Annotated in this window: 44 protein-coding genes, 1 tRNA gene and 3 pseudogenes; 22 read left to right on the forward strand and 26 right to left on the reverse strand. The window is 69.3% G+C overall.

Translation table 11 applies throughout. The features are described 5' to 3' along the window. Nucleotides 1-377 precede the first annotated feature (377 nt). From paaA to NS220_RS05580, 8 genes are all read left to right on the forward strand, one after another. A complete protein-coding gene (paaA, locus tag NS220_RS05545) occupies nt 378-1,352 on the forward strand; it encodes a 1,2-phenylacetyl-CoA epoxidase subunit PaaA (RefSeq protein ID WP_440589457.1) in 975 nt (324 codons plus the stop codon). Further along, nucleotides 1,352-1,657 (forward strand): 1,2-phenylacetyl-CoA epoxidase subunit PaaB, encoded by a 306-nt coding sequence (paaB, locus tag NS220_RS05550; RefSeq protein ID WP_055838158.1) that lies wholly within the window; start codon nt 1,352-1,354, stop codon nt 1,655-1,657. The genes paaA and paaB overlap by 1 nt, the downstream gene beginning before the upstream one ends. Before the next feature lie 62 nt (nt 1,658-1,719). Further along, a complete protein-coding gene (gene paaC / locus NS220_RS05555) occupies nt 1,720-2,586 on the forward strand; it encodes a 1,2-phenylacetyl-CoA epoxidase subunit PaaC (protein WP_058623130.1) in 867 nt (288 codons plus the stop codon). Beyond that, nucleotides 2,580-3,059, forward strand: coding sequence for a 1,2-phenylacetyl-CoA epoxidase subunit PaaD (paaD, locus tag NS220_RS05560; protein ID WP_058623095.1), 480 nt, complete (start codon nt 2,580-2,582; stop codon nt 3,057-3,059). The genes paaC and paaD overlap by 7 nt, the downstream gene beginning before the upstream one ends. After that, the gene (paaE, locus tag NS220_RS05565; protein WP_242864540.1) at nt 3,059-4,255 is read left to right on the forward strand and encodes a 1,2-phenylacetyl-CoA epoxidase subunit PaaE; all 1,197 of its coding nucleotides are present in this window, start codon (nt 3,059-3,061) and stop codon (nt 4,253-4,255) included. Before paaD ends, paaE begins: the two co-directional genes overlap by 1 nt. Nucleotides 4,256-4,264: 9 nt before the next feature. Further along, on the forward strand, nt 4,265-5,035 hold the full coding sequence (locus tag NS220_RS05570) for an enoyl-CoA hydratase/isomerase family protein (protein WP_058623096.1): 771 nt from the start codon (nt 4,265-4,267) through the stop codon (nt 5,033-5,035). A 31-nt stretch (nt 5,036-5,066) separates the two neighbouring features. After that, nucleotides 5,067-5,801 carry a hypothetical protein gene (locus NS220_RS05575; protein WP_058623097.1) on the forward strand — a complete coding sequence of 245 codons (735 nt, stop codon included), beginning with the start codon at nt 5,067-5,069 and terminating at the stop codon, nt 5,799-5,801. Nucleotides 5,802-5,938: 137 nt separating this feature from the next. Next, entirely contained in the window at nt 5,939-6,670 is a 732-nt protein-coding gene (locus NS220_RS05580; protein WP_058623098.1) for a hypothetical protein, read from the forward strand. 58 nt (nt 6,671-6,728) lie between these two features. Here the strand turns inward: NS220_RS05580 and NS220_RS05585 are convergent, their stop codons facing one another. Together NS220_RS05585 and NS220_RS05590 are read right to left on the reverse strand one after the other, a co-directional pair. Further along, nucleotides 6,729-7,013, reverse strand: a complete 285-nt coding sequence (locus NS220_RS05585; protein ID WP_058623099.1) for a Fe-S cluster assembly protein HesB — start codon at nt 7,011-7,013, stop codon at nt 6,729-6,731. 125 nt (nt 7,014-7,138) lie between these two features. Next, complete coding sequence (locus NS220_RS05590) at nt 7,139-7,990, reverse strand: helix-turn-helix transcriptional regulator (RefSeq protein WP_058623100.1); 852 nt, start codon at nt 7,988-7,990, stop codon at nt 7,139-7,141. Between the two features lie 144 nt (nt 7,991-8,134). Between NS220_RS05590 and NS220_RS05595 the strand changes: the two genes are divergently transcribed. Continuing rightward, entirely contained in the window at nt 8,135-8,488 is a 354-nt protein-coding gene (locus NS220_RS05595) for a DUF485 domain-containing protein (RefSeq protein ID WP_058623101.1), read from the forward strand. Beyond that, nucleotides 8,485-10,101, forward strand: coding sequence for a solute symporter family protein (locus NS220_RS05600; RefSeq protein ID WP_058623102.1), 1,617 nt, complete (start codon nt 8,485-8,487; stop codon nt 10,099-10,101). The genes NS220_RS05595 and NS220_RS05600 overlap by 4 nt, the downstream gene beginning before the upstream one ends. A gap of 174 nt (nt 10,102-10,275) precedes the next feature. On the opposite strand, the gene NS220_RS05605 is transcribed toward NS220_RS05600, so the two are convergent. Beyond that, nucleotides 10,276-10,809, reverse strand: coding sequence for a methylated-DNA--[protein]-cysteine S-methyltransferase (locus NS220_RS05605; RefSeq protein ID WP_058623103.1), 534 nt, complete (start codon nt 10,807-10,809; stop codon nt 10,276-10,278). A 200-nt stretch (nt 10,810-11,009) separates the two neighbouring features. On the opposite strand from NS220_RS05605, the gene NS220_RS05610 reads away from it, so the two are divergent. Continuing rightward, nucleotides 11,010-14,717: an ATP-binding protein gene (locus NS220_RS05610; protein ID WP_058623104.1), complete on the forward strand. Its 3,708-nt coding sequence runs from the start codon at nt 11,010-11,012 to the stop codon at nt 14,715-14,717. Between the two features lie 275 nt (nt 14,718-14,992). Here the strand turns inward: NS220_RS05610 and mscL are convergent, their stop codons facing one another. Genes mscL through NS220_RS05630 form a run of 3 tightly spaced genes read right to left on the reverse strand, consistent with a single transcriptional unit; the run spans nt 14,993 to nt 16,333 of the window. Continuing rightward, on the reverse strand, nt 14,993-15,412 hold the full coding sequence (gene mscL / locus NS220_RS05620) for a large conductance mechanosensitive channel protein MscL (RefSeq protein ID WP_058623106.1): 420 nt from the start codon (nt 15,410-15,412) through the stop codon (nt 14,993-14,995). A gap of 30 nt (nt 15,413-15,442) precedes the next feature. Further along, nucleotides 15,443-15,721: an FmdB family zinc ribbon protein gene (locus tag NS220_RS05625; RefSeq protein ID WP_058623107.1), complete on the reverse strand. Its 279-nt coding sequence runs from the start codon at nt 15,719-15,721 to the stop codon at nt 15,443-15,445. A gap of 15 nt (nt 15,722-15,736) precedes the next feature. After that, the gene (locus NS220_RS05630; RefSeq protein WP_058623108.1) at nt 15,737-16,333 is read right to left on the reverse strand and encodes a 5-formyltetrahydrofolate cyclo-ligase; all 597 of its coding nucleotides are present in this window, start codon (nt 16,331-16,333) and stop codon (nt 15,737-15,739) included. A gap of 62 nt (nt 16,334-16,395) precedes the next feature. On the opposite strand from NS220_RS05630, the gene galU reads away from it, so the two are divergent. The 5 genes from galU (at nt 16,396) to NS220_RS05655 (ending at nt 20,135) form a co-directional block, all read left to right on the forward strand. Next, on the forward strand, nt 16,396-17,286 hold the full coding sequence (galU, locus tag NS220_RS05635) for a UTP--glucose-1-phosphate uridylyltransferase GalU (RefSeq protein WP_058623132.1): 891 nt from the start codon (nt 16,396-16,398) through the stop codon (nt 17,284-17,286). 23 nt (nt 17,287-17,309) lie between these two features. Then, a complete protein-coding gene (locus tag NS220_RS05640) occupies nt 17,310-17,933 on the forward strand; it encodes a GNAT family N-acetyltransferase (protein WP_058623109.1) in 624 nt (207 codons plus the stop codon). A 66-nt stretch (nt 17,934-17,999) separates the two neighbouring features. Then, on the forward strand, nt 18,000-19,049 hold the full coding sequence (locus NS220_RS05645; RefSeq protein WP_058623110.1) for a hypothetical protein: 1,050 nt from the start codon (nt 18,000-18,002) through the stop codon (nt 19,047-19,049). 91 nt (nt 19,050-19,140) lie between these two features. Continuing rightward, nucleotides 19,141-19,216 (forward strand) — tRNA-Ala (locus NS220_RS05650). Nucleotides 19,217-19,853: 637 nt separating this feature from the next. Continuing rightward, entirely contained in the window at nt 19,854-20,135 is a 282-nt protein-coding gene (locus tag NS220_RS05655) for a hypothetical protein (RefSeq protein WP_153004166.1), read from the forward strand. A 244-nt stretch (nt 20,136-20,379) separates the two neighbouring features. On the opposite strand, the pseudogene NS220_RS19165 reads toward NS220_RS05655, so the two are convergent. From NS220_RS19165 to NS220_RS05685, 8 genes and pseudogenes are all read right to left on the reverse strand, one after another. Beyond that, nucleotides 20,380-20,637 (reverse strand): annotated as a pseudogene (locus NS220_RS19165) (IS256 family transposase); the annotation flags it as partial. A 64-nt stretch (nt 20,638-20,701) separates the two neighbouring features. Further along, a pseudogene (locus tag NS220_RS05660) lies at nt 20,702-20,992 on the reverse strand (integrase core domain-containing protein); the annotation flags it as partial. A 7-nt stretch (nt 20,993-20,999) separates the two neighbouring features. Then, the gene (locus NS220_RS05665) at nt 21,000-22,397 is read right to left on the reverse strand and encodes an IS30 family transposase (RefSeq protein ID WP_058623112.1); all 1,398 of its coding nucleotides are present in this window, start codon (nt 22,395-22,397) and stop codon (nt 21,000-21,002) included. A gap of 49 nt (nt 22,398-22,446) precedes the next feature. Continuing rightward, nucleotides 22,447-22,653: pseudogene (locus tag NS220_RS19170) on the reverse strand (transposase); the annotation flags it as partial. Nucleotides 22,654-22,672: 19 nt separating this feature from the next. Continuing rightward, nucleotides 22,673-24,028 carry a HAMP domain-containing sensor histidine kinase gene (locus tag NS220_RS05670; RefSeq protein WP_058623113.1) on the reverse strand — a complete coding sequence of 452 codons (1,356 nt, stop codon included), beginning with the start codon at nt 24,026-24,028 and terminating at the stop codon, nt 22,673-22,675. After that, complete coding sequence (locus tag NS220_RS05675) at nt 24,025-24,702, reverse strand: response regulator transcription factor (RefSeq protein ID WP_058623114.1); 678 nt, start codon at nt 24,700-24,702, stop codon at nt 24,025-24,027. Before NS220_RS05675 ends, NS220_RS05670 begins: the two co-directional genes overlap by 4 nt. Nucleotides 24,703-24,752: 50 nt before the next feature. Next, the gene (locus NS220_RS05680) at nt 24,753-25,469 is read right to left on the reverse strand and encodes a hypothetical protein (protein WP_058623115.1); all 717 of its coding nucleotides are present in this window, start codon (nt 25,467-25,469) and stop codon (nt 24,753-24,755) included. A gap of 80 nt (nt 25,470-25,549) precedes the next feature. Beyond that, nucleotides 25,550-25,987 (reverse strand): VOC family protein, encoded by a 438-nt coding sequence (locus NS220_RS05685; protein ID WP_058623116.1) that lies wholly within the window; start codon nt 25,985-25,987, stop codon nt 25,550-25,552. A 109-nt stretch (nt 25,988-26,096) separates the two neighbouring features. Between NS220_RS05685 and NS220_RS05690 the strand changes: the two genes are divergently transcribed. Then, nucleotides 26,097-26,852 (forward strand): alpha/beta fold hydrolase, encoded by a 756-nt coding sequence (locus NS220_RS05690; protein ID WP_058623117.1) that lies wholly within the window; start codon nt 26,097-26,099, stop codon nt 26,850-26,852. A 113-nt stretch (nt 26,853-26,965) separates the two neighbouring features. Next, a complete protein-coding gene (locus NS220_RS19645; RefSeq protein WP_153004167.1) occupies nt 26,966-27,397 on the forward strand; it encodes a hypothetical protein in 432 nt (143 codons plus the stop codon). A 721-nt stretch (nt 27,398-28,118) separates the two neighbouring features. Here NS220_RS19645 and NS220_RS05700 read toward each other — a convergent pair. The 10 genes from NS220_RS05700 to NS220_RS05740 form a co-directional block, all read right to left on the reverse strand. Then, nucleotides 28,119-29,705 (reverse strand): hypothetical protein, encoded by a 1,587-nt coding sequence (locus NS220_RS05700; protein ID WP_058623119.1) that lies wholly within the window; start codon nt 29,703-29,705, stop codon nt 28,119-28,121. Next, nucleotides 29,687-30,430, reverse strand: coding sequence for an ABC transporter ATP-binding protein (locus tag NS220_RS05705; protein ID WP_058623134.1), 744 nt, complete (start codon nt 30,428-30,430; stop codon nt 29,687-29,689). Before NS220_RS05705 ends, NS220_RS05700 begins: the two co-directional genes overlap by 19 nt. Nucleotides 30,431-30,594: 164 nt before the next feature. After that, complete coding sequence (locus NS220_RS05710) at nt 30,595-32,160, reverse strand: hypothetical protein (protein ID WP_153004168.1); 1,566 nt, start codon at nt 32,158-32,160, stop codon at nt 30,595-30,597. Between the two features lie 107 nt (nt 32,161-32,267). Next, nucleotides 32,268-33,560 (reverse strand): ABC transporter permease, encoded by a 1,293-nt coding sequence (locus NS220_RS05715; protein ID WP_058623121.1) that lies wholly within the window; start codon nt 33,558-33,560, stop codon nt 32,268-32,270. After that, nucleotides 33,560-34,477 (reverse strand): ABC transporter ATP-binding protein, encoded by a 918-nt coding sequence (locus NS220_RS05720; RefSeq protein ID WP_081322999.1) that lies wholly within the window; start codon nt 34,475-34,477, stop codon nt 33,560-33,562. The genes NS220_RS05715 and NS220_RS05720 overlap by 1 nt, the downstream gene beginning before the upstream one ends. Continuing rightward, nucleotides 34,474-35,523 (reverse strand): efflux RND transporter periplasmic adaptor subunit, encoded by a 1,050-nt coding sequence (locus NS220_RS05725; RefSeq protein ID WP_058623122.1) that lies wholly within the window; start codon nt 35,521-35,523, stop codon nt 34,474-34,476. The genes NS220_RS05720 and NS220_RS05725 overlap by 4 nt, the downstream gene beginning before the upstream one ends. Nucleotides 35,524-35,615: 92 nt before the next feature. Then, nucleotides 35,616-35,987 (reverse strand): hypothetical protein, encoded by a 372-nt coding sequence (locus NS220_RS05730; RefSeq protein WP_058623123.1) that lies wholly within the window; start codon nt 35,985-35,987, stop codon nt 35,616-35,618. A 181-nt stretch (nt 35,988-36,168) separates the two neighbouring features. Beyond that, a complete protein-coding gene (locus tag NS220_RS05735; protein ID WP_153004169.1) occupies nt 36,169-36,384 on the reverse strand; it encodes a hypothetical protein in 216 nt (71 codons plus the stop codon). Between the two features lie 19 nt (nt 36,385-36,403). Next, complete coding sequence (locus tag NS220_RS19650; protein ID WP_153004170.1) at nt 36,404-36,586, reverse strand: hypothetical protein; 183 nt, start codon at nt 36,584-36,586, stop codon at nt 36,404-36,406. A gap of 285 nt (nt 36,587-36,871) precedes the next feature. Then, nucleotides 36,872-38,359, reverse strand: a complete 1,488-nt coding sequence (locus NS220_RS05740; protein WP_058623125.1) for an amino acid permease — start codon at nt 38,357-38,359, stop codon at nt 36,872-36,874. 159 nt (nt 38,360-38,518) lie between these two features. Between NS220_RS05740 and NS220_RS05745 the strand changes: the two genes are divergently transcribed. The 3 genes from NS220_RS05745 to NS220_RS05755 all read left to right on the forward strand — a co-directional run bounded on the left by NS220_RS05745 (nt 38,519) and on the right by NS220_RS05755 (nt 40,049). Continuing rightward, complete coding sequence (locus tag NS220_RS05745; RefSeq protein WP_058623135.1) at nt 38,519-38,866, forward strand: histone-like nucleoid-structuring protein Lsr2; 348 nt, start codon at nt 38,519-38,521, stop codon at nt 38,864-38,866. Beyond that, nucleotides 38,779-39,636, forward strand: a complete 858-nt coding sequence (gene budA / locus NS220_RS05750) for an acetolactate decarboxylase (RefSeq protein WP_242864541.1) — start codon at nt 38,779-38,781, stop codon at nt 39,634-39,636. Before NS220_RS05745 ends, budA begins: the two co-directional genes overlap by 88 nt. Before the next feature lie 77 nt (nt 39,637-39,713). Continuing rightward, nucleotides 39,714-40,049: a histone-like nucleoid-structuring protein Lsr2 gene (locus NS220_RS05755; RefSeq protein WP_058623127.1), complete on the forward strand. Its 336-nt coding sequence runs from the start codon at nt 39,714-39,716 to the stop codon at nt 40,047-40,049. 51 nt (nt 40,050-40,100) lie between these two features. On the opposite strand, the gene NS220_RS05760 is transcribed toward NS220_RS05755, so the two are convergent. Next, on the reverse strand, nt 40,101-41,174 hold the full coding sequence (locus NS220_RS05760) for a Glu/Leu/Phe/Val dehydrogenase family protein (RefSeq protein WP_058623128.1): 1,074 nt from the start codon (nt 41,172-41,174) through the stop codon (nt 40,101-40,103). Nucleotides 41,175-41,414: 240 nt separating this feature from the next. Here NS220_RS05760 and NS220_RS05765 point away from each other — a divergent pair, with 240 nt between their 5' ends. Continuing rightward, nucleotides 41,415-41,891 carry a YbaK/EbsC family protein gene (locus NS220_RS05765; protein ID WP_058623129.1) on the forward strand — a complete coding sequence of 159 codons (477 nt, stop codon included), beginning with the start codon at nt 41,415-41,417 and terminating at the stop codon, nt 41,889-41,891. Between the two features lie 33 nt (nt 41,892-41,924). On the opposite strand, the gene NS220_RS05770 is transcribed toward NS220_RS05765, so the two are convergent. Continuing rightward, nucleotides 41,925-43,731 (reverse strand): glycogen debranching N-terminal domain-containing protein (locus NS220_RS05770; RefSeq protein ID WP_058623136.1); only part of this gene is annotated, 1,807 nt, incomplete at its 5' end.

Below are 43,731 nucleotides of genomic sequence, written 5' to 3' on the forward strand. Positions count from 1 at the left end.
CGTTCGCCGAGGCCGTACCCGTTCCGCGTGAATCGGGTGCGGTCTCGGCGAACGGGTGCGTCCTCGCCGGCGAGCAAGGGCGGGGTCGACGCGCGCCTGGACCGGCCCGGCCGCGCCGTGCCTGGCCCACGGGGTCAGGCGTCCGCGCCCGCCCGCGCCGCTCTCCGAGGCCGCACTCGTTCGCCGAGGCCGTACCCGTTCCGCGTGAACCGGATGCGGTCTCGGCGAACGCATGCGTCCTCGCCGGCGAGCGAGGGCGGCGTCGACGTCGAAGGTCGCGGTGTCACGCGCTCGCGGGCAGGGGGTCACGCCCGTTGCGGTCCCCACCGCCCTCCGGTACAGTTTTACTGAACGATCGGTCTGTAAAGGAGTCGACGATGACGATGACCGCCCCCACCACGGATGCCCCGAGCGACGGAGAGGCGATGTTCGACGCCCTCATCGAGGCCGACGGTCGTATCGAACCCCGGGACTGGATGCCGGAGGGCTACCGCCGCACCCTGATCCGGCAGATCTCCCAGCACGCGCACTCCGAGATCATCGGCATGCAGCCCGAGGGGGCGTGGATCACCCGCGCGCCCAGCCTCAAGCGCAAGTCGATCCTGCTGGCGAAGGTGCAGGACGAAGCCGGCCACGGCCTGTACCTCTACTCCGCCGCGCAGACCCTCGGGATCACGCGCGACGAGATGACCCAGCAGCTGGTCGACGGCAAGGCCCGCTACTCCTCGATCTTCAACTACCCCACCCCGACGTGGGCCGACATGGGCGCCATCGGGTGGCTCGTCGACGGCGCCGCCATCTGCAACCAGGTGCCGCTGTGCCGCGCGTCGTACGGACCCTACGGTCGGGCGATGGTGCGCATCTGCAAGGAGGAGTCGTTCCACCAGCGCCAGGGCTTCGAGATCCTCCTCACCCTCATGCAGGGCACCGAGGAGCAGCGCGAGATGGCTCAGGATGCCGTGAACCGCTGGTACTGGCCGAGCCTGATGATGTTCGGGCCCCCGGATGACGACTCGCCCAACTCGGCGCAGTCGATGGCGTGGAACATCAAGCGCTTCAGCAACGACGAACTGCGTCAGCGATTCGTCTCGATGCTCGTGCCGCAGGCGGCCGTGCTGGGAGTGACCCTGCCCGACCCCGAGCTGCGCTACGACGACGAGACCGGCGAGTACGTCATGGGCGAGATCGACTGGACGGAGTTCCACGAGGTGCTCGCGGGCCGCGGACCGCTCAACACGATGCGCCGTCAGCACCGCCGCGACGCGCACGAAGAGGGAGCCTGGGTGCGCGAAGCCGCCGCGGCCTACGCCGCGAAGAAGAGCGCCGCCCGCACCGAGACGGCGGCCGCCTGATGGCCACGCCCGGAGGCAGCCCCGCCGAGACCTGGCCCCTGTGGGAGGTCTTCGTCCGCGCGAACCGCGGTCTCAGCCACGTGCACGTCGGTTCGCTGCACGCGCCCGACGCCGAACTCGCCGTCCGCAACGCCCGCGACCTCTACACCCGTCGCGGTGAGGGCGTGTCGGTCTGGGTCGTTCCCTCGGATGCCGTGACGACGAGCGATCCGGGAGCGAAGGGCGCCTTCTTCGAGTCGCCCGCGGGCAAGAACTACCGGCACGCGGTGTACTACACCGCCTCCGAGGGGGTGCCGCACCTGTGAGCATCTCGACCGATCACGGGGACCGGTCCCTTCGACAGGCTCAGGGACCTGGCTCGGCGTCGGTGGCTGAGCCTGTCGAAGCCGCAGACCCGCACGGCGCCGATCCGCACGGCGCCGACCCGCACGGGGACGTCTTCCTCGACACCCGCGAGCTCGCCGCCGAGCTCGCCGGGGGAGAGGACCGCGCCACCGACCCCGACGTCGCCGCCTACGCGCTGCGCCTCGGCGACGACGCGCTGATCCTCGCGCAGAATCTCTGCGGGTGGATCGCGCGCGCCCCCGAGATCGAGGAGGACGTCGCGCTCGGAAACATCGCCCTCGACCTGCTCGGCCACGCCCGCTCGCTCCTGCGGTACGCCGGGAGCTACGACGGCCGCAGTGAAGACGACCTGGCGTACTGGCGCGATGAGCCGGCGTTCCGCAGCGCCTGGCTCTTCGAATTGCCGAACGGCGACTTCGCCCACACGATCGCGCGCCAGCTCCTGGCATCCACGTATCTTCTCGAGCTGTACCGCGACCTCACGGCATCCCCCGATCCGGTGCTCGCCGCCGTCGCCGCGAAGGCCGAGAAAGAGGTCGACTACCACCGCGACCACGCCGTGCAGTGGACGCTCCGCCTCGCCGGCGGCACCGAGGAATCGCGGCGCCGCCTCCTCGTCGGTCTCGACGACACGTGGCCGTACCTCGACGAGGTGTTCCGCGACGAGCCTGTGCACGACCGACTCGACGGGATCGTCGTCCGACCGTCGACCCTGCGTTCGCGGGTCGACGACGTGCTGACCGCGGTTCTCTCCGAAGAGGACGTCCCCGTGCCGGCGGTCCCCGCCTCGTCTGCGGGCGGACGCCGTGGCATCCATCACCCGTCGTTCGGACCCCTGATCGCCGAGATGCAGGTGCTGGCCCGCCGGCATCCGGGGGCGACATGGTGAGCGTCGAGCACGCCCGCGAGGTGGCGGCGGCCGTCGTCGACCCGGAGGTGCCGGTGCTCACGATCGACGACCTCGGTGTGCTCCGCGACGTGCGCGTCGACGGCGACACGGTGACCGTCACCATCACCCCGACGTACTCGGGCTGCCCCGCCGTGGAGGCGATCCGCGACGACATCGTGCTCGCCCTCACCGCGGCGGGCTTCGAGCACGCGGTCGTGCGGACCACCCTCACCCCCGCCTGGACCACCGACTGGATGAGCGACGAAGGTCGCCGCAAGCTCACCGAGTACGGCATCGCCCCGCCCACCGGGCGGGCTCCCGCCGGTCCCATCCGGCTCACGCTCAGCGTCGTGTGCCCGCGCTGCGGGTCGCTCGACACCAGCGAGCTCTCGCGCTTCGGCTCCACCTCGTGCAAATCGCTGTGGGAGTGCCGCGCGTGCCTCGAGCCCTTCGACCACTTCAAGGCCCTCTGATGACGATGACGGATGCCACGCCCGCGGGCCCCTCGGTTTCGAGAGACCTCGCGCGACCCACCGGTCCCTCACCGGCGGACGCCTCGCTCCCCGGATCCGCCGTGACACGCGCCCGTGCCCGGTTCCACACCCTGCGCGTCGCCGACGTGCGCCCCCTCACCCCGACCGCGATCGAGGTGACCTTCGCCGTCCCGGACGACCTCGCCGACGCCTTCGACTACGCGCCCGGTCAGTACGTCGCCCTGCGGGCCACGGTCGACGGCGAAGAACTCCGCCGCTCGTACTCGCTGTGCCGCCCGCCCGCCCGAGGCGCGATCAGCGTCGGGATCAAGCGCGACCCCGACGGACGCTTCTCGTCGTGGGCGCACGAGGGCCTGCGCCCCGGTGACGAGATCGACGTGATGAGCCCCCAGGGCACGTTCGTCTCGAGAGCGTCGACGGCCTCCGGGCACGTGGTCGCGATCGCCGCGGGCTCCGGCATCACCCCGATCATGGCGCTCGCCGCGGGCGTCCTCGAGCGCTCCGCCGACAGCCGCATGACGATCGTGTACGCCAACCGCTCCTCCACCGATGTCATGTTCGTCGACGAACTCGCCGACCTCAAAGACCGCTTCCCCGCGCGCCTGACACTGCACCACGTGCTCTCTCGCGAGCAGCGGGCCGCCCCGGTGTTCTCCGGGCGCCTCGACGAGGAGCGATTGCGCCTGATCCTCTCGCGGCTGATCGATCCCGCATCCGTGGACGAGTGGTTCCTCTGCGGACCGTTCGCCCTCGTCGAGGTGTGCCGCGAGGCGCTGGGCGCGGCGGGGGTCCCGCGAGAGCGCGTGCGCTTCGAGCTGTTCACCGCGGGCGACGGCGACGCCCCGGCCCAGACCGGGGGAGCGCGCCCCGTCCGGGTACGCGCCGACGAACCCGTCCGCTCGATCGACTTCACCCTCGACGGACAGTCGGCGCACGTCGACAGCCCGGTCGCCGCGAACGAGACGATCCTGGCCGCCGCGCTGCGCGTCCGACCGGATGTTCCGTTCGCGTGCGCCGGGGGAGTCTGCGGCACCTGTCGGGCCCGCGTGATCGAGGGGTCCGTTTCGATGACCGAGAACTACGCCCTGGAACCCGACGAGATCGAGCGCGGGTACGTGCTCACGTGCCAATCGCACCCGAGCACCGACGCCGTGCGCGTCGACTACGACGGATAGGAGGATGCCGTGATCGACTACTCCGTCACCGACGACCTCGCGACCATCACTCTGAACGCCCCCGCGCGACGCAACGCGCTCGATCTCGACGCGCTGGGTGCGCTCGCCGAGGCGTACGACCACGCTGAGGCCGACGGTGCCCGCGCCGTCCTGCTCCGCGGCGAGGGACCGTCGTTCTGCGCGGGCCGAGACATCTCCGGCGTCGACCCGGCGACCGACGACGTCGCGGGTTACCTTGACGCCACCCTCGCTCCCCTGCTCCGACGCATGGCATCGTTCCCCGCTCCGACGTTCGCCGCCGCTCACGGTGCGTGCCTCGGCGTGGGGCTCGGTCTGCTGATCGCCACCGACGTCGTGTTCGTGGCCGACGACGCCCGGATCGGCTCGCCCTTCGCCGCGCTCGGCGCGACCCTCGACTCCGGCGGCCATGCCCTCTTCGTCGAGCGTCTCGGCACCCACGCCACCCTCGACCTCATCTACACGGGACGGATGCTGACGGGCGAGGAGGCCGTGCGCGCCGGGCTCTTCTCGCGGGTGGTCCCGGCATCCGAGGTCCAGGATGCCACCGAGCTCGCCGCCCGCCGCGCGGCGGCCGGGCCCACCGAGGCGTTCCGCGCGAGCAAGCGGATCGTCACGGCGATCCGCGACGAGCGCCTCGGGCTCTGGGAGGCGATGGCCCTCGAGAACCGTGCGCAGGCCGCTCTCGCCCGCACGGACGACTATTGCGAAGGGTTCGCGGCATTCCAGGCGAAGCGCCCCCCGAGTTTTGTGGGTCGCTGACGCGTGCGGCCGGTGCTGATTGAATCGGCTCATGTCGATCGAGGAAGAAGACGAACTCGCTGAGCTGCGTCGCCGGGCGTACTCGCCTTCTGCCGATATCGCCTCGGACCCCGATGCCCTTCGCCGCCTGATGGAGCTCGAGGCCCGCGCGAACAAGACCGCGCAGACGACCGAGCGGGCCCTGGCCGTGCCCGAGGAACCCGACGCACCCGTCGAGGATGACATTCCGGATACCGCCCCCGGGCGGCCGCGGTTCACCCTCCCGCGCCCGCGTCGGTCGACGGTGATCCTGCTCACGGCGGCGGCCCTCGTCGCGGCGACCCTCGCGACGGTGCTCGTGGTCGTGCAGCGCGTGCAGACGGATCCCCTGCAGGTCGGGGCGACGCAGATCGCGCGGCTGTCGCCGGATCCGACCTTCGAGGTCCCCCGCCCCTTGACCGTGGGCATCACCGGCCGGGTCACGGCGTTCGAGGAGTTCGAGGGATTCCGCGTCTTCTCCCAGCCGTCCTACAACGACGTCGAGGGAGCAGCGCGCTGCATCACCGTGTGGCAGCCGGCGCTGCTCGACTCCTCGAGCGGCGGCGGGTTCTCGTACGACGGCGAGTTCTTGGTGAGCGCGTGCGGAGCCGGCTCCTTCCCCGCCAACTCGACCATGCTGCTGCGCGAAGAGACCCCGGAGCTAGAGCAGACGGACCTGCCGGCCGGGACCGCCCTGCAGTTCGTCTATGACCCGGCGAACGAGGAGATCGTGGTGTTCCGCGGCTGACCCGTGAAACGACGATGCCCTCCTTTGCCCGGACGGACCAGGATCGCGAAGGGTTCGCCGCCTTCCCGACGAAGCGCGCGCCGGTGTTCGCGGGGCGGTGACGTGCGGGAGGCCCCTCCTGTTGATTGAATCGGCTCATGTCGATCGATGAAGATGACGAACTCGCTGAGCTGCGTCGCCGGGCGTACTCGCCTTCTGCCGACATCTCGGATGATCCGGATGCCCTTCGCCGCCTCGTAGAGCTGGAGTCCCGAGCGGGCGCGAACGACGAGGACATCGGTACCCCAGCCGACGAGACCACGCAGCCAGTGGTGCCGACGGACGCCGCGATCCCGGCTGCCGCCTCCGACGTCTCCCGCCGCGCCCGACCGCGTCTCGTTCGATCGCGGGTCCTCGTGATCTCCGCCGGCCTTCTCATCGCCGCGACCTGGGTCATGAGCCTCCTGCTCGTGCAGAACGCGCAGACCGACCCGCTGCGCGCGGGGGTCGAGGAGGTCACTCGTCTCACCGCCGATCCCGGCTTCACGCCCCCGGCCGCGCTGTATCGCGGCGTGACGGGAAAGGTGACCGGGTACGACGCGTTCGAGGGATTCCGCGCGATCACCTACCCCTCGTTCCGTGAAGGCGATCAGGCACCGCGCTGCATGACGATCTGGCAGCCCGATCTGCTCGAAGATGAGGACTCCGGCCTCTCCTACGGAGGGGAATCCCTTATCCCGTCCTGCGGAGCCGGAGCTTTTCCGGCCAGCTACACGATCCTGCTCACGGACGGGTCGGCCGAGCGCGCTCTGACCGACCTGCCGCCCGACACCGCGTTGCAGTTCGTCTACGACGAGGCGCGCGACGAGATCGTGGTGTTCCGCGGCTGACGCGCGAAACGACGATGCCCCGGCACGTGGCCGGGGCATCGTCGAAACAGCGCGATCGTCAGGCCGCGGTCGTGACCGCGAACTGAACGGAACCCTGCGGGTCGATCTGCGCGTCGAGGACGCGGTCATCCAGAACGGCAGCGGCGTCGGTATCGAGGAAGACCCGTGCGCCCGCGTGCTCGACGACGGCGTCCTGCGGCTGCGGGCCGTCGACGACCGACAGCGAGAACTGGGACTCGGGTGAGCCCGCGCCCTCGATGCGCACCCCGCCCTGGGCGGCGTCAGGGTACTGCGCGGTGATGGTCTTGACGGCGGTCGTGGCCTCTTCGGTGAGCGTCAGCATTCGTGGCTCTCCTTCTTTGTCGACGACAGGAGCCAGCCACGATGCCGAGAATGGGCGCGGCTCTCAAGCTCTGGCATCCATTTCCAGGGGATTCCCACCGAGCGCACAAAGGGCGCGCACGAGGGTCAGGGGAGCAGGCCCGCCCGTCGCGCGCGCGCGACCGCGGCGTGCCGCGTCGAGGCGTCGAGCTTGGCCATCGCCGAGGCGAGATACGACTTGACGGTGGTCTCTCGAAGCTGGAGGGATGCCGCGATCTCGCCGTTCGTCGACCCCACGGCCGCGCAGGCCAGGACGTCGATCTCGCGGCGCGAGAGATGGATGTCAGCGTCCTCGCCGGAGCGGGGAGCATCCCCGGTGAGCGCGGCCAATCGCGACTCGAGTGCCTCGAGACGCCGTCGCACGTCGTCGTCGCCGACGGTCGCGGCGATGCTGCGCAACTGCGCGTAGCTCTCGCGGATCTCCTCGCGCACGCCGACGCTCAGTGCGTTGTCGCTCGACGGCATCGTCGAGAGGCGGCGATCGACCTCTTCTCGGACGCGGAGCTCGGTGCCGAGCTCTCCGGCGACGTCGAACGCCGGTCGTGCTTCGAGGTCGCCCACCGGCGCCTGTGCCCACGATCCGCAGTACAGCACGCCGCGCGCGTGTCCGCGCACGAGGACCGGGACGGCGAACAGGGTGGCGATTCCCTCGCCGAGGATGGCGCGGTCGTAGTCGTGCGTGATGGATCGGGCGGTGCGGTAGTCGAGCGTCATCCGAGGCCGCCGCTCGACGAGAGCGCGGCCGCCGAGTCCGCGTTCGGCGCGGACGACGAGTCCCTCGATGCTGCGGGTGCGTGCTCCGACGATGGTCGTGACGTGAACGGACCCGTTGTGTTCCAGGCCGCCGAACGCGAGCGGGAAGTGGGTGCGGCGCGCGAGTTCGGCGACGGCGTGGGACACGAGTGTCGCGTCGTCGCGAAGAACGGTCGCTGCTCCCAAGAGAACTACCTACTTCCGGGGGTGACGGCTGCGTCGCCGCCTTTCGTAGCGTCGACCCTACCACCGGGAGCGCTTCCACCATCCCGGGTCATCATCCCCCCATCGGTGCGATGTTGCACCGGTCCCATGAGGCAAGGAGGCCACATGACGGACAGAAGGATCGACCCCGCCCCCCGGGGCGGCGTCGACTACATCGCGGTTGAGGAGTCCGCACCGTTCCGCGATCTGAAGAAGCGTCAACGCAGCTTCATCTTCCCGCTCGCGGTCGCGTTCCTCGTCTGGTACTTCGTCTACGTGCTGCTGTCGTCGTTCGCTCCGGAGTTCATGGCCCAGCCGGTGTTCGGCGCGGTGACGGTCGGACTCCTGTTCGGCCTCGGACAGTTCGTCACGACCTTCGCGATCACGATGGGCTACGTCGCGTACGCGAACCGTCGGCTCGATCCCCTCGCGGAACAGCTGCGGGACGAGCTCGAGCGCACGGAGCGGGGTGCCCCGTGAACGAGGTCTTCGGCACTGTCCACGCCGCCGTCCAGACGGTCGAGAACAACCCGGTCCTGAACATCTCGATCTTCGGTGCCTTCGTCGCCGTGACGTTGTTCATCGTCATCCGGGCCAGCCGCAACAGCAAGACCGCGGCCGATTACTACGCCGCGGGACGCTCGTTCACGGGCCCGCAGAACGGTTTCGCCATCGCGGGCGACTATCTCTCGGCGGCCTCCTTCCTGGGGATCGTCGGCGCGATCGCGATCAACGGGTACGACGGGTTCCTCTACTCCATCGGCTTCCTCGTCGCCTGGCTGGTGGCGCTGCTGCTGGTGGCGGAACTCATGCGCAACACGGGCAAGTTCACGATGGCGGATGTGCTCTCGTTCCGTCTGCGGGAACGCCCCGTCCGCATGGCCGCGGCGATCACGACCCTCGCGGTGTGCTTCTTCTACCTCCTCGCCCAGATGGCGGGAGCGGGGGGACTCGTCTCGCTGCTGCTGGGGATCACCGAGCGGCTGGGACAGTCGATCGTCGTCGCGGTGGTGGGCCTCCTCATGATCGTCTACGTCCTCATCGGCGGAATGAAGGGCACCACCTGGGTGCAGATCGTCAAGGCGTTCTTGCTGATCGGCGGCGCCGTCGTCATGACCATCTGGGTGCTCGCGATCAACGGGTTCAACCTGAACACCCTTCTCGAAGCGGCCGTCGCCGCGTCTCCGAAGGGGGAGGCGGTGCTCGCCCCGGGTCTTCAGTACGGCAAGAACCCGTGGGACTTCATCTCCCTGGCGCTCGCGCTGGTGCTGGGCACGGCGGGCCTGCCCCACGTGCTCATGCGCTTCTACACGGTGCCCACGGCCAAAGAGGCCCGGCGTTCGGTGGTCTGGGCCATCTGGCTGATCGGGCTGTTCTACATCCTCACCCTCGTGCTCGGATACGGCGCGGGTGCCCTCGTCGGACCGGATGCCATCCTCGCGGCACCGGGAGGCGTCAACGCGGCGGCCCCTCTGCTGGCCCTCGCTCTCGGCGGGCCGATCCTGCTCGGGTTCATCTCGGCGGTGGCGTTCGCGACCATCCTCGCGGTGGTCGCGGGTCTCACCATCACCGCGGCCGCGTCCTTCGCGCACGACATCTACGCGAGCGTGGTGAAGAAGGGCAACGTCCCGCCGGACGGGGAGGTCAAGGTCGCTCGACGCACCGTCATCGTGATCGGCGTGCTCGCGATCATCGGCGGCATCGGGGTCCAGGGGCAGAACGTGGCGTTCCTGGTCGCGCTGGCCTTCGCCGTCGCGGCCTCGGCGAACCTCCCGACCATCCTGTACTCGCTCTTCTGGCGTCGGTTCACGACCCGCGGCGCGGTATGGAGCATGTACGGAGGGCTCGGCTCGGCCCTGGTGCTGATCTTCCTCTCGCCGGTCTTCTGGGGCACGCCTACCAGCGTGTTCGTCGACACCGGGGTGGCGATCTGGCCGCTGAACAACCCGGGCATCGTGTCGATCCCGCTGGGGTTCCTGCTCGGCTGGCTCGGCTCGGTCACCTCGCGCCGTGCCGAGGATGCCGGAAAGGCGGCGGAGATGGACGTGCGCTCGCTCACCGGCTTCGGTGCCGAGAAGGCGTCCCAGCACTGAGAAACACGTTCGGAGCGGGAGCGCCCGGTCTCGTCGGCGACAGCCGCGGGGCCGGGCGCTCCCCGTTCTCCGGGCGACCGTTCGCGCCATTCGTGCGCGCCTGGTTCGCCGCGCCGGCCCATCTCGCCGCCCTCGGGCCGCCGTGCCGGCCCATCTCGCCGCCCGCGGGGGATCTCACCCCGCTCCGCGGAGTCCTTCGCGCAGCATCACGTCGTTCTCCAGCGACAGCAGATACTCCTTGACCTCGGGGTGGCCGCCGTATTCACCGATCGAGCCGTCGGCGCGGACGACGCGGTGCACGGGCACCACGAGGGAGAACGGGCTCTTCGCGCACGCCGTGCCCACCGCGCGCGCCGCTCCGGGAGCACCCGCGAGGACCGCCACCTCGCCGTACGAGGCCACCTCCCCGTAGGGGACGTCGATGGTCGCCTGCAGCGCCGTCCGGGTGAAGCCCTGCACGAGTCGCCAGTCCAGCGCCACGTCGAAGTGCCGCCGCTCGCCGTCGAAGTACTCGTCGAGCTGTGTCCGCAGGTCGACGGCCCCTTCGGGATCGGGCTCGGGCAGGACGCCCAGACGTTGCGCGATGTCGGCCCGCGCGAGGTCGATGCCGTCATGGGCGACGTCGAGCCGCACGAGCGCATCGTTGACGAACGTGAGGAGGATCGGACCGACCGGACTGTCGTGCTCCGTGCTGGTGACTGTGTTCATGCGCTCATCCTCGTGATCGGCGGGATCGCCCGTCGTGCTTCGATCCGCGACGGGGGACGACCTCGCGATTCGGCATCCCGGGGAGGAACAGCCGATCCGACGGCGTGTCGCCCGATTCCCACAAAACCCGCCCCGGCTACGCGCGAACCACAGATGCCCGGCTTAGTCTGGCAGGTGTGTGGCGAGCTGAGGATGACACCGTGAGCGGTGGCGACGGAGACGGGTCCTCGTCGACCGTCGATCCGGCCGAGCTGCGACTGTCGGAGCCCGGCATCGTGGTCCGCCACGTCGCCGACCCCGAACGCGATCGCATCCGCACCGAGGCGGCTGCCCTCGGCGGGCGATCCACCCTCCTGCGATTCGACGACGCGCTCGACGCCGGCATCGACATCACCAAGGCGCATCCCGGTTCCCTGCCGCAGTTCATCACCGGTCGGGCCACGCTCCTGTCGAACCTCTTCCGCGACGAGGTGGCCCTGCGCACCGCCCGACTCGCCGCCGAACGCATCACCGCGAAGAACGTCGAACTCCGCACCGCGCGCGGCCTCGAGCCCGTCCACCTCGCCGTGGGTCTCGCCGCGTGGAAGATCGGGGGAGTGGAGTGGTCGTCGCCCGTCCTCCTCCGGCCCCTCGCGATCCGCCGCCACAACGGCGACTTCGAGCTGAAGCTGCACGGCGCCTTCGTGATGAACCCCGAACTGGCCCGCGCGTTCCGCAGCCATCTCGGCATCCACATCGACAGTGCCGCCTTGGCGGGCCTCGCGTACGACCAGGGCGTGTTCAAGCCGCAGCCGGTCATCGACCACATCCGCCGCCTGACCACGCACGTGCCCACTTTCGTGGTGCACCCGCGCCTGGTGATCTCGTCGTTCGCCGACGTGGGCTCCGGCATGGCGCGCGACACCCAGCACCTCGACGACACGCTTCTGAACGCCCTCGCCGGGCACCCGGACGACCGCGCCCGCATCACCGTGCGGCGCGAGGACCCCGTCATCGTCAGCCCCGACGAGCGCTCGCCGGCGTCCGACACCCTCCTCCTCGACGCCGACGCCGAGCAGGAGCGCGTCCTCGCCCGGATCGTCGCCGGACACTCGCTCGCCGTCCACACGCTTCCCGGCACCGGCGGGACGCAGACCGTGATCAACGCGGTCGGCCAGCTCGTCCACGACGGCAAGCGTGTCCTGGTGGTCAGCGCCCGTCGCTCGACTCTCGACGGCATCCGTCATCGCCTCGCCGGTGTCGGCCTCACCGGACTCGCGGTCTCCCCGAACCACGTGCGCCGCGACCTCATTCGGGCCATCGGCCGCAACGAGAAGGCCGAACAGCCCAAGGTCGCCGAGATCGACGACGCGCTGCTGCGTCTGCGCACGGTGCTGCGCGACTACCGCTCGGCGGTCACCGAGCCGCATCTGGCGCTGGGCGTCTCGGCCCTCGACGTCCTCCGCGCGCTCACGGCGCTGGCATCCACCTCTCCGCCGCCCTCGACCGCGGCGCGATTCGACCTCGCCACGATGGAGCGGCTCGCCGGTCGACGCGATGCCGCCGCGCGGGCGCTGGCGATGGCCGCGCGCCTCGGCGAGTTCCGCTTCGGTCCCGACGACTCGCCGTGGTACGGCGTGAGCTTCACCCGCACCGAAGACGCGCGCGCCGCACACGACCTCGCCGGGAAGCTCCACACGCACGACGTTCCGCGTCTGCTCGAGCGCGGGTACGAGCTCATCGCGCAGACCCGCATGCGTCCGTTCCAGACGGTGTCCGAGCTCGGTGCGTACCTCAAACTGCTGCAGGGGATCCGCGAGTCGCTCGACCGCTTCAGCCCCAGCGTGTTCGAGCGTCCGCTCGGCGAGCTCATCGACGCCCACTCGCCGCGCCGCGACGCGTCGCCGATGAGCGGACCCAACCGCCGTCGTCTCAAGCGCCTGTCCAAGGAGTACGTCCGCCCCGGCGTGCACGTCACGGACATGTACGAGGCGCTGGTGCGGATCCAGCAGCAGCGCACGGAGTGGCAGCGTGTGGTCGACGCCGGAGTGACGCCGGAGGTCCCCCTGGGCCTCGCCGACGTGCACGTCGGCTGGCAGCGCGTCGACGCCCTGCTCGGCGAGCTCGACCAGATCCTGGGCCGTCAGGGCTCGGAGCGTCTCGCGACGCTGCCCGTGCACGAGCTCGTGCGCACCCTCGCGGGTCTCGCCGCCGAATCGACCTTCTTCGACAACCTCGTCGAGCGCGCGCAGCTGCGCTCCGAGCTCGCCCGTCTGGGACTGGAGCCGCTGCTCGTCGAGCTGTCCGTGCGCCACGTCCCCGAGGAACGGGTGGGCAACGAGCTCGAGTTCGCGTGGTGGCAGTCAGCGCTGGAGCACCTGCTCCGCACCGACCGCGCCCTCCTCGGAGCGAACACGGCCGTCGTCGACCGCCTCGAGCGCGACTTCCGCCTCGTCGACGAAGCGCACGCCGCGGCCGCGGGTCCGCTGCTCGCCGCGGAACTGGCGAAGCAGTGGCGCATCGGGATCGTCGATCACCCCGACGAGGCCGCCGCGCTCAAGCGCTCGCTGAAGGACGGCCTCCACACCGCCACTGAGATCTCGGATGCCGCGCCCACCCTCCTGCGCACGCTCGCGCCCGTGTGGCTCGCCTCGCCCTACGAGGTCCCGGACGTGCCGACGGATCTCGCCTTCGACGTGGTCATCATCGCGGACGCCGCCGCCCTCTGCCTGGCCGAGGCCGCCCCGGCGCTCCGCCGGGCCCGTCAGGTCGTGCTCTTCGGTGACCCGGTGGTGCAGAAGCCGACCCCGTTCCGCGTCAGCGCGTCGATCGCCCCCGTTCCCGACGAGGCCGACGACGTGCCCTTCGACGAGGTCTCGGTCTTCGAGCGCATCGCCGAGCTGCTGCCCGTCGAGACGCTGACCCGCAGCTACCGCGCCGGGGGCGAAGACCTCGCCCAGCTCGTCAACGACGCGTTCTACGGCGGCGAGATCGTCTCCCTCCCGTGGGCCGGCTCGTACCTGGGCCGCGGCAGCCTGAGCGTCGACTACGTCGAGAACGGCGTGGGCGCGCCCCACCCCGTCAGCGGCGCCGTGGAGAGCCCGGATGCCGAGGTCGCCCGCGTCGTCAGCATCGTTGTCGAGCACGCGGTCAACCGCGCCTCCGAGTCGCTCATGGTCGTCACCGCGAGCCGCACCCACGCCGAGCGCGTGCGCGCGTCCGTCGAGGCGGCGCTCGCGGGGCGTTCCGACGTCGCGGCTTTCGTGTCTCGGGATGCCGCCGAGCCCTTCGCCGTGCTGACCCTCGAGGAGTCGGTGGCCGAGAGTCGCGACCGCGTGGTGTTCTCACTCGGCTTCGGCCTCACGCGCCACGGCCGCGTCCTCAGCGACTTCGGCGACCTCTCGACCCCCGACGGGGAGCGTCTGCTCACGGTCGGCATGACCCGGGCCCGACGCTCGATGGTGATCGTGTCGTCGATCCGGCCTTCCGCTTTCGACGATGGCCGCCTCGAGCACGGTGCCGCAACTCTCATGGGCATCCTCGGCTCGGTCGCCTCGCGCGGCCGCGAGAGCACCCTCGAAGACCTCGCCGATCCGCTCACACGGGCCCTGGCGCGCGAGCTGCGCGCCCTCGGCGTCGAGGTCGACCTCGACTACCGCGGCCTCCTCCCGCTCGTCGCGCGACACGGCGGCAAGGCCGTCGTCGCGGAGAGCGACCCCGAGACGATCGGCGAGTCGCTGCGCGAGACGCTGCGGCTGCGCCCGCAGATCCTGCGCCGCCTCGGCTGGCACTACGTGCGCGTGCACGCGTTCGACCTCTACAGCGACCCCGCGGGAGTGGCATCCCGGATCGCGGAACTGCTCGGCGTCGCGCCCGACGACCCCGCCGAATCGGGCACGACCACCGAGCCCCTCGATCTGCCCGGCTGATCCGTGGGCACGGCGGCGGAACCGGAATCCGAGCGCGACCCCGGCGGTGCCGCACGGCAGGCCATCGTGCGTGTCAGCGGCGCGCGCCGTGCGCGCCTGCTCCCGGCACCGGGCACGACGGCGGAGCCGGCACCCGCGGACGACCCCCATCGGGGCGCGGGCCCGGGGCCGGTGGCATCCGGTCCCAACGACGACCGTATGCTGCGCGACGTCCCCCCGCACTATTGAGAAACGGGCCCGCGCTGACGTCAGCGCGGGCCCGTTTCGGTGAGGGGTCAGGCTTTGTTCTGACGCTCCAGAAGGTCGCGGATCTGTACGAGGAGCTCCTGCTCGGTGGGGAGCTTCGGCTCGTCGGATGCCGCCTCGGTGACGCCGGCGCGCGCGGCGGCGATCGCCTTCCAGCGGTTCATCGGGTACACGAAGACGAGATAGACCACGATCGCCACGGCGAAGAAGCTGATGATCGCCGTCAGCAGGCCGCCGAGGGGGAAGGTCACCTGCTGGCCGTAGATCCCGGTGATCGTCGGTCCCAAGTCACCGTTCTCGTTGGGCTTGTAGAAGATCTCGACCAGCGGGTTGATGATCGCGCTCACGATCGCATTGACCACCGCCGTGAAGGCGGCGCCGATGACGACGGCGACCGCGAGATCGATGACGTTGCCGCGGAGGATGAACTCTTTGAATCCCTTGATCACTGTGGTCTCCCGGGGGTGTGGTGCGAGGTGTCAGGACGACGACGAGGACGCCGTCGAGGTCGATGATGACGAGGTCGACGAGGATCCGCCACCGCTTGCGCTCGTCGACGTGGGGGAGGATCCGCTCGAGGAACCGCGCGAATCGGTGCGGTAGAAACCGGACCCGTTGAAGGTCACACCGATCGAGCCGTACTGCTTGCGGAGGTCTCCGCCGCACTCCGGGCATTCGGTGAGGGCCGCGTCCGAGAAGGACTGCACGGCGTCGAAACGGTGTCCGCACTGCTTGCAGGCATACGAGTAGGTGGGCATGGTGCTTCTTTCGGGTCAGGCGGGGGAGTCGTTGATGAGCACCGTGCGCGTGGGGGTCACGACGCCCGAGACGGGCTGGTCGTGCACGTCGCGCGGGACGTCGTCGATGAACTCGGAGTCGAAGATGACGGCATAGACGGGAGGGCATTTCTCCATCGAGCCGAGGGTCTTGTCGAAGTACCCGCGGCCCCAGCCGAGGCGCATGCCGTGCCGGTCGACGGCCGCGGCCGGGATCACCAGCAGGTCGACGTCGTTCACCGCGATCGGTCCGAGCACGTCGCCCACGGGCTCGGGGATGCCGAACATCCCCTCGGCGATGTCGGCGTCGGGCGTGGCCACCGCCCAGTCGAGGAGCCCGTCCTCGCGCGTGATCGGCAGCAGGACCCGGATGCCACGGGCCACCGCGTCGGCGACGAAGGCGTGCGTGCCGGGTTCGGTGGTCGTGGAGAGGAAGCACGAGATACTGCGGGCGCCGAGGCGCTCGACCAGCGCGTCGAGCTGATCTTTGATGCCGCCCTCCGCGATTTCCCGCGCGTGCGCGGAGATGATCTGTCGGCGTTCGCGAAGATCGGCGCGGAGTGCGCGCTTGGCCTGCTCGATGCTGTCGGGCATGGAGTAAGTGTAAGTGCGCGTCCCGGCGCGACGCCGTCACAGGACACCAGTAGGGTATGCCCATGCCTCATAAGCCCTTCAAGGCCGTTATCCCGGCCGCAGGACTCGGTACGCGCTTCCTCCCGGCCACCAAGGCCATGCCGAAGGAGATGTTGCCGGTCGTTGACAAGCCGGCCATCCAGTACGTCGTCGAGGAGGCCACCGGTGCCGGTATCGACGATGTGCTGATCATCATCGGCCGTAACAAGAACAACATCGCCAACCACTTCGACTCGATGCCCGAGCTCGAGGCGAAGCTCCGCGAGAAGGGCGACAGCGACAAGCTCGCCAAGGTCGAGCACTCGTCCGACCTCGCCGACGTGCACATGGTTCGTCAGGGTGAGCCGAAGGGGCTCGGCCACGCCGTGCTCCGCGCGCGCAGCCACGTGGGAGACCACCCCTTCGCCGTCCTCCTCGGCGACGACCTCATCGACGAGCGCGACCCGCTGCTCACGAAGATGATGGAGGAGTACGACAAGCGCAACGCCACGGTCATCGCGCTCATGGAGGTCGACCCCGAGCACATCCACCTCTACGGTGTCGCCGCTGTCGAGCCCACCGAGGAAGACGGTGTGGTCAAGGTCACGCAGCTCGTCGAGAAGCCGAAGGCCGAGGACGCGCCCTCCAACCTGGCCATCATCGGCCGGTACGTGCTCGGACCCGATGTCTTCGGCATCCTGGAGCACACCGAACCCGGCAAGGGCGGCGAGATCCAGCTGACCGACGCTCTCGAGGAGCTCGCCAACGGCGGCGGTGACGGGGGAGGCGTCTACGGCGTGATCTTCCGCGGACGCCGTTACGACACCGGCGACCGCGTCGACTACATCAAGGCGATCGTCCAGCTCGCCGCCGACCGTGACGACCTGGGCCCGGCGCTTCGCCCGTGGTTCAAGGAGTTCGCGGCGGGTCTCTGATTCCCCCGATACGGCAGGATGCCATGGATCTCTCCGTCCCTCGACGGCACGGCGAGGTGTCGATCCGCCTCATCCGCAACCGCGACGCGCGCGTCCTTCAGCAGCAGCTGATCGACAACCGCTCGTGGTTGCGGCCGTGGGAGGCCACGAGCCCCGACGGCCCGGTCTCGTTCGACATGCGTCTCGGCATCCGGCGCCTTCTTCAGCAGTATCGCGACGGCCTCGGCGTCCCCTTCGTGATGGAGTGGGACGACGAGGTCGCCGGTCAGCTGAACGTGTGGGGCGTCTCCCGCGGTTCGCTCTCCTCAGCGACGATCGGTTACTGGGTCGCCGAGGAGTACGCGGGGCGCAACATCACGACGATCAGCGTCGCGATGGCGACCGACGTCTGCTTCACCAGCCTCAACCTGCACCGCGTCGAGATATGCATCCGTCCCGAGAATCACGCGAGTCTCCGGGTCGTCGAGAAGCTCGGGTTCCGGTACGAGGGGCTTCGTCGCCGGTACATCCACATCGACGGCGACTGGCGCGATCACTACGCGTTCGCGCTGGTGCGCGAAGAGGTCCCGCACGGCGTGCTCGACCGCTACGAACGGGGCCAAGTGCCGCCGGACGCCGCGCGCATTCCTTCCTCCGACCAGCTCTGAGGATTCACCGCGCCGACACGCGCGGGGATGCCGAGCTGTGACCGTCCCGTGACCTACCGTGTTCACATGGGTGGACAGGTTCTCGGTGGCGGGGTGATCGTCTTCGTCGCGGTCGCGCTGTGGCTCGTCTATCTTCTGCCGTCGTGGCAGAGCCGGCACCGCTTCACCTCCGCCGAACGCAACGCCGTCCGCCTCAACCAGGCGCTGCGCGTGCTGGCGGAGACCGCCGAGACGCCGCGCGAAGTGCGCCTCGAGCTGACCGCCCGTACCGCGCACCAGCAGCAGAAGCTCGCGCGTCAGGTGCAGGCGCACAAGGCCGAGATCGAACTCGCCGAGGCGAAGGCCCGGCTCGAGGTCGCCCGGCTGGAGAACGCCCGTGACCGCGATCTCGTGAAAGAGCAGCGCGCCGCCGCCCTCGAACTGGCGCGGGCGGAACGCGCCGCGGCGATACACGTCGCGCGTGCCGAGCGTGCCGCCGCCCTGGAGAAGTCCCGCGCCGAACGGGCCGTCGCCGTCGAGCGGGCGCGCCTCGAGCGGGCCTCCGCCGTGGCGCAGCCCGAAGCGCGTCGGGCCCGTGCTCGCCGGCGCTTCCGCCTCGCGACGTCCGTCTTCGCGCTCGCGGGCCTGATCTCCGCTATCGCGGGCACTGTCATGGTCGCGACCGGCACCGGGCCGGTGCTGCTCATCGCGGGACTGACGGGGGTCGCGGCATCCCTTCTTCTTCTGCGTCGCCTCGCCCAGGTCGCCTCGCGGTCGGCCGTGCGCCCCGCGATCGTCGCCGAGCCCCGTGTCGAGCCGGTGGTGCAGGACTTCGCCCCCGCGGCTCCGGCCCCGCGTCAGACGTGGACCCCGCGCGAGCTCCCGCGTCCGCTCGTCGCCTCCGCAGGTTCCCGTGCCGCCGCGGTGGTGGACGAGCAGCTCGCTCGCGAGGCCCTGCGTGCCGCCGCGCGCGAGGAGGCGGCACGTCAGATCGCCGCGGCGCAGGCTCCGACGCCGATCGAGACGGCGCGTCCGGCGGCCGCTCCCTCGCCGTACGCCGCGATGGGGTACGTCGACGACAGCGAGATCGAGGACCACGTCCGCCGGCTTCTCGAGCGACGCGCTTCGGGGCAGTGAGGGGCCGCATGCCGTCGGCGGCATGACGCGCCCGGGCTCCCGGCCGAGGCGGGTGCGAGGCGCGTGGCGTGATAGTGTTGTGGAGTTGTCCGGGCCTGTGGCGCAGTTGGTAGCGCGCCTCGTTCGCATCGAGGAGGTCAGGGGTTCGAATCCCCTCAGGTCCACCAAATCGTTCTCTTTAGAACAAATGACTTTGTAAGAACCATTCGTATACGGCGTCTCTCCATCAGGAGAGGCGCCGTCGCTCGTTTCGGTCACGGTGATGATGCTGGGGGTTATCGGCCAAAAAGTGTGTATGGGTCGGGCGTGTCAGCTCCGTCCTGCCCATCCGGTTCTGAGCCAGAGGCCTTCGGTGGCGTCGAGGGCGGTGTCCAGTGACATCTTCGTCCCCTGGTCGGAGACCAAAGCTTCGTGGGGGACGTCCTCGAACGGCTCCGCACGAGCAAGTCAGCGCCCCCAGCACTTCGATGGCGAGTTGTGGTCTGTGGACTTCTCGCGACCTGGCGCGCTCTCCGGTGGATTTTCGGTATGTGCTGGGGCCTGTCTCAACGTTTCGCTCGACCATGATTTGCACGGTCGCATTTCTTTGGGCGGAGGGATAGAAGCTGGTGTATCCATCACGGCCGGGGGCTCCAGCCCAAGCGAGAGCGGTTTCTTCGCCGGCGGTAGCTGCACGATTGCTGGGGGTGGGATCGGCGCTTACGGAGAGGCTGGAATCCAGCAGAATGGACCGCTCGGGTACTATGGCGGTGGTGTATCATTCGGCGCGAAGGCGGGCTGTAGCGCCCAGGCAGGATGGGGCTGGTGATCCGATTGATTGAAGTCGCCATTCAGAGGCAACCAGCCCCCGCCTTGCCGAACCTGATAGTTGGCATTCTCGTCGTCGTCGTAGGAATCCTGATTGTCAAGCGTCGCGAGAAAATATACGGAGGCACGGTCGGATTCGAAAAAAGGGTCTTCGGCAAAGGGCTCGGCGATCTACTGGAGCGCCTGCAGAGTCCATTTTGGGTTGGAGCGGTAGGAGTCGTCGGCGTGCTCATGGGCCTCGTGATGATTGGCTATGCCGTGTGGCGTTTCTTCACGTAGATGTTGCGCCGCTCAACAGCGATCCGGGAGCGGTTACAAACGCTCCGGTGTCGTGAGCTGAGATCCGCTGTCGGATTCCGATCGGACGGTTGGTCCCGCGCGCGTCCAGTTGTTCACTGGGTACAGCGGATGCTGCAGTTCAGTCCTGGCACCCGCTCCACAACTTCGTTGCCGGTGTGCGGTCTTGAAGAGAACCATCCGAGAGCCTGTCAAGTTGTGTGTGTAAGCGGGTGGTGTCTTGGGGTTAGAGGTAGCGCTCGATGCGCTCGGGGTAGACGAGTGAGAGCTGCTCGAGCGCCTTCATCCAGTTCGTGACGACTTGCCCTTCGACCAGGCGGCCCTCGGCTTTCCGCTTGGACCCGCGGGACAGGCCGCGTTCAGAGGCGCGATCGCGGGCTCGCTTGTCCTCGATGTTGCAGATCGCGAGCCAGAGCAGCTTGATCGCGGTTTGGTCGTTGGGGAAGTGGCCCCGGTTCTTGATGATCTTGCGGAGCTGGAAGTTGGGCGTGAGGAACGAATCGGTGACAGTTTGACCTGCCCCACGGATTTGGTGTCAGTCGGGGTCGCTAACTCGCGGCGGGGATGTCGTTGATTTCGAGTGTCTCGTATTTGATCGGGGTGCGGTAGCCGAGGGCGGAGTGTCGGCGCTGACGGTTGTGGAAGGTCTCGATGTACTCGAGGATCGCGTTCGCGAGCTCGACTCTCGTTTTCCACTTCTTCCGGTTCAGCAGTTCGATCTGCATCGATGACCAGAAGCTCTCCATCATCGCGTTGTCCAGCCCATCGCGGACGGATCCGAACGAGGGCAGGAGCCCTGCGGAGCGAATCTTCTCCCCGAACAGCCACGAGGTGAATTGACCGAATTCAACCGGTCGTTGCAACACCGGCTTGTTGGAGCAACAGTAGCTGCTCGTTGAATGTCACTGCTGGGGTTCTCCAGCCGAGCGTCTTGCGGGGTCGGGTGTTGAGCGCGTGGGCGACGGCTTCGATGTCTTCGGCGGACCACCGCGAGAGGTCGGTGCCCTTGGGGAAGTACTGACGCAGTAGCCCGTTCGTGTTCTCGTTCGTGCCGCGCTGCCAAGGTGACTGCGGGTCGGCGAAGAACACCGGGATGCCCGTCTCGATCGTGAACTTGGCGTGCGCGGACATCTCCTTGCCGCGGTCCCAGGTCAGTGATTTGGTCAGCTGTGTGGGAAGCGTCGACATGGTGTTCGCGAGGGCGTTCTTCATCGTGATCGCGCCGTAGCCAGCCAGCGCGGGTCCGTTCTTCGGAGTCTCCTTGTGCCGGTATCCGTCTTCTCGTGGAAGGTGAACGAGCATGGTGAACCGGGTGCTGCGTTCGACGACGGTGCCGACCGCGGAGCGTTCCAGCCCGATCAGTAGGTCACCTTCCCCGTGTCCGGGAACGGCACGGTCTTCGACTTCTGCGGGTCTTTCGCTGATCAGGGTCTCGGGTGTGACGTGTGCCCATGCCTTGCGTCGCGAACGCTCTCTGGGTGCCCGCAAAGCTCTGCCGGTTCGCAGGCACCACACCAATTCACGCTTCAACGCGCCGCGGCCTTCGATGTAGAGCGACTGGTAGATCGCCTCGTGGCTGATGCGCATGGGCTCATCCTCCGGGAAGTCGATGCGGATCCGGTTCGCGATCTGCTCCGGACTCCACGCCCACGACCACGGCCGGTCCTTCCGGTGCGGCTTGTTCCGACCCGTGAACTTCGGTGCATGAGGGCCCGCGACGACGACACCGTCGGGCATCACGATCCGCCCGCAGAGACGCTCCTCGACATAGGCCCGCAGCTTCGGATTCGCGACGAGCTTCGCGGTCTTCGGCCGCTTCGCCGCAATACCTGACTTCCACTGCGCGACCGATGCTCGATAGTCGAGCTTGCTCCCGCGTGTCGCGGCGTTGCGACGCAGCTCGCGAGAGATCGTCCCCGGATCGCGCCCGATACGTCGTGCGATCTCTCGAACACCGCAGTCCTGCGCTTTGAGGATCGCGATCTCCTCCCGCTCATCGAACGACAGATACCTGCCAGAGGGCGGTTTGCTCAGATCGAACGGCGGCATGCCGCCAGCGTTGTGGAACCAGCGGCCGCCGACCGGCTGCGACACCCCGACCCGAGCCGCCGCTTCTTCCGGCAACACCCCCTTCGCGATCTCACCCCAGAACCGATGCTGGACCTCCCGGGGTATCGGCGGTGTTCCCGGCGATCGTAGCTTCGGTCGAACCGCCCGATCCGATGCCTGCTGCCGACGAACCATCCCGCACCTCCATCAATGTGAGGTGTTGCGACGACCCGTTGAATCCGCCTTGCGTTCCGTGGTCCGCGTGAACGATCCCACCCGGTCCAGGGCGACGGTTCCGGATGGCCATGTCGAGAGCGTTGATGACGAGCGTGGTGTCCTGCTTGGAGTCGATCGTCCAGCCGATAATGCGGCGACTGTAGGCGTCCAGGACTGCGGCGCAGTAGACCCAGCCTTCGCGCGTGCGGTGCTGCGTGATGTCCGTCACCCAGACCCCACCTGCTCCTGACGGCCTACGAGGGATCCGTCCCGATCTCGATCCGGAACACCGTCCCGCCCTCCGCTCCGGGGCGCGCCGAGATCCGGCCACCGAGACGGTCGGTGAGCCGCGCCGCGATCGAGAGACCGAGGCCGGAGCCCACGCGTCGCACGTCGAGGTACCGTTCGCGCAGGAAGCCGCGTTCGAACGCGCGGGCGGCGTCGTCGGGCGTCAGCCCCGGGCCGGTGTCGGCCACCTCGAACACCGCCGTTCCCTCGGTGCCGTGATCGGCGCGCAGGACGATGCGCGTTCCAGATGGGCTCACCCGCAGTGCGTTCTCGATCAGCCCGTCGAGCACCTGGCGCAGGCGCTGCGGATCGGTGGTCACAAGGACCCCGGATGCCGCGGCCCCGTCCTGCCTCACCTCCACGCCCGCGGATTGAGCCGCACCCTGCCAGGCCGCCACCGTCTGCGAGAGCAGGGGAGCGATCGGGATCGATGACAGACGGATCGGGAAGTCGTCGGCTTCGAGACGGGCCAGGGTCAGAAGATCGTCGGTGAAGGTCGCGAGCCGGGTGGCCTCGGCATCCAGAGTCTCTCCGACCTCACGCACTCCCTCGGGCGGGATGAGACCGTCGCGCAGTGCCGACGAATAGCCGCGGATCGCCGTGAGCGGGGTGCGCAGCTCGTGCGAGACGGACAGGAGGAACTCGCGCTGGCGGGCCTCTGAGTGCGCAAGAGCGGCACCGATGGATCGCAATGCCGCCTCGACGTCGCTGACCTCATCGATCCGGCTGTCGTCGAGCTCGACCGTGCGGTCCCCGCCGGCGATGCGTCGTGCGGCGCGCGCCAGCCCGGCCAGCGGACGCGACAGCCACCGGCTCAAGAGAACAGCCGCCGCGACGGCGGCGAGGAACCCCATCGCCAACGCGAGGGCGATGCGTCCCAGCACATCGGCGCCGAGCGCTTTGACTCGACTCAGGTCCTGCGCGGCGGCGACACCGCCGCCGCCTGGGAGCGGGCGCGCTTCGACCGCGAAGGAGGCGTGATCGCGACGGACGGTGATGGATGCCTCCGTCCCCGCGGCGACCTGCTGGGCGACGCGCCCGTTCACGATGTCGGCGGCCGGTCCGCGCACCGAACCGTCGGTACCGACGACGGCGATCAGGGCGTCGGGATCGCTCAACAGCGACGCGCTCGCGATCGCGGCGTCTCGCCCCTCGGGCGTCGCGGCGACGAGACGGTCGACCTGCGTGACGAGAGCCGATCGTGCGGAGGCCTCGTCGACGGTATTCAGCAGGGGGAAAGCAGCGAGGGCGGTCACGATGACGGCGACCGCCGCGACGATGACGGTCGCGCCCGTGACGATCCGCCGGAGCGAGCCCCTCACGCGTCGAGGGCGTATCCGACGCCGCGGACGGTACGAATGCGATCCGGGGCGCCCATCTTGGCGCGCACCTGAGCGATGTGGGTGTCGACGGTCCGGGTTCCCGAGTAGTCGGCGACGCCCCAGACCTCCGCCAGCAGCTGCGTTCGCGTGAACACCTGGCCCGGGCTCCTCATGAGCTGAGCGAGCAGGTCGAACTCGGTCGTCGTGAGGTCGACGGGGCGCCCGTCGACGTGGACCGTCCGGCGGGTGGCATCCAGTTCCCATGATCCGCGGCGCAGCACCGTGCTCGCCTCCCGGACGCGCGAGCGGCGGACGAGGGCCGAGACGCGGGTGGCGAGCTCCCGAGGGGACGACGGCTTCGTGAGATAGTCGTCGCCGCCGAGCTCCAGACCGAGCACGCGGTCGACCTCGGCGTCGCGCGCCGTCGAGAACAGCACGGGCGTCCAGTCGTTCTCCGCCCGGAGTCGGCGGACGAGTTCGATTCCGTCGAGCCCGGGGAGGCCGATGTCCACGACAGCGGCAGCCGGGCGCAGACGACGGATGTCCGCCAGACCGCTGAGGCCGTCCCGGGAGAGGTGAACGCCGAAGCCCGCCTCCACGAGGTAGAGGCGGGCCACATCGGCGATCGCGTGCTCGTCTTCGACGACCACGATCAGGCCGCGCTCAGCTGTCATGGGCACACCGTAAGCAGCGCTCGCAGGAGCGGGCTGGGAACGACCGGGGCTTACCGGAGGCCGGTGCGCACCGTCTTCGCATCCTGGTTCGCCTGGTGAATCGCGGTGTCGACCGCCTTCACCTGGTCGCGGACGTGGGCGAGGGTCTGCTCGTCGGCCGCGACGGTCGCGGGGGAGAGCGAGAGCGCGGTCGTCGCCAGACCGTTCGCGTCGGACTGCACGGTCGAGATCTGCGTGCCCAGATCGTTCAGCGCGTCGGTCAGGGCCGTCGTGCTCTTGTCGGAGTGCTTCGCGAGCGCGCTCTCGAGCTTCGTCTGCTCCGCCTGGAGGCGCGGAAGGACCGTCGTCGTCACGGCGTCGGCCCGCGCGGCCCACCGCACCTCGGGCAGAGCCACCTCGCGGACGCGGTACGACGACGCGGCGGTGCGCACGTCGTCGCGGACCTGCTTCACCGTGGCGGCTGCCGAGATGTCGGACTGCAGGGTGTGGATGCCGGCGAGGTCGTCGTTCAGGATGGCCAGGGCCTTGGTGCGGTCGTCATCGCTGAGGTGCGTGTCGGCGGTGATGCGGGTGATCTCCGCGGTCAGGGCATCGGCCTGGCGACCGGCCGCGGCCGTCGCGCGGGCCTGGACATCGCTCAGGCTCGCCGGCGCGTGAGGCGAAGTCGACGGGGACGGCGTCTCGGCCGAGGCCGCCATCGGGGCGGCGAGGGCCGCTCCTGCGGCGATGGCGACGGCGAGCGGGGTGAGGATTCGCGTGGTTCTCATGCGGATACTCTCGGCCGCGCGTGTGGTCGAGCTGTCAGGGCCGTGTCCGGGTTGTGTCAGGGCCGAAGACCCCGTCGGCCTCAGGCCGGTTCGTTGCCCTCGGCCCACCCGCCCGGAGCCGCGATGTTGAACATCCACGCCACGCCCCACGGGTCGACGATCTCGCCGTAGAGGTCGCCCCACACCTGCTTCTCGAGGGGCTGGGTGACCTGGGCACCGCGCTCGACGAAACGGTCGTAGAACCCGCGCACGCGGTCGGTCTCGTCGCTCATGAAGGCCGCGTGCACGCGGCTCTTGCCCCAGCCCTCGGCGGGCTCCTCGAAGCCGTCGGCGCCCATCACGGTGAAGCCGTCGGCGCGCAGCTCGGAGTGCATCACGCCGTCGGCGGGAGCGTCCGGGATGCCGAAGTCGGCGAAGGTGTTGATCGACAGCTCGCCGCCGAACACCGACTGGTAGAAGGTCATCGCCTCACGGGCGGCACCGGCGAACGAGACGTACACGACGAGGGAGGTCGACATCGAGGCATCCTTCTGATCGGGGATTCGCCCTCACCCTAGACCGGGCGTGCTCGGTGCGGGAAGACCCGGATATGCTCGGGCGAAACCCGCTCGCCCCCAGGGAGAAATCATGATCCTCGCCCACGACGTGTCGGGCTCCGGCCCGCTCCTGGTCCTCCTCCACGGCATCACCGAGGACCGCCGCAGTTGGGATCCGGTCGACTTCACCGGCGGCTTCACCGTGGTGCGGGTCGACCTGCGCGGGCACGGGGCGTCGACGGCCGAGGAACCGTACGACATCCCGACGCTCGCGGCCGACGTCCACGAGACGCTCGCGCAGCTCGCCGAGAACGACGTGATCCCCGCGGAGCCGCCCGTGGTCGTCGGCCACTCGATGGGCGGCATCGTCGCGACCGCCTATGGCGCGCTCTTCCCCGCGCGCGCGATCGTCAACGTGGATCAGCCCCTCCAGCTCGCGAGCATGCAGGGGCAGGTGAAGCAGGCGGAGGGGATGCTGCGCGGTGCGGACTTCCCCCTGTTCATCGAGGGGATGTTCGCGCAGATGGCGGGCGGCCTGGATGCCGAGGAGATGGCGCGGGTGGACGGCATCCGGTCTCCGAAGCGCGACGTCGTCCTCGGGATGTGGCGGCCGCTCCTCGAGGACTCACCCGAAGAGCTGGCGGCGCTCGTGAGCGGTCTGACGAGGATCCCGGAAGACGTCCCATACCTCGTGATCACCGGTCTCGACGCCGGACCCGAGTACGCCGCCTGGCTGCAGCACGAGATTCCGCAGACCGTGCACGAGATCTGGCAGCCACCGACCCACTACCCGCACCTCGTGGACCCCGCGCGCTTCGTCGAGCGCATCGAAGCGTTCGTCCGCTGAAGACCGCGTCCGGCGCGCGGAGGATCCGGCGCGCGGGATGACAATCGACACGGGAAGGTCTCCATGGACTTCGCCGCGACGCTCGAGAAAGCTTTCGCCCTCGTCGACGAGGGGTGATCCAGCGCGCGCTCGACATCGACGCGGCCTCCCAGGATTCGCCCTCCGCGGGCGTACGCCGGGTGGCGGCGGAGGCGGCCCTCGCCGCCCAGATGATCCGGCGGTGGCTCGGACAGGACGTCGACTCGATCGCCTCCGCCCTGGACGCCCTCGCCCTCCGACTCGGCGGCGAGAACGACCCGAGGTCGTCCGCGATCCGCATCGAGGCGATGGTCACGTCATCGCGTCTGCGGATCGAGAACGGCCTCGACCTCACCGGCGTGGTCGACATGCTGCGAATCGCCGTCGCGGAGTCGCGCCGGACTCCGGAGGCGGAGGGGCGGGGACTCGACGCGTCGCTCCTCCAGGCGGATGCGGCGATCGCCGAGGGAGAGAGCCCCCATGAGGCCCTCGCCGACGCACGGCGGCTCCTCGCCGAAGACCCGTAGACGCATACCGTGGCTCGGGCCGCGCGGGCGGGCCGGCACCTTCGTCTCCTCCTCGACCGCCTCGACGAAGAAACGCGCGATCTGGCGGCGACGGAGGAGTGGCCGCGGCTCCTCGAGCGGTACGCGGGCGGGATGGATGCCGAGATCCGGGCCGCCGTCCTCGCCGAACTGTTGCGCTACGTCGGCTCCGCGCCAGAGATCACGGCATCCGGACTCGCCCTGCTGCGCCAGGCGGACCTGATCTTCCGCGGGGACGATGTCCCCGCATCCGCTCTCGCCCGTCACGCGACCATCATCCGCGCCGGCGCGGAGACGCGCGCCGAGCGGGTCCGTGCTCGCGCGCACCTGCGCCTCGGCGTCGCCCTCGGCAGGCTCGGCGATCCGCGCGGCGCGATTCGGGCGTATGAGGCGCTCGACGCGCTCGCCGCCGGTTCGTCGGACGGCGACATCGCGACCGCCCGTCAGCAAGCGGTCTACAACCGGGCGGTGACGATCGACGACCTCGGTGACGGACGTGCGGCGCTCGCCGCCTACGAGCACGCGGTCGCGGTCCACGGACAGTCGCTGGCGTCGGCGGGCGGACGGCTGAGGTGCGCCAAGGCCCTGCGCGATCAGGCGCTGATCTTCGGGGGACTCGGCCGGGTCGCGGAGGCGGCCGGTGCCCATCGCCGTGTCCTCGACCTGGCCGCGGGCTCGACCGACCCGCGGCATCCGCCCCCCCCTACGCCCCCTGGAACGACCGCAGCTGCGCGAGCAGGCCCGGCGCGTTCGCGTCGAAGCGCTTGCCGCCCAGCACCACGCCGACGGCGAGCACCACGAGTCCGAGGACGGGACCGACCACGAACGCGATCCACCCCGCCACGCTCGATCCGGTGAACGTCGCGATCGCGGCCGGGATCACGGTCGGCAGACCGAGGACCGCGACCAGGGCCCAGCACAGGAAGAACGTCAGGAACATCGAGAACGACGACCCGGGTACGCGCTTGAAGGGCGAGTCGCCCGGTGAGGGCGTGGGGACGACGAGGAACGCCGAGCTCACGGCGCTTATGCCGAAGCCGATGAGCGTCAGCCCGAGGGACGCGCCGAGGACCGGAGCGAGCAGATCCCACCGGCCGGCGATCGCGATCGTCACGATGTCGACGACGACGATGAGGGGAATCACGACGGTGGCGACGCCCAGCGTGCGGCCCAGCCGGTCCGCGCGCCCGCGGATACCGGTCTGCATGACGGTGGCGAAAGCGGTGCCGTCGTACGAGATGTCCGAGTAGGGCAGCACTCCGGCGAAGAAGCCGACCAGCAGACCGGACAGGGCGAAGAAGGGGGTGTTGACGTCCCACTGCGAGTAGATCAACACGATGATCGGGGCGAAGGGGATGAGCAGCAGCTGCCGCAGGTACCTCATGTCGCGGGTCCACGAGGTGAGCGAACGCGCCCAGGTCGCCCCGACCGGACTCGACGGCATCACGCCGAACCACCCGAGCGACCCCGTCTTGCGCCGGGCGGTCGACCGGGCGGGAGGGGCGATGACCGATGCCGAGAGGTTGCGGAACCACAGCATCCACAGCACGGCGAGGGTCGCGAGGGCGATGACGAACTTGAGGATCGCGGTGAGCCACGAACCGGTCGCGAGGTCACCGGGCACGGCCCAGGCGGCACCGACCGGGGTCCACGAGACGGCGCTCACGAGGGCTTGCAGTTGCAGGCCCTGCTCGGTGGCCGACTGCACAGCGTTCAGGATGCCGATGAGGATCGGGCTGGCGAAGATCACCAGCGCGAACGCGAGAAGTCCGATCAGCTCCTTCGTGCGGCGGCCGCCGCCGATCCCGGATGCCAGGGCGGCGACCGTGCGCGAGGCGACCACGCAGATGAGCACCCCGATCGGGATGCACACGATCGCGGCGATCGCCGCCACCGGCTCGTGCGCCCAGACGAGGAAGGTGAGCAGGCTCGCCACCACCGTTGCGATGCCGCCGACACCGGTCAGTCCACCCGCGGTGATGGCGATCATCATCTGCGTGGTGCTCATCGGGAACGGGGCGAGCTTGGCGGGGTCGAGGGTCGTGTCGACACCGGTCGCGAAGATCGGGCCGAGCACCCAGCCGAGGATGAGCACGGCGCCGGCCGCGGTGACCGCCGCGCGGGCGACATCGAAGTCGAGGGTGCCGACGAAGAACAGACCGACCCCCGCGAACAGCAGCATCCAGAGCGCTCCGAGCACGCCGAAGATGAACCCGACGAGCTGCATCGGGCTGCGCGCGAGCGTGTTGCCGAGGACGCGGAAACGGATCTTCAGGACTGTCGCAACCACTGCGGCCCCTCCGCGTGGTGGCGTCCGCCGACGAGCTCGACGAAGCGATCCTGCAGCGTCTTGCCGGCGCGCACCTCATCGACGGTTCCGGATGCCAGCAGTCGGCCCTGCGCGATGACGGCGACGTGGTCGCACATGCGCTGCACGAGGTCCATCGAGTGGCTCGAGACGATGACCGTGCCCCCGGAGGCGGTGTAGCCGCGGAGGATGTCCTCGATGTTGGCCGCGGATACGGGGTCCACCGACTCGAAGGGCTCGTCGAGCACAAGCAGGCGCGGCGCATGGACGAGGGCGCACGCGAGCGCGACCTTCTTCGTCATACCGGCGGAGTAGTCGACGACAGGGGTCCCCGCGGCCTCGGTGAGGTCCATGATGCGCAGGAGATCCGCTGTGCGGGTGGCGACCTCGTCGCGCGTGAGGCCGAACATCATGCCGGTGTACGTCACGAGCTGTTCCCCCGTGAGGCGGTCGAACAAGCGGACGCCGTCCGCGAGGTTGCCGATGAGCTTCTTCGCCTCGACGGGCTGCGCCCAGACGTCGACGCCGTGGATGCGCACCGTGCCGGCGTCGGGCCGAAGAAGCCCGGTGGCCATCGAGAGAGTGGTGGTCTTACCGGCGCCGTTGGGGCCGACCAGGCCGTAGAACGATCCGGCGGGGACACGCAGGTCGAGTCCGGCGACGGCGGTCTTCTCGCCGAATCGCTTCACCAGACCCGTGATGTCCATCGCGGGGAGCGAGTCGGTCGGCGTCGGGGGAGCGACCCCGTCGGGCAGGGCGGAGGGCGGCGGCACGGCGCTCGAGGAGTCGGTCACGCTCCGAACCTATCTGTCGGTCTGTCTCGGTTCCAGCGTGGGCTCCCCGCCTTCGCCGAGAACCGACTCGAACGGTGCTACGAATCATCAGCATCTACGGTGCGATGGGCGTGTTCCCCGGAAGAACGGCGTCGGCGATACTCGAGGTGGGGTTCGCTGTTGCTGATCGGCAGAGCGGACACCGCAGCCCGCCATCGAGCCAGTTCGTCGTCGCGCGTGACATCGCGTGCAAGCGCGGAGAGCTCGATGAGCTCGGCGCTGAGAATCAGGACGATGAGTTTCACGAGAACTGGATAGAAATTGATCTCCAATGATTCGAGGTGGGCCATCGTGCGCGTGTTGTCGCCGGCGGCCCATGCGGCCATGATGGCCACGGCGGCGAGCGGATGTGCGGCAGCGCCGTCGGCTCCAGGAGCAACGGCCTCGGGTGCCGCGCGGCGCAGCGCCTCGTAGAGGTGCACCTCGGGCGCACCGTCCATTTCCTTGAGGACGAATGCCGACAAGGTCAGGACGGCATAGAACTGAAGTGGATCGTCCTCGATGTGATCGATCATTTTTCCTCGCGGCATTGCCAAGATGTTGAGAACCGACTCCATGCGGACACGATCGGGTTCGAGCGTCAAGACCAGCTCATCGTCATGCAGTCTGAGATCTTCCTCAACGCCAAGTTCTCCCTCGAGGATCCGCGCGACTTCGACGAGCTCTTCCCATCGTGGGAGGCGGGGCGACGCAGATTTGCGACGTCGAGTCACTTCATCGGCAAAGCGGAGCGCTGATTCTGCGTCTGAGTAATGGGCTACGTCGAGCTGGAACCATCCGGTGTTGCCTCGGGCGGGCAGCAGGCGTGCGGCGGCAGCGAAGGCGTCGTCGTCAGTGACAAGAACCGGCAGTGACGCTGTGCTCTCGTCATGGGCTGCTTCGGCACGGAGCCGGGAGAGGGCGGAGAGGAATCCCACGTCCCACGCGCCGGACCTCGCCGACCTCGCGAGCTCGCGATTCCGAAGCTTGAGAACCCGGTTTCCGACGACATTGGCCACGGTGGGGCTGCCCCATTCCGCGAAACTGAGCATCGTGCACGCCAGCGGAACGAAATCCATCAAGGCGATCACTTGGTCGAGTACTTCTTGAAGGCGGACGCTCGAATCGGCATCCGGTCGGCGCGCTTTCGATAGGTGCCACGAGAGGATCGCGATGTAGTTGGGCAGCACGACACTGCCGTAGTGCTCTCGTGCTTCGTCCACCGCTTCGCTCAAGGTGGGGAAGTCCGCAGACCGTATCTTCTCGAGGACGGGGGTGCCGTCGAAAGGATCGATCTCGGTTGAGTGTTTCGCCAACTCGAAGAGGACACTCGCACACGTCACCCTCTTGAGCAGGTTGTACGGGGAAGGCGCGAACCCGTCGAAGTTCGCCCCTTCGACCGCTCCGAGATACACGTTGACGTCCACGTGGGTCCGGCCGGCGATCCACGTCCACAGTGCGCGGACGCGTCGGTGTTGCACTTTGGCCTCGTCATATCCCTTGCGTGCGATGGAGTCCGCCAGTCCGACCACGTTGGTGTCGAGGACGAGTTCGACGTTGTCCAAAGGCACCGCTCCGTCGAAGGCTTGGCCGACAATATGGAAGTACTCTCGCGGAGATGTCATGAGAAGATTTTCGGCGCTGTCGAAGGCTGTGCGAACAGAACTCAGAGAATCGGGAGCGGTAACAGAAGCACTTGACCGAGGAAGCACTTCACGTAGTTGCCCGGCACTCAGTAGCGGATGGCATCGATGACCTTCACGCGCACCGCGACGAGCGCGGGCAGCAGACCGGCCAGAGCCCCCACGGCCGTGGCCGCGATGAGACCGATGATCGCGGCATCCACCGGGAACGGGGGAAAGTCGCTCACCATGCCCTGTCCCACGAGATCGCGCATCGCGGGCGACTGCACGATGAGGATCGCCGCCACCACCCCCAGGGCGCCCGCCACCACCGTGGCGACCACGCTCTCCATCATCACCGCGAAGAACACGCGGCCGGCGGTCGCGCCGAAGCTGCGACGGATGCCGATCTCCCGTACCCGCTGCTTGACCGTGACGAGCGCGATGTTGACCAGCCCCAGCGCGCCGAGCAACAGAACCAGGACCGCGATGCCGATCACGACGAGCTTCGTCACGAGGAACGGGTCATCGCCGTACTGTGCCCAGTCCTGGCGGGAGACGTTGACCTCGGTACCGTCGCCCAGGGCGCTCCGCAGGTCGCGCGTGATGGCGGCCGTGAGCGCATCCGCCAGCTCGGGTGGCACCCACATCTCGTACTGACTCTGCGGTGCCCCGCCGCCGCCGTAGGGGTCGGCGGCCGCGGCAGCGGATCCGCGCTCGCCGGCGGTGGCCTTCTGCATCGCCTCCGCGTGCCGCGCGAGCATGATCATCGTCGGCTCGGTCTCCCAGGTGCTCGCGGGAGTCACCCCTACGATCACCGCGAGCGTGCCTCCGGCGGGGATCCCGGATGCCGCGCCGGGAACGCCGTCGCCGCCCAGGGCCACCACGGGGTGGCTCTCGAGCGGCGGTCGTCCCATGCGGTCCCAGAACACCTCGTTCACGATGAGACGGGGCGCGAGCTGCTGCTCATCGGTGGGGGAGAACCAGGAGCCTTCCACGAGCCGCACACGGTGCATCTCGCCGAACGGCTGGTCGACGGCCTGCGTGCCGACCTGCACCGAGCCGGTGGCGAAGGGCACGAGTTGGACCGTGGTCTGCACGCGCGAGGCGTAGGAGATGTCGTACCGCTCGAGTGTCTTGCTCCACGCGGCATCCATGTCGGCCGGGTCGATCGTGCCGTTTAATTTGAATGCCGAGACGTACAGGGTGGCGGGGCGGCCGCCCTGCCGCTCGCTGAGCTCCTGATTGGCCTGCTGCACGATCGCGCCGAGAGCGACCACCGTCGTGAGCGAGCACACCGCGACCGCGACGCCGATGAGCGACAGCAGTACCCGTGTCCGGTGCACGCGCACCTCTTGCCAGGCTTCGAGCAGAGCGCCGACGAACCCGGTGAACCCGCGCATCAGGCGTCCGTCCCTTCTGTCCGGCGAGTTTCGGTCTCGGTCTCGGGTGTGGCCTCCGTCTCGGCCTCGGCCGAGGCCGCCGTCTCCGACGGGGCCTCCGGTTCGCCGGCCTCGGTCTCGACGCGGAACAGCTCGATCACCTCACGCTCGCCGTCCTCGGACGCAGCGACGGGGCTCGACTCGACCGGCGCCATCTCGCGCATCTCGCGACGCGTGAGCGGCTCGAACGCGGGGTCGTCGACGGGGGTCAGGATGCCGCGATCCAGGCGGAAGTGCCGCCGCGCGCGCCGCGCGATCATCGGGTCGTGCGTGATGACGACCTGAGCCGCTCCGGTGCGTTCGGCGACCTCGTCGATGAGCTCCATGACGCTCTGCCCGGTGTCGAGGTCGAGAGCGCCCGTGGGCTCGTCGGCGAGGATGAGACGCGGCCCGCGCACGAGCGAGCGGGCGATGGCGACCCGCTGCTGCTCTCCGCCGGACAGGCGGTCGGGCATGCTGTTCATCCGGTGCCCCAGCCCGACGAGCTCGAGCATCTCGGCCGCGATCTTCTTGCGGCGCCAGAACGTGCGTCCCGACGAGTAGAGCAGTGGCATCGTGACGTTCTCGAGGGCGGTGCGGCCCGCGAGAAGGTTGAACTGCTGGAACACGAATCCGATGGACGCGCCGCGCAGGCGGTCGCGCCGCGCGCCCGAGTAGCTCTTGACCGGGCGGTCGTCGAAGCTGATGACGCCGCTGGTCGGCAGGTCCAGCAGTCCCAGGAGGTTCAGCAGCGTCGACTTGCCCGAGCCCGAACGTCCGACGATCGAGACGTGGTCGCCCGGCTCGACGGTGAGGTTCACTCCGGACAGGATCGTCAGCGCTGGTTGATCCGCAGGGATGACCGTCCGGGTGACGTCTTCGAGGTGAAGAAGGCTCACGACGCCGGTACCGGCTCGCAGAACATCGTGCCGTCGGGGTAGGTGGTGCAGTTGTCGCCCGCACCCGACCCCGCCATCGCACCCGGAGCGAACTCGAGCACCTCGTCGCCCTCGTTCAGCCCCTGCGTGATCTCGACCTGGGTTCCGTCGGTGAGCCCGAGGGCGACGGGGCGCTCCTCTGTCGCACCGTCGGGCGTCGACACCCAGACCGTGCCGCTCTGGGCGGCCCCGCGCACCGCGGTCGTCGGGACGACGAGCACGTTCTCGGCCTTGCCGCCCGCGATCGTCAACTCGGCGGCGAGTCCGGCGAAGACCGTGACGTCGCCGGGGACCGCGCACGTGACGGTCGTGCCGGAGCCGCCGGAGGACGAACCGCTGCCGCCCGCCGCGCCCGACGACTCGCCGTCGCCGTTGCTCCCCGCCAGCGGGGTGACCAGGCGCAGATTCGTGCACGTGAAGGGGGCGGGACCGCCGGTGATGGCGACGGATGCCTCGTTCGGGCGGTTGAGTAGTCGGTACTGCTGCGCGGCCTCGAGCGTCCCGGTCACCGAGAAGCTCGGGGGAGCGACGTTCCCTGCGGCCATGCCGACCGTGACCTCCTGACCCTCGAGCACATCCAGCGCGCTGAGCGTTCCGCCCGCGGGCGCGGTGACGTCCTCGTAGCGGAAGATCGCCGGCTTGGGCTTGCCCTCGGCATCCACGCTGTCGGCGGGGTCGCGCTCGATCGGGACCTTGACGTTGAAGATCACGTCGCCCTGGTTCACACCGCTGCCCTGGGTGATGAAGATCTTGTTCACCACGCCGCCGGCCGTCGACTTCACCGGGACAGCCGGGTCGGACGACACGGTCGCGGTGACCACCACGTCGTTGGTGATGGTGCCCCGCGCGGCCGCCACGCGCGGCTCGACGATGGCCCCGGTGGGCTCAGCCGGAGACGCGTCGACCTCCCGATCAGGGAAGAAGGCCAGCTTGATCAGAGCGGCCGCGACGAGCGCGACCAGGAGCAGACGCAGAATCGGGAAAACCCAGGTGCGTGCGATCCCCATGAAACCCCCCGGAGTGGTGATCGTCGTTGACAGACGATTCCCACACTAGGGGGAGAGACATATCGCGCACGTATCGCGCTCGGGCGGGGAGCCTAGAACTCGCCGCCGGGGTAGACGCCATCGGGGAGGGTGAAGCAGGGCGACGCGGACGAGATCGAGATCGTGTCGTCCGCTTTGTAACGGGCGATGATGTAGTTCTCGCGGTCGTCGGTCTGCGCCACCAACTGGACCTCGTAGTCGCCGTCGATGTCTTGCCGGGTGCGGATGTCGAATCGGTCGCCGGCGAAGCCCGCCTCGATCGCGCGCACGACGTCTTCGGCGTTCACTCCCGGCACGAGGGTCACCATCGTGCCGCCGAGCCACGAGTGGCCACCGTCGATGCACGAGAACAGCGTGCCTTTCTCGTGCTGGTCCACCGCGGCCACCTCGTCGGCGGGAATCCGCGAGACGATGTCTCGCTCCATCGCTTGCGTCGAGGACTTCGCTTGCTCCAGGTCAAGGCCGAGGGGGAACTGGTCTGCGTCACGGGTGTCTCCTCTTGTTTGCTCGGTCCGCTCGGTGCGCAGCCCGCGAGTCCGACGATCGCGACGACCGTCACGGCCAGCCAGGGGGGCTCGTCGCGCCTTCATTCCGCGATCACCTTCTTCAGGTCCTGCAGTAGAGGTCGGGCTCCTTCTCGTTGTTCTGCTCCCCGGGGAACTTCCCGTCCTTGTAGACGAAAGCGACCGTTCCCGGCCGGTTGTTCGTCAGATACGTGGCGATCTGCTGCACTCCACCCGTGTAGAACGAGTTCATCCCCGTGAACGTCCCCGGGACGTAGGTGATCGCCCGTGTCGTAGCGGGGCCCGGCGTTCCGATCATCTCCACGATGCGCGAGTCGTCACGGTCGTACAGGTACAGCTGGCAGAACGCTCGCCCACTGCCGCACGAAGGCATCGGTGCTCGCGGCGGGGCTCTGTGCGAGCACGGCCCACGCGGCGGCGACCTGGTCGGGACTCAGCGTTCCGCTCAGCAGAAGGTCTTGCGTCGACTGCGGGAAAGCCGCGGACGTCGAGAGAGCCACATCGAGGTCGCTCAGCGTGCCGGAGCCGGCGCGCTCGAACGCGTCCGCGATGCCCCCGATCCAGGCCGAGTCGGTCGCGTTCTCCTCGAGGAGCCGAGCGCTCCCGTGCGCGAGCCGCGTCTCGTTCCTCCCACGCGGCGGGCCGAAAGCCCCGATCGAGGGGTTGCTCTTCGGCGTGCGTCCCTGCCATGGCGTGCGTCCCCTCGAGGCTCGGCGGCGCGCAGACGCACGGATGCCGGGACCCCGACGGAAGGTGCCCGCCGGGGTCCCGGCATCCGGGGTCTGTCAGTTCTTCGGGGGCGCGACGATGCGCGGCGTGACGTCGAGCATTCCCACGCGCGCGTGCCGGCGCGAGTACGCGAAGTAGATCACGAAGCCGAGAGCGAGCCAGATGAGGAAGCGCAGCCAGGTCTCGACCGAGAGGTTGAGCATCAGGTAGGTGCAGATCACCGCCGAGAGGATCGGAAGAACGGGGTTGAGGGGCACGCGGAAGCCGCGCTTGAGGTCCGGGCGCTTGCGGCGGAGGACGACGACGCCGACCGACACGAGGACGAACGCCGACAGCGTGCCGATGTTCACCATCTCTTCGAGGATGCCCACCGGGGTGAGGCCGGCCACGATCGCGACGATCACCGTGACGATGATCGAGATGACCCACGGGGTGCGGAAGCGGGGGTGCACCTTCGCCAGGGCGCCGGGGAGGAGACGGTCGCGCGACATGGCGAAGATGATGCGCGTGGCGCCGATGAGGAGCGTCAGCACCACGGTCGTGAGACCGGCGACGGCTCCCGCGGCGATGACGGTCGCCATCCACGTCTGCCCGTGGAACGCGAAGGCCTCGGCCAGCGCCGCCTTGGGGTTGAGCTGGTCGTAGGGCACCATGCCCGTCACCACGATCGCGACCGCGCAGTACAGGATCGTGCAGATCACGAGCGACGCGATGATGCCGATCGGCAGGTCGCGCTGCGGCTTCCTCGTCTCTTCTGCGGTGGTGGCGACGACGTCGAAGCCGATGTAGGCGAAGAAGACGAGGGCCGCACCCGCGAGGATTCCGCCGACGCCGAAGGTCGCCGGCTCGAGGCCCGAGAGGAACTGCAGGAGCGGCTGCGTCAGGCCCGACGTCGACTCGGTGGGGACGGACGGCGGGACGAACGGGCTGTAGTTGGCGGGCGCGATGAACATGATGCCCGCGATGATCACGAAGAGGACGATGAACAGCTTCACGGCGACGAGCACGAGGTTCACGCGCAGCGATTCCTTGATGCCGACCGTCATGAGCCCGCCGAGGACGAGCACGAGCAGGATCGCCGGGATGTCGACGACGCCTCCCGAACTGATCGCCTCCGGCAGGACGACGCCGAGCTGCTGCAGGAACGCAGACAGGTACGCGCTCCATCCCTGTGCCACGACGCTCGCGCCCAGGAACATCTCGAGAATGAGATCCCAGCCGATGATCCAGGCGAACAGCTCTCCCAGCGACGCGTACGAGAACGTGTACGCCGACCCCGAGACCGGCACCGTCGATGCGAACTCGGCGTAACACATCGCGGCCAGGCCGCAGGCGATCGCGGCGACGATGAAGCTGATCACGACGGCGGGACCGGCCACGTCATGGGCGGCGCGACCGGTGAGGGTGAAGATGCCGGCACCGATCACGACGCCGACGCCGAAGACGGTGAGGTCGAGGGCACTGAGCGACTTCTTGAGTCGGAACTCCGGCTCGTCGGTATCGGCGATGGACTGCTCCACCGACTTCGTGCGGAAAAGGCTCACGCGTAACTCCTCTCGAGGCGCCCTCCGACCGAACGCCACCGGGGGAGGATAGCGCTTCTCGATGCCCGTGCCTATCGCCCCCGGAACGTGGACCCGAGGGTGTATCACCTTCCCGAAAGTCGATGTGAATTACGTAAAAGGTGTAATGTTTTGCACATCATGGCAATCAAGCACATCACCCACCTTGTTGACGATCTCGACGGTTCCGTTCTCGAAGAGGGCGAAGGAAAGCAGATCACCTTCTCCGTTGAAGGCCGTGCCTATGAGATCGATTTGTCCAACCGCAATGCCGATAAGTTCTACGACGCGGTGGCGCCCTTCGTCGACGCCGCCCGATCGGTCTCTCGCACCGCGACGAACGCGCGGCGCCCGCGCGCCGCGCGACGGGACAATGACGTCGACCTCGGCGCGGTACGCGAGTGGGCACGCGCGAATGGTCACACCGTGAGCGATCGCGGCCGTGTCCCCGCGACGGTACTCGAGGCGTATTCGGCCGCTCAGTCCTGACCGTGTCGGGGGACGCCCGCCCTGCGGCCGTCGTCCATCCCGGTGTCGTGACGCAATTCGCCGTTCTCGACGCGCTTCTGGGTGGGCAGTATTCGAGTTGTATCACCGTGCGCGATGCACGCGCGCTCGGCGATACCGGAATCGGGTGCTGTGAGCGTTTCGGCGGGGAAGTCGTCATTCTCGACGGCGAGTTCTTCGCCTGCACCGCGGACGAATCCCCGCGGCTGATGACCGACGACGAGATGCTGCCCTTCGTCGACATGTGCTCTTTCGGCGAGGCGGCGTCGCTCACGGTCCGCGATCTCGATGGACCGGCTCTGGCCGAGCAGATCGACGGTCTTCTCGCGAGTCGGAACCTGTTCCACGCGATCCGTGTGGACGGCGTGATGGCGCGGGTGCGCACGCGCGTCACGAGGCGCGAGGAGCCCCCGTTCCGCCCGCTCGCCGAGGTCACCGCCGAACAGATCGAAACGGTCACCCGCGATGTACGCGGAGCGGTCGTGGGCTTTTGGATGCCGCGTCTCTACCAGGGCGTGACGGTCGCCGGACTGCATCTGCATTTCCTTCGCGACGACCGGACCTTCGGGGGACATGTCCTGGAGATCTCGGTACGGGAGGCGGTTCTGCGCGTGTCGGCATATGCACGATTCGAACTGCGGGTGCCGACGGATGTCGAATTCCTCTCGCAGGAACTCACGCATGATGAAGACCGTCGAATCGCAGCTATCGAGGGTGGAGCGGCCGCTTCGTCGGGCGGTGGGAAGCGATGACCCCGAGGGGTTAGTCCGAGGGTGAATTTCCATTCTTTGGCGTCTTTGCCGAACATCACCGACCATAAGATCGCGCCATGGCCAAGAAACACATCACGCAGTTGATCGATGATCTCGATGGTTCCGTCCTCGAAAGCGGGACGACGATCAATTTCTCCCTCGAGGGTCGCGCCTACGAGATCGATCTCTCCGAGAACAATGCGAAGAAGCTCCGCGAGGCATTCGAACCGTTCACGGTAGCCGCGCGCTCGATCGGCTCGTCCGCTCCGTCCGTTCGTCGTTCTCCGCGGCGCGCGGCTTCCACCCGCGACCTTGTCGACGTGCGGGCCTGGGCGGAGAAGAACGGCCACTCCATCAATGCGCGCGGCCGGATCTCCTCCGCCGTTCTCTCGGCATACGACGCCGCGCACTGACCGAAAAGAATCCGGATGCCGCGAGTTCGCGGCATCCGGATTCTTTTCGTCTCAGACCAGGGCTCCCGAGGCGGCCCCTTCTCGCAAGCGCTCCGCGGCCACGCTTTCGGCGGCGGCGAGCGGAGTCACACCGCGGGTTTCGGCCTCGTCGAAGATGCGGCGGAGGGTGTCACCGATGCCGGCCACCCGCCCCATGATCTCGTCGCGCGTCCCGCGCTGCTTGGCTTCGAGGTCGAGGTAGATCACGCCGCCGGCGTTCACGACGAAGTCGGGGGCGTAGAGGATTCCGCGCTGGGCCAGGCGATCCGCGCCGGAGCGATCGGCGAGCGGGTTGTTCGCGGGCCCGCAGACCGCGCCGACGTCGAGGGCGTCGATGACCTCGTCGGTCAGCACCCCGCCGATGCCCGCGGGGACGAAGACGTCCGCGGCGACCAGGTGCGCTTCGTGCGGCTCGACCCACGCGGCCCCGAGCTCGGCCGCCAGGGCGCGCTTGGCGGGGTTCACGTCGGTGACGGTCAGCACCGCGCCTTCGGCGGCGAGGCGCGCGGCGAGGCGTCCGCCCACCTGGCCGAGACCCGCGATGGTGATGCGTCGCTGTGCGACCTCACGCACACCCGCGCTGCGTTCCAGGGTGGCGAGGAGCGAGGAGTAGACGCCGAGGCTCGTCGGACCGGCGGGTTCGCCGGAGCCGCCGCCCGCTTCCGGCAGGCCGACGACGTGAGCGGTGCGCTCGCTCACCGTGAGCATGTCCTCGGTCGTCGAGCCGACGTCTTCCGCGGTGCGGTACAGGCCGCCGAGGCTTTCGACCGCGTCACCCAGATCGAGGAACGCGGCGCGACGGCGGTCGGCGTCGAGCAGGGTCCCGGGCGGCAGGGCGATCACGGACTTGCCGCCTCCGGCGTCGAGACCGGCGGACGCGTTCTTCAGCGTCATGGCGGCCGAGAGGCGGAGGGCGTCGCCGAGCGCGTCGCTCCAGGTGGGGTAGGTCCACAGGCGGGCGCCGCCGAGGGCGGAGCCGAGCACCGACGAGTGCAGGGCGACGGCGATGAAGAGGCCGCTGCGGCTCCCCGTCACCACCTCCACGCGTTCGTGGGTGAAATCGGGCAGGGGAAGGGCGTGGGTCATCGCGATCCTTGTCGTCGGCCGCCTTGTGGGCGGCGCTTTCCGGAGGCCGCGGCTTTGCGGCATCCATCGTCCATTCTGACGTGCCCCCGCCGTGCGCGCGAGAGCCGCGCCCGCGTCGGCGTGACGTCGCGCGGAGTCGACGCGCGACGCGCCGTTGCGGAGACTGCGCGGTGGGCGTGTCGAGACGCACTTCGCCGGACGTACTGCGGGACGCGGCCGGCACGGCTCTAGGCTGTCGGCATGAACGACGCCCTCCCCGCCCGCAGTCGTCTCGTCGCCGCCTCGCTCGAGGCCGCCGGCATCGCGGGACGGATCATCGTCCTTCCCGATGCCGCATCGACGGCCGCCCTGGCCGCCGCCGCGCTCGACATCGAGGTCGGGGCGATCGCGAACAGCCTCGTGTTCTGGAGCGACGACCAGCCGCTCCTGGTGATGACCAGTGGAGCGCACCGCGTGGACACCCGGGGCCTGGCCGAGCGCCTGGGGCGCGGGACGATCCGGCGCGCGACGCCCGAGCAGGTGCTCGCCGCGACCGGGCAGCCGATCGGCGGTGTCGCGCCGACCGGGCACCCCGCCCCGCTCACGACGATCGTCGACGAGGCGCTGGCGGCCTTCCCCGAGATCTGGGCGGCCGGCGGCACGCCCCACACGGTGTTCCCGCTGACGTTCGACGAGCTCGTGCGGCTGACGGGTGGGGCGGTCGCGCGCGTCGACTGACGTGGGGGCGGGGTGCCGGTCCGCGGGACAGCCTCACGCCCCGGGCGCGAGCACGCTCAGGCACACCACCGCGGCGGCCGCCGACCAGGCCTGCGGACGACAGGCCGCGGGGTACGGCGTCGGCACGGAGGAGTGGCTCCGGGGATCGCCCGCGTGCAGCTCGGGCACGCGGTAGGCGAATCCCTCCGCGGCGTCGAGCAGGCCCTCCACCACCGCGCGCGCCTCGTCGAGGAGTCCCGCGCGGAGCATCCCGTGCGCGGCGATCGCGGTGTCGTGCACCCACACGCTGCCCCCGTGGTACGAGAGCGGCCAGTAGCCCGCGGCATCCGTCGACATCGTCCGGATGCCGTACCCGCTCGACATGCTCTCGCCGAGGAGGAGGCGCGCGACGTGGTCCTCCTCTTCCGCGGAGAGCAGTCCGGTGCCGATCAGGTGGCCGATGTTGCTCGTGAGGGTGTCGACGGGCCGCTTGGTGCGATCGAGGGCCACGGCGGGGTAGCGGCCCTCGGGGGTGTCGACCCAATAGGTCTCGGCGAACCGCGCCTTCAGCTTCGCGGCCCAGGATCGCCAGAACACCGCGTCGTCGGCATCCCGTCCGTCCCCGAACTCCTCGAGCAGCGCGGCCCCGGCGAGGGCCGCCTCGTACGCGTACGCCTGGACCTCGCACAGGGCGATCGGCCCCTCGGCGAGGCAGCCGTCGCGCCACTGGATCGAGTCGCCCGAGTCCTTCCATCCCTGGTTCGACAGGCCGGTGCCCAGGCGATCGATGTAGTCGAGGAAGCCGTCGCCGTCGCTGTCGCCGTGGTCGCGGATCCACCCGAGGGCTGCCCGCAGCGTCGGCAGGAGCTCGCGCACCTCGGCCGCGGGCATGCCCGCGCGCCACGCCTCGGCGAGCAGGCAGATCCACAGCGGTGTCGAGTCGACGCTGCCGTAGTACTTCGGGGGCAGCACGATCCCCTCGCCGGGCATCTCGAGCGCGGACGCCCGCAGCTCGTGCAGGATCTTGCCGGGCTCCTGCGCCGTCTGCGCGTCGTCGTCGGTGCCTTGCAGGCGCGCGAGAACGCGGAGAGTGGATGCCGCGATCTCGCGGTCGAGCGGGAGGGCGAGGCGCGCGGCCCAGATCGAGTCGCGTCCGAAGAGGGTGAAGAACCACGGGGCACCGGCGGCGAAGAACTCGTCGCCGGGGTGCTCGGGAAGGACGAGACGGAGGGCGTCGAGATCGTCGAGGGCGGTGCGCACCCAGCGGCCGAGACGAGGGTCGGCAGAACCCGCGGCGACAGCGGCGGAGTCCCACCGCGGGGCTGCCGTCGCCGCCCCGACGACGAGGGTGTCGTCGCGCAGCGTGAGCGTCCAGCCGGCTTCGGCGGTGCCGAACGCCGGCACGTCGACGTCCCACTGCACGACGAGGCCGTCGGGCCCGGAGGCCAGCTGCCCGCCCGGCGCGACGAGCTCGAGGCCCTGCGCGCCGGCGTCGACCGTCGCGCGTTCGCCGTCGACGGCGACGACGGTGTCGCGGGCGTGCGCGTGGCCGGACTTCACCTCGTGCAACTGCGCGAACTCCGGGGAGAGGGACAACCTCAGCGTGGTGGAGATCGGCCGATCGACGCGGGAGCGCAGCGTCCAGGTCTCGCTGACGTGTCCGTCGGTGACCCGCCGGTCGCGCAGGAGTCGCACCTTCGGGTCGGGGGTGGTGTCGTCGAGCCCTCGGAGCAGACCGCCGAGCACGAGGCGCGAGGCGCCGTCGGGGGCGGCCGAGATCCATTCGACGGGGGACCCGTCGCAGCTCAGCGCGAGCGAGCGGACGTGACGCACGTCGCCGTGGTAGACCCCGTGCACGGGG

The organism is Microbacterium testaceum, from assembly GCF_001476655.1.
GTDB classification, from domain to species: Bacteria; Actinomycetota; Actinomycetes; order Actinomycetales; family Microbacteriaceae; genus Microbacterium; species Microbacterium testaceum_C.

What these genes read in the sequence shown, in the direction of transcription:
- paaA (WP_440589457.1), top strand. Translation starts at nt 378, where the DNA reads ATGACGATGACCGCCCCCACCACGGATGCCCCGAGCGACGGAGAGGCG.
- paaB (WP_055838158.1), top strand. Translation starts at nt 1,352, where the DNA reads ATGGCCACGCCCGGAGGCAGCCCCGCCGAGACCTGGCCCCTGTGGGAG.
- paaD (WP_058623095.1), top strand. Translation starts at nt 2,580, where the DNA reads ATGGTGAGCGTCGAGCACGCCCGCGAGGTGGCGGCGGCCGTCGTCGAC.
- paaE (WP_242864540.1), top strand. Translation starts at nt 3,059, where the DNA reads ATGACGATGACGGATGCCACGCCCGCGGGCCCCTCGGTTTCGAGAGAC.
- NS220_RS05575 (WP_058623097.1), top strand. Translation starts at nt 5,067, where the DNA reads ATGTCGATCGAGGAAGAAGACGAACTCGCTGAGCTGCGTCGCCGGGCG.
- NS220_RS05580 (WP_058623098.1), top strand. Translation starts at nt 5,939, where the DNA reads ATGTCGATCGATGAAGATGACGAACTCGCTGAGCTGCGTCGCCGGGCG.
- NS220_RS05585 (WP_058623099.1), bottom strand. Translation starts at nt 7,013, where the DNA reads ATGCTGACGCTCACCGAAGAGGCCACGACCGCCGTCAAGACCATCACC.
- NS220_RS05595 (WP_058623101.1), top strand. Translation starts at nt 8,135, where the DNA reads ATGACGGACAGAAGGATCGACCCCGCCCCCCGGGGCGGCGTCGACTAC.
- NS220_RS05605 (WP_058623103.1), bottom strand. Translation starts at nt 10,809, where the DNA reads ATGAACACAGTCACCAGCACGGAGCACGACAGTCCGGTCGGTCCGATC.
- NS220_RS05625 (WP_058623107.1), bottom strand. Translation starts at nt 15,721, where the DNA reads ATGCCCACCTACTCGTATGCCTGCAAGCAGTGCGGACACCGTTTCGAC.
- NS220_RS05630 (WP_058623108.1), bottom strand. Translation starts at nt 16,333, where the DNA reads ATGCCCGACAGCATCGAGCAGGCCAAGCGCGCACTCCGCGCCGATCTT.
- galU (WP_058623132.1), top strand. Translation starts at nt 16,396, where the DNA reads ATGCCTCATAAGCCCTTCAAGGCCGTTATCCCGGCCGCAGGACTCGGT.
- NS220_RS05640 (WP_058623109.1), top strand. Translation starts at nt 17,310, where the DNA reads ATGGATCTCTCCGTCCCTCGACGGCACGGCGAGGTGTCGATCCGCCTC.
- NS220_RS05645 (WP_058623110.1), top strand. Translation starts at nt 18,000, where the DNA reads ATGGGTGGACAGGTTCTCGGTGGCGGGGTGATCGTCTTCGTCGCGGTC.
- NS220_RS05665 (WP_058623112.1), bottom strand. Translation starts at nt 22,397, where the DNA reads ATGGTTCGTCGGCAGCAGGCATCGGATCGGGCGGTTCGACCGAAGCTA.
- NS220_RS05675 (WP_058623114.1), bottom strand. Translation starts at nt 24,702, where the DNA reads ATGACAGCTGAGCGCGGCCTGATCGTGGTCGTCGAAGACGAGCACGCG.
- NS220_RS05680 (WP_058623115.1), bottom strand. Translation starts at nt 25,469, where the DNA reads ATGAGAACCACGCGAATCCTCACCCCGCTCGCCGTCGCCATCGCCGCA.
- NS220_RS05685 (WP_058623116.1), bottom strand. Translation starts at nt 25,987, where the DNA reads ATGTCGACCTCCCTCGTCGTGTACGTCTCGTTCGCCGGTGCCGCCCGT.
- NS220_RS05690 (WP_058623117.1), top strand. Translation starts at nt 26,097, where the DNA reads ATGATCCTCGCCCACGACGTGTCGGGCTCCGGCCCGCTCCTGGTCCTC.
- NS220_RS05705 (WP_058623134.1), bottom strand. Translation starts at nt 30,430, where the DNA reads ATGGACATCACGGGTCTGGTGAAGCGATTCGGCGAGAAGACCGCCGTC.
- NS220_RS05710 (WP_153004168.1), bottom strand. Translation starts at nt 32,160, where the DNA reads ATGACATCTCCGCGAGAGTACTTCCATATTGTCGGCCAAGCCTTCGAC.
- NS220_RS05715 (WP_058623121.1), bottom strand. Translation starts at nt 33,560, where the DNA reads ATGCGCGGGTTCACCGGGTTCGTCGGCGCTCTGCTCGAAGCCTGGCAA.
- NS220_RS05725 (WP_058623122.1), bottom strand. Translation starts at nt 35,523, where the DNA reads ATGGGGATCGCACGCACCTGGGTTTTCCCGATTCTGCGTCTGCTCCTG.
- NS220_RS05730 (WP_058623123.1), bottom strand. Translation starts at nt 35,987, where the DNA reads ATGGAGCGAGACATCGTCTCGCGGATTCCCGCCGACGAGGTGGCCGCG.
- NS220_RS05735 (WP_153004169.1), bottom strand. Translation starts at nt 36,384, where the DNA reads ATGATCGGAACGCCGGGCCCCGCTACGACACGGGCGATCACCTACGTC.
- NS220_RS05745 (WP_058623135.1), top strand. Translation starts at nt 38,519, where the DNA reads ATGGCAATCAAGCACATCACCCACCTTGTTGACGATCTCGACGGTTCC.
- NS220_RS05755 (WP_058623127.1), top strand. Translation starts at nt 39,714, where the DNA reads ATGGCCAAGAAACACATCACGCAGTTGATCGATGATCTCGATGGTTCC.
- NS220_RS05760 (WP_058623128.1), bottom strand. Translation starts at nt 41,174, where the DNA reads ATGACCCACGCCCTTCCCCTGCCCGATTTCACCCACGAACGCGTGGAG.
- NS220_RS05765 (WP_058623129.1), top strand. Translation starts at nt 41,415, where the DNA reads ATGAACGACGCCCTCCCCGCCCGCAGTCGTCTCGTCGCCGCCTCGCTC.